Origin of the sequence: Streptomyces sp. NPDC087270 (assembly GCF_044744625.1) — a bacterium.
Classification (GTDB): Bacteria; Actinomycetota; Actinomycetes; order Streptomycetales; family Streptomycetaceae; genus Actinacidiphila.
In genome coordinates this window covers 568278-624526 of sequence record NZ_JBIUYR010000001.1, presented here as the reverse complement: position 1 = coordinate 624526, position 56249 = coordinate 568278, and the positions used below count along the sequence as shown (strand labels likewise).

The window sequence follows — 56249 nt, the reverse complement described above, 5'->3', positions numbered from 1 at the left end:
GCGTACCAGTCGGCCGGGTCCTGCGGGGCGTCACCCCGCAGCTTCTTCTCGTACGACGCCAGGAGCGCCGCCGCGGCACGGATGTTGTCCCGCCGGTCGGTCCGCACCTGCTGCGCGGGCACGTCGATCAGCTTGGCCGCCGCGGTCAGCGTGTGCAGCGACGGGTCGGACGCCAGCGACGCCAGATCGGAGCGGCCCGCCGCGCCGGCGCCACCGTCCGCGACCATCGACGGCGTCACGTCCGTCAGGCTCATCGGCCCGAATCCGCCGCTGGTGTTGTGCCCCTGGTGGACGTCCCACTGGGATTCCTCGTACGCGACGGCCATCAGCACCGACGCCGGTACGCCGGACTCCTTCGCGGCGTCCGCGAAGTCCTTCTGCTCGCCCGCGGAAGCCGGCCCCGCACTGCTCCCGCTCTGGCTGGCCAACGCCACCGGCGCGCCGACGCACCCCGCGACGACCAACGTCGCACCCACGACATACGTCGCAAGTTTCCGCTTCGATCTCCGCCTCTGACCCACGGTTGCTCATCCTCCGTCTGTATGTGATGCGCTCCTGATCATCACATATTTGATTGAGCATCAGTCGACGTGCCGCTCGTTTTCGGCGCGGAACCGATCACCCTGTGCAGGACCACGGTATGCCGTGCCGATCGGCAGTACGGCGGCAGGTCGCTGGCTGGTACATCGAGCCGGTGACATGCGGTCATGGAGTGCGCGAGTCGTGAACAAGCAGTGAACAAGCCGCGCCTATGCGGTGGTCGGCGCGATGCGCATTTCCTTTTTCCCCGACCGGGCCGATTCGAGGGCCGGTCGGCCTATCCGGCGGGTGAGACTGGCCTCATGGCTGATATCAAGCGCAGCGCGGGCCTGCTTCTCTTCCGCCGTACCGGCGCCGGGGTGGAGGTGCTGCTCGGGCACATGGGCGGACCCTTCTGGGCCCGCAAGGACGCCGGGGCGTGGACGGTGCCGAAGGGCGAGTACGAGGGCGACGAGGAGCCCTGGGACGCCGCGCGCCGCGAGTTCCGCGAGGAGTTGGGGCTGCCGGCCCCGCAAGGGGCGCCGCTGCCGCTGGGCGAGGTGGTGCAGTCCGGGGGCAAGCACGTGACGGTGTGGGCGGTGGAGGGCGACCTCGATCCGGCGGACGTGGTGCCGGGCACGTTCACCATGGAGTGGCCGCGCGGCTCGGGCCGCACCGCCGAGTTCCCGGAGTTGGACCGGGTGGCGTGGTTCGGGCTCGACGCGGCGCGCGAGGTCGTCGTCACGGCGCAGACGGCGTTCCTGGACCGCCTCGCGGGGCGGATCTGACGTCGTGGGCACCACGGATTCGCGCGGGCGGATTCTCGCGCGCGCACGCCTTTGCGGGGGGACGGATTTTCGGGGCGGCGACATTGCGGGGGGACGGATTTGCGGGGTGGCGACATTGCGGCGACATTGCGTGGCGATGGGATTACGCCGTGACGTGACGGATTTGCTCCGCGCGGCGGATTCGTTCAATCGGTGAGACCGGAGTTTCGTCAGGTGAGCCCCGATCTGCCGACGGCTCGTGACCGTGAGAGCGTCGAAGGAGAGGGGCGCGGCAGCACCGTGCCGTGCCCGGAACGGGACGCTCCCAGGAGGAGGACCTCGCGATGAGAGCACTGGAAACGATCGGATTCTCGCTGGTCGTGATCGCTTTCGCCATCGGCACTCTCGTGGTCCTCATGGGCGGACCGAATTACCACGGCGGCACCCGGCACCCGGACCGGCCCCACCACCGCAGGCGCCTGCTGCACCACTAGCGGGCCTGCCGTTCGCGGGCGCGCACCCGCGCCAGACACGGTGAGCGGGCGTACGGTCAGCGGGCGAAGGCCGACCCGAAGCCCGCGCCGTCGGTCGGTATCGGCGTACCGAAGTCGACGGCCGTGATCGTGATCGGGTGCCGCAGATCGAGGCCGGCCGCGGTGCCGCGCACCACCGCCACCTGCGGGGGGCGGACGTCCGGCGAGCCCATCGCGAGGTCGGCCCGCCCGTCGCCGTCGGTGTCGAGCATCGCGGTGGCCGCGGCGTCCTGGGCCGGCACGAGTTGCACCGCTGACGTGGTCAGCCCGTGCGGGCCGCCGCGCAGCACCAGCACCGCGCGGGACGAACCCCCGCCCGTGTTGGCGACGAACGCCAGGTCCGCGTAGCCGTCCCCGTTCACGTCCCCCGCCACCGGCAACTGGCCGAACTCGTCCGCGAGGGGCGGCCCGGGCAGTCCCGGGGTCGCGGCGGTCAAGGTGAGCGGTGCGCGCGCGGGGCCGTTCCTGCCGCCGTACCAGACGGTCAGCCGGCTGCCGCCCTTCGGCGGGCCCGGCTCCTCCTGCCCCGGGCCCACCTCGTCGGGCAGGCCGACCGCGATGTCGTCGCAGCCGTCGCGGTCGAAGTCGCCGACGGCGAAAGGCGTGTCGTAGCTGCTGCTGTAGACGTCCCTGCCCCGGGCGTCCTTCAGCCGCGGCCCCCGGGTGGCACCTGTGGCCGTGCCGTACCAGACGACCGTGGCGCGCGGGGTGTCGACCACGTCGGTGTACTGGGTGGTCCAGGAGGTGACCAGGTCGTCGCGCCCGTCCCCGTTGAAGTCGCCCACCGCCACCACGCTCTCGCCGCTGAAGCCGGAGCCGCCCGCGGACCCGCCGTCCACCGGCATCCGTACGGTCGCGGTACGGGCCGGCTTGCCGGAGCGGCTGAACGGCCCGTAGGAGAAGGTCTCGGTCAGGGGGTCGTCGCGGACGGTGGCGGCGACGTCGGGGTGGCCGTCGCCGTCGAAGTCACCGGTGAAGGGCCGGGTGCCGCGCAGCCGCGCGGGTCTGCCGCTCGCCCCGGAGCCGTCCCACACCAGGAACAGCGTGTCGTAGCCGGCCTGGGCGACGAGATCGGCCCTGCCGTCGCCGTCCAGGTCGGCCGAGGCCGTCGCCGCGGCGAAATAGCCGCCCTGACCCGCGGGGCCCGCGCCGATGCTGTTCTGCGTCATCATCCGCGCGCGCTTCGGGTCCGTGCCCTGGGGGCCGCCCGGCAGCACCGCGGCGTACCCGGCGGCCCGCACCCCGCCGACGCTCGCCGTGTCGTCGGTCACGACGAGGTCGCCCCTGCCGTCCCCGTCGAAGTCGTACGGCCCGCCCCTGCCGGGTCCGCGCGCCGCGGAGCCGGCGGACGGCGAGGCGGATGCGGATGCGGATGCGGACGGCCGCTGGTCGGACGGCAGTTGGTCGGACGTCGGGCGGGCGGACGTGGTCCGGCCCCCGCCGCCCCCACCGGACGGGTCCCCCGAGCAGCCCGCGAGGCCGAGGGCCGCCCAGCACACCGTGACCGCGACCCACGCGGCAAGTCGCTTGCGCATACGTACACCGACTCGGGACACCCGCCGAAGGTTGCCCGCACCGGGCCGCACGGGCACCGGAGCGCCCGTCCGGGCACCCGCTTCCCGGGGTCCCGGAGGAATACCGTGCCGCCGCAATCACCGGGCCCCGGGCGTTTCCAGGGCCTCCGGCGTTTCCAGGACCTCGGGGAGCGTTCCTCCCGCCATCGGAACATCCGGCACCGCCGATATCTGACACGGTCTCAGAAACATTGTGAGCGACGCCATATACCGCAGGCGCCGATCTTCCCGCCCGATCCGTGGCAAACGGTCCAGCCGAATGCCACACGCTTCACTCGTTTGCCTCGTCCTGCTCCCGCCCCGTCCTCGTTGATGGAGATGTGAACACGCCCCTTGTCCAACAGACTTCCGAGTACACGGACCCACGGCACGTCAGCTCCGCCCCCCTTCCGCGGGAATTCACTCCCGCGGCCACCACGGAGGTGGCGCGCGGCGCCGAATCCGGCTGCGAGCCGGCCGAAGGTCCGCATTCGTGCAGTTCCCTGCTCGGCGAATTCCTCGCCCTCATGGGACGTGTCGAAGTGGACTTCCGCGGCGTTTGCGCCTCGCACGACTCGGAGACCCGATGAGCGCTCACCGGCAGAACTCGCGACCCGGGTGGCCCCATAGTGTATGAATACGATACTTACCAGATGGTGGGCGCCGACGAGTTCGCTCCCCCGCTGGGCCGGCTGCCGGACTTCTACCCCGAGGCGGAGCCGGACGACACCCGGACACAGGGCGACTTCGATGCCGAGTTCGAGTACCTCTTCCAGCCGCAGGTCCCGGAGGAGGCGCCGTTCCCGGCCGAACCGCCCGCGGCGCCCCCGATCAAGCACCGCCGCAGGCGCCCCCGGCTGGTGCGGCCGCGATGGTCGGCCGTCGTCGGTGTCGTGATCACCGGGATCACGAGCGCGGTCACCAGCAGCGTCAGCGTGCTCGGCGCCATGGTCTCCTACGGTCCGCTGCGCCGACTGGCCTCGCCGACCGCGCACGAACTGGACTGGTCCTGGCCGCTGCTCGTCTACGGTCCCTGGCTGGTCGGCTGCCTCTTCGTCCTGCATGCCACCGCGCACCGGCGTCCCACCCGGACCGGGTGGACCGCGGTGTTCCTCTTCTCGGCGATCGCCGTGGCCCTGTGCGTCGCCCACGCGCCGAGAACCGTCACCGCGAGCGCCACCGCCGGCCTGCCCCCGTTCTCCGCACTGGCCAGCTTCGTCCTCCTCTCCCGGCAGATCACCCTTCTCCGCCCCGACCGGGTGGAGATCCCGCGCCAGCGCCGGCGCAAGCACTGAGCCCCGCGACGAGGGGCAGGTGACCTCGGCGCGACCACCGGCACCGGTGCCAGAACAAGTCGGCCGACGTGCGGCCCGCACAGTCCCAACGGGAGGTTCGGCGTGCTCCTCGAAGAAAACAGTCAGGTGATGATCGAAAACCCGCGCACAGAGGACTGGCTCGTCTGGGGCATGCACTCCACCGTCGCCCCCGACGCTCCGGACACCCTTCTCACCGTGATCGAACTCCCCGCGGTCAAGGAGATGATCGACATGCTCGTGCAGGGATACGTCACCGGGCAGGAACTCCACGAGGCGCTGGACGCCTTCGCGCAACGGCTCAGTCCGCCGGACCCGCGGTACGAGGACACCGAGACGGCGTTCACCGGCTACGACTGCCCGCTCGGCTGTCCGGTGTGCGCCGGCGCCCGGGCCGAGTTCGACGCGATCGCCGCCGAGTCGTTCCTGCACAAGGTGCGCCTGTCCGATCCGGACCTCTATCCGTACGCCGCGGGGAGAACCACGCTGCACCTGAGCAGTTGCCTCCGGGTGGCGCGGTATGTCGGCCGGGCGGAGCCGGTGGGGTCGCGGTGGTCCCTGGCCGGCCTGTCCGCGTTCGCCCACCACGGGGTGTGCAGCACCACGTGGGCGGCCGGGATGCAGGTCATGACCGCGGAAGAAGCCGCCGAATGGGTCAGGTGGCAGACCGACCCCCGCCACGGGAGCGGCTACAAGCTGTGCTGCCACTGCCTGTCCCCCGTCCCGGCGCCCGTGCCGGACGAGGAGAGCGGGTGCGACATCACTTACTGGCCCGCGGAGAACGCCGTCACCTGGGGATAGCCGTCGTGGAAACGGATCAGAGGCCGTGCCGGAGGGCGGTGAAGAGGCGGTCGAGGCGGGCGCGGTGGTCGGGGAGCACGGCGTCCGGCGGGTCCCCCGCGGTGAGGCGGCGCGCGGTACGGACCAGGACGGTGCCGTAACCGGCGACGAAGAAGGCGGCGAGCAGGTCGGGGTCGCCCTCGAAAGCCGGGTCGCGGGCGAGTTCGTCGGCAAGGGTCTGCTGGAGGTCGGCGGCGATCTCCCGGGCGCGGGCGATCAGCGCGGGCGAGCCCGCGACGGTGCGGAAGAAGGGGAGGGAGCGGTCGTTGACACCGGAGAGCGGGTGCCGGGTCTCGACGAGCCGCAGGACGGTGGCGCGCAGCGAGGTCGGTACGTCGACGCCCGGGGCGCGGTCGCGTACCGCCGAGCGCAGGAAGTCCACGGCGTCGTCGGCGCGGTCGAGGAAGAGGTCCTCCTTGCGCGGGAAGTGGTTGAAGACGGTCACGCTGGAGACCCCGGCCGCGCGCGCGACCTCGGCGACCGTGACCGTGTCGTACCCGCGCTCCAGGAAGAGCCGGGTCGCGGCCTCCGCGATCCTCGCGCGTGTCTGCGGCCCGCCGCGCTCTCCGGTCCTGGGCATCCGGCCTCACTCCCGCTCTGGCTTGTGTGACTAAACTTAGTCACTTAATATAGTGGTCGGGCCGCCGAACGGACCCACGTCATTGTCGTCCGGCACGTCGGGCGGACCTGGCCGGCGGCCCCTTGCGTACGGTGCCGGCGGCGGACCTCGTCGCACCATGCCGCGAGCGGCACCCACCAGCGGCGGCCACCAGCAGCGGTCGGCAGCGAGCAGTCGAGCCACGCCCGCGGACCAGCCGGGCCGCGTCGAGATCGGAGCGCATGATGAGAGCAGCCCGTTTCAGCCGGTTCGGGGGCCCGGACGTCCTCGAACTCGTGGACCTGCCCGCTCCGCGGCCCGGCCCCGGCCAGGTCCGGATCGCGGTGCGCGCGGCCGGCGTCAACCCGAGCGACTGGAAGAAGCGCGCGGGGCTCATGGACGAGGAACTCCCGCAGACCCTGGGCTACGAGGCGGCGGGCATCGTCGACGCGCTCGGCGAGGGCGTCACGGACGCGGCCGTCGGCGATCGCGTCTTCGGCTTCTGCGCCGAGGGGGCGGCGCAGGCCGAGTCGGCGGTGCTGTCGTACTACGCGCCGATCCCGCCGTCGCTCGACTTCGCCGGCGCCGCCGCGCTGCCGGCCGCCGTCGAGACGGCGACCCGCGCGCTCGACCAGCTCGGCGTGGGGAGCGGCGGCACGCTGCTGGTCAACGGCGCTTCCGGAAGCATCGGCAGCGCCGCGGTCCAGTTCGCCGTCGCGCGCGGCGCGCGGGTGATCGGCACCGCGAGTCCGGCGAACCACGCGTACCTGCGCTCGTTGGGGGCCGTGCCCGTCGCCTACGGTGACGGGCTCGTCGAGCGGGTCCGCGCGCTCGCACCCGACGGCGTCGACCTGGCGCTCGACATCGCCGGCAGCGGCGTGCTGCCCGAACTCATCGGCCTCGCGGGCGGCCCGGAACACGTCCTGACGGTCGCCGACTTCGCCGGTGCGCAGGAGCACGGGGTGCGGTTCAGCCGGGGGGACTCCGGCCGCGCGCTCCACGCGCTCGCGGAGATCGGCGAGTTGATCGAGGCCGGGCGCTTCTCGCTCCCCGTCGGCGGGACGTTCCCGCTCGCCGACATCGCGGAGGCGCACCGCGCCGGCGAGAACGGCCGCCTGCGCGGAAAGCTCGTCCTCTTGATCGGCTGACCCAACCCGAGCCGACAGCACGCAGGTCCGGCCAACCCGCCGCGGAGGCAGGGCCCGCGGGCCCAGCGCGCCACAGTAGGTGGCTGAGCGCGCAGTTCCCCGCGCCCCTGAGTAAGTGCGGCTCCCCCCGCGGAAGAACCGCACCCCCAAGCGACGCTGGGGGCACCTCCCAGGCACCCCTGAGCAAGTGCGGCTCCCTCCACGGAAGAACGGCACCCTCAAGGGGCGCTGGGGGCACCTCCCAGGCGAAGCTCTGGGGGAGGAACTGCGCGACCAGCCCACCACACGCGGGTGGTCCGGCCAACCCGCCGCGGGGGCAGGGCCTGCGGGCCCAGCGCGCCACGGTGGTCGGCTGAGCGCGCAGTTCCCCGCGCCCCTGAGTAAGTGCGGCTCCCTCCGCGGAAGAACAGCACCCTCAAGGGGCGCGGGGAACTGCGCGACCAGCCCATTACACGCGGGTGGTCCGGCAACTCACCGCGGGGGCAGGGCGTGCGGGCCCGGGGGGTCACGTCGGTGGGGGGACTTGCGGGGTGTGAGGAGGCCGCGGTTGAACCCCTCGGCCACGGCGGCCGCGCGATCGCTGACGCCGAGCTTGCCGTAGACGTTCAAGAGGTGGGTTTTGACGGTGGCCTCGCTGATCAGGAGGCGGGCCGCCACCTCGCGGTTGGTGGCACCGGCCGCGACCCACTTCAGGACCTCGCTCTCGCGCCGGCTGAGCAGTCCGGGGCCGGGTGAGCGGACCCGGTTCATCAGCCGGGCCGCGACGGCGGGGGAGAGGACCGCCTCACGGTTGGCGGCGGCCCGCACCGCGCGGAGCAGTTCGTCGCGGGGCGCGTCCTTGAGGAGGTAGCCGGTCGCGCCCGCCTCGATGGCCGGCAGGACGTAGCTGTCGGAGTCGTACGTGGTCAGCACCAGCACCCGCGCGGTGCTGCCGGTCCTGGCGAGTTCGGCGATCGCGGTCACGCCGTCCATCCCGGGCATGCGCAGGTCCATCAGGACCACGTCCGGCCGGAGGCTGCCGGCCATCCGGACCGCCTCGGCGCCGTCGGCCGCCTGGCCCACCACCTCGAAGGCCGGGTCGGCGGCGAACATGCCGCTCAGGCCGTCCCGGACGACGGGGTGGTCGTCGGCGATCAGCAGCGTGATCGGGGCCCCGCCGGCCGGGCTCACGCGCCGGCCTCCACCGTCTCCTGGGGCACGCACGCGGAGACCGTCGTACCCGATCCCGGCGCCGACTCGACCCGCAACGTCCCCGACAACCCCTCGATCCGCTCCCGCATCGCCTTCAAACCGAACCCACCGCCCGCTTCCGTATCCGACCCCGATCCCGGTTCCGCTTCCGTGCCCGATCCCGCTTCCGCTTCCGGCTCGGGTCCGACCGTCGCCGACGCGGCCGGCGCCGGCGCGGGCACGCGAGGGGCCGACGGGTCGAAGCCGCAGCCGTCGTCCCGCACCTCCAGCGTGACCTCGGACCCCAGATACCCGAGCGTCAGCGTCACCGTGCCGGCGCGGGCGTGCCGGGCCACGTTCGCCAGCGCCTCCTGCGCCGCCCGCAGCAGGGCCAGTTCGGTCTCCGACGCCAGCGGCCGGGCGGTCCCGACGGTGGTCACCTGCGCCGTGACCCCATGCAGCGCCGACCAGCGGTCGGCGACCCCGGCCAGCGCCTCCCCCAGCCCGGCGGTCTCCAACGGCCGCGGCCGCAACGCGTCCACCGAGCGGCGCGCCTCGGCCAGGCTCTCCCGGGCCAGCCGGGTCGCCGCGGCGAAGTGCGCCCGCCACCGCTCCGGGACGTCCCCCGCCGACTCCGCGGCCTGCAACTGGGTGACGATCCCGATCAGGCCCTGCGCCAGCGTGTCGTGGATCTCCCGGGCCATCCGCTGCCGCTCGTCCAGGACCCCCGCCTCGCGGGCCTGCACCACCAACTGCCGGTGCAGCCCGGCGTTCTCGGCCAGCGTCGCCTGGAGCCGGCGGTTGGCCTCCCGCGCCTGCTCCAGCGCCGCCACCCGCTCCACGTTCTTCCGATCGGCGTCCCACTCCCACCACGCCATCCCGCACATGCAGACGACGTTCACCGCCAGCACCACCACGGTGAGCGCCACCCCGAAGGCGTTGTGCTTGGGGATGCCCGCCACCTGCGCCATCCCCGACTCGAACGCGACCACGGAGACCCCCGCGAGCCGCCACGGCCAGACCAGCACCCCGAACGCGTAGAAGTACCCGGCCGGGGTGAACAGGCCGAACCACGGGTCGCGCAGCACCAGTACGCCGATCAGCACGACCAGCCCGGCGAAGAACACCGCCATCACCACCACGCGCTCCCGCCACGCCGGGTGCCAGGTGAACATCCACAGCATCCACAGCGCCGCCGAGGCACACAGCCCCAGGTCGATCAGCAGGGAGCCGCCCGCACCGCGCTTGACGACCAGCGTCACGACGACCAGCGCGGCCAGGATCACGTACGGCGCCACGGTCATCAGCGGTTCCAGCCGCTGGTCCTGGCGACCCGGCCGTACGGGCGGCGCCGCCCCGCTCATCGCGGCCCCTCCCGCTCCGGCCCCACCGCCCACGACCCCGTCATCCCGTCCCCCGTCCTCATTCCCAGCGGAACCATTTAACCGCTCCCCCGCCGAAGACCACCGTGTACGCGACCAGCGTGATCAGCTGCACCGGGTGCGGCCAGTGCCCTTCCGTCGCGTCCGTCAGCGCCTGCACCGCGGCGCCCAGCGGGGCGGCCTGGCTGATGTGCCGCAGCAGCGACGGCATGGCCGCGATCGGCAGGAAGAGCCCGGCGAAGAACATCATCACGTAGAACAGCGTCACCCCCACCGCGTTCGCGACCTGGCTGTTCGGCGAGGCCGCCGCGACGAACAGGCCGAGCGCGACCAGCGCGAGCGCGGTCAGCACGATGCCGATCGCGTACCCGGCGGCCTGCCGCGGCAGAGGCACCCCGAACGCCAGCCGGGCCACCAGCAGCAGCGCGACCACCGCCACGGCCGCGGTCGCCAGGTTGACCAGGAGCTGCGCCGCCAGCACCCGGGCCGGCCCCACCGGCGTCGTCCGCAACCGCCGCAGCACCCCCTTCTCCCGGTAGCCGACCAGCACCTGCGGCACCACGTTGAACGACAACGTGGCCAGTACGAAGGCCGCGAGGATCGGCACGTACACGTCGAGGAGGGTGTACCCGCCCAGGTTCGCGCGATGCCGCCGGTAGAACGGGACGTTCCCGAACACGACCAGCAGCACCAGCGGCAGGCCGACCGCGAAGACCGGGCCCGCCTTGTCCCGCAGGAACAACCTCAGCTCGGCCAGCGCGAGCCGGCCCAGCGCCGAACCGTCCGCGACGGCGCCCGGCACCGCCGGCGCGCTCGACGTATCCACCGGCATCACTGAACTCCTCTTCCTGCTCGTGCGGTTGCGCGACGGTGCGGAGAAACGAAGGTGGGGCGAACGGTCAGTCGTGGACGGCGCCGGGCGAATCCGCCTCGCCCGTCCCGGTGGTGAGGTGGTTGCCGGTCAGCGCGACGAACGCGTCCTCCAGGCTCGGCTGGTCCACCCGCAGGTGCTCCGCCACGATGCCGTGGCGGGCCAGCACCGAGGTGACCGCGTTCAACGCGTTGGCGGTGCCGGTGACCAGCACCAGATCGCCCCGCCGGGTCAGTCCGGTCACGTCCGGCAGCTCGGTCAGCAGGCCGTCCTCGAACGGCACCGACGGCCGGAACCGGATGCGCTGGCCGTCCGGGACCCGCTCGGTCAGGGCGCTCGGGCTGTCCACCGCGACCACCCGGCCCCGGTCGATCACCGCCACCCGGTCGCACAACCGCTCGGCCTCCTCCATGAAGTGGGTGACCAGCAGGATCGTCACCCCGCGGGCGCGGACACCCTGGATCAGCTCCCAGGTGTCCCGGCGGGCCTGCGGGTCCAGCCCCGTGGTCAGCTCGTCCAGGACGGCCACCTCCGGGCTTCCGATCAGCGCCAGCGCGATCGACAACCGCTGCTTCTGGCCGCCGGACAGATCCGCGTACCGCGTCCGCTCCTTGGCCGTCAGCCCCAGCGCCGCCATCAACGCCCGCGGATCGGCCGGCCGGCGGTAGAACGAGCGGTACAGCCGCAGTGCCTCGCCCACCGTCATCCGGTCCTGGAGCTGCCCGTCCTGGAGCTGCACCCCCAGCCGCTGCGTCAACTCCGCGCGGTCGCGCAGGGGATCGAGCCCCAGCACCCTGATCTCCCCGCCGTCCGGCGTCCGCAGCCCCTCGACGCACTCCACCGTCGTCGTCTTGCCGGCGCCGTTCGGACCGAGAATCCCGAAGATCTCGCCCTGCTCCACGCGGAACGAGACATCGTCCACCGCCACGGTGCCGCCGTACCTCTTGTGCAGGTTCCGCACCTCGACCACCGCGGGCATACGTGGTGTCCCCTCTGCTCCCGAACCCGTCCCGGACCGTTCACCACCCTGACAGCGGACGGCTTCCGCGCCCATCGACCGACCGACCACACTCCGCGGACACCGGCTGATCGGCCACCGGGCCGGTCCCCCTCCACCGATCGGTTGATCCGGCCTCATCCCCCGTGCGCCGCACGCCTCTTGAGCCCCGCCCGTGCCGCCGCCATGCTGGGGGCGCTCCACGCCCGCGGCCCACTCCCAGCCGCTCGCTCACCGAAAGGACCACGATGACCTCGTCCCCGTCCTCGTCCTCCTCGCCGTCCTCGCCTCCCTCGTCCTCCTCCCCCTTCGACCGCCGCACCCTGCTGCGCGGAACGCTGGCCGCAGGCGCCGGCGTCGTCCTCGGACCGATCCTGCTGTCCCGCTCGGCGTACGCGTACACCTGGTCGCGCACCCTCCAGCAGGGATCGACCGGCGCCGACGTGACCGAACTGCAGGTCCGGGTGGCCGGCTGGGCCACCGGCAGCGCCGGCCACACCCGGGTCGCCATCGACGGGGACTTCGGCCCGGGCACCGCCACCGCGGTCCGGCTCTTCCAGTCCGCCTACGGCCTGTCGTCCGACGGCGTCGTCGGCCCCGCCACCCAGGCGCAGCTCAACGCCCTTCAGCAGTCCGACGGTTCCACCGCGCACTTCGACTTCAGCGAGTTCACCGACCGGGTGAGCGGCACCTTCGACGGCGGCAAGGTCAGCGCCGCCGCCGCGAAGGAGAACGTCCGCCGCGCGATGTACAAGCTCGAAGCGCTCCGCAAGAAGCTCGGCAACGTCCCGATCACCGTCAACTCCGGCTTCCGCAGCATCTCCCACAACGCCGCGGTCGGCGGGGCGAGCGACAGCATGCACCTGTACGGCACGGCCGCCGACCTCGACGTCCCGGGCGTGGCCAACAAGACCGTCTACCAGAAGGCGGAGACCTGCGGATTCTCCGGCCTGGAGACCTACACCGAGGACCACCAGCACGTGGACAGCCGGGCCGACCTCGGCCGGGCCTGGTGGTGGGAGAACGGCACCGTCTGACCCGCCCCGCCCGCCGGGAAGGGGCTACGGACTCCCGGGCCGGGCCACGTCCCGGGAGTCCGTACCCCCACCCCCACGTATCCCAGCGGCCCCAGGGCGTAGCAACGACGGCGGCGGAAGTCGAGGACGTTCGCGAAGTCGTTCCATCCCGGATCGAGGGTTCACCAGGGGTCAACTCGGCGTTCACCGTCGACCGACAGGTTCGGCAGCATGACTTCGAGACCCTTCTCCCGCAAGCGCACCCGGGTTGCCGTCGCGATCGTCGCCACCGCCGCCGTGGTGGGCGCGGGCACCGCCGCGGCCCAGGCCCACGGCTGGCTGTCGGCTCCGTCGCACGACTTCTCCGCGGCCGCCGACTCGTACTCCGGCCACGGCAAGGTGACCGGCAACGTGCTGCGCAACGACGCCCGCGCGACCGCGGTCGTCCGGCACACCGACCCGTCCGACGGCACCGCGACGGTCAACCCGGACGGCTCGTTCACGTACACCCCCAAGGCCGGCTTCAAGGGCACGGACACCTTCACCTACACGGCGACCGACGCGGTGCAGCTGTTCAAGGACACCCAGGCGAACGGCGACGCCCTGCCGCCGCTGGCGAAGGTCGCCGGCCCGAACGGCACCACCACCGAGATCTCCGGTGAGGGCTACGGCTCCTCGCTCGCCCCGGTGCCCGGCAGGTCCGGCTACTTCTACGGCCTCACCGACCGCGGCCCCAACGCCGACGCCCCCGACGGCAACAAGTCCGAGATGGTGCCGGACTTCACGCCGCAGATCGGCGAGTTCAAGCTCGTGGGCGGCAAGGCCGAACTGGTCAAGAAGGTCACCCTGAAGGGCCCGAAGAGCCTGGGCGGCGTCAACTACAGCGGCCGCCCGCCGCACGACACCAGCGAGGTGATCGACGACGTCAACGCGACCAACGCCAACGGCGGTACGCCGGTCCCCGTCGCCAAGGACCCGTACGGCTACGACTCCGAGGGACTGGTCGCGCTGCCGGACGGCACGTTCTGGGTCTCGGACGAGTACGGCCCGTACATCACGCACTTCGACGCCAACGGCTACGAGTTGGGCCGGCTGACCCCGTACAAGGACAGCCAGGACAACGCCTATCACAAGATCGTCGGCTACCTGCCGGCCGAGTTCGCGGACCGCCTGAAGAACAAGGGCATGGAGGGCCTGACGGTCACCCCGGACGGCTCGACCCTGGTGGGCGTCATGCAGTCCGCGCTCCAGCAGCCGGACCTCGGCAGCACCAAGGCCGGCAACGTCTCGACCACCCGCGTCATCACGATCAACCTGCGCACGTACCAGACCAAGCAGTACCTCTACCTGCTGGACGACCCGGACGACACCGGTGACGCCAACAGCGAGATCACCGCGCTGTCGGACACGAAGTTCCTGGTCGACGAGCGGGACGGCAACTTCGAGCCGTTCGCGCAGAAGAACCTCTACGAGATCGACATCAACGGCGCCACCGACGTCAGCGGCCTGACGATCGGCGGGAAGTCGCCGGAGGCGTTCGTCGGGAAGAAGGGCACCAACGACGCGCTGGCCGCGCTCACCGGCGCCGGTGTGCACGTCGCGCAGAAGCAGCCGTACCTCAACGTCGGCACGCTGGTGAGCCAACTCGACCCCAGCGGTGCGTTCTTCTCGCACGACAAGGTCGAGGGCGTCGCCACCACGGACGCCGGCAGGACGCTCTACCTGTCCAACGACGACGACTTCGGCATCGACACCATCGCCGTGGACCCCGACGGCAAGTGGACGGTCCACCAGAAGGTGATGCCGCCCACCGGCCAGACCGACAACGGGGAGATCCTGAAGGTCGACACCACCAAGCTCCCGGCGGTGCTCAAGACCGTCACGGTGACGATCCACGTCCGCTGACCCGCCCCACCTCCGTCCCCCGGGCCCGCCCACAGAAGTGGGCGGCCCCGCCGGCGCCCCACGCCCCCACGCCGTTCGCGCCTACGAACCGGACCGCGCCGATGCGGCCAGCAACTCTGCGGTCAGTTCCTCCAGTTCCCTGCGGCGAAGAACCCGGGGCGGTCCGGCGGCCCCGGGGAGCGGGACGTGCAGCGGCTCCGTCCAGCGACCTGGAACGCCTGCGATGCCGTGAACCGCCCCGGCCAGCGCGCCGGTGACAGCCGCCACGGTGTCGGTGTCGCCGCCCAGGTCCACGGCAGCGCGCACCGCGTCCTCGTAGCAGGTGGTGGTCCGCACCGCCCAGACTGCCGAGCCGAGGCAGGGCCACACGGCGCCGTTGAACTCCGTTGCCTGCTCGGGCTCCCAGCCAGGGGCCAGCACGACCGCGTACCGCTCGCGGTGTTCGGCGCTCGCCGCGGCAAGCGCGGCCGGAACGGCGTCGAGCGGGTCGGCGCCGGCCAGCGCCACGCGCAGCAACTCGTGGAAGATCGCGGTGCCCTCCCACGCGGCGGGGTCCCCGTGGGTGAGCGCGGACAACCGGCGCCCCGCGTCCATCGTGGCCGCCCTTCCCCGCCCGCCGAAGAACACCCCCGACGCGGCGGCCCGCATCAACGCGCCGTTCCCTGCCGCCCGTTGATTGCCGCGGAAGTGCGCCTCGGCCGCCTGGTCCCACGGCAGTCCGTTGGTCAGGACATCCTCGGTCTGCAGCCCGATGTCCTTCGGCTCGGCCGCCGCCCAACGCCGGAATCGCGCGAAGACGTCCTGCAGGTCCAACCCGCCGCGCTCGACCAGCGACTCCCCGACGTGCACCGCCATCTGCGTGTCATCGGTGGCCTCGCCGACCTCCCAGCCGCCGCCTCCGCACATCTCACCGCCCACACCGGCCCTCGGGAACCGGGCGGAGAACGTGCCCGCCGCACCGAACTCGAAGGGCGCGCCCAGCGCGTCCCCGACCGCCGATCCGACCACCGCGCCGATCGCGCGCTCCATCCGATCCATGCCGGCAGCGTAGGGGGACGGGCGCCCCCGGGGAGGTGCGGGTCAGCCGAGGGGGATGACGACTCCGGCGGAGGGGTGCGGGCGTTCCGCCTCGTCGAGCATGAGCGCGGCCACGGTGGCGCGGGAGGTCCGCGGCGGGAGCAGGGGGCGCGGGTGGTCCGCGAGCGGCACCGTGCGGCGTTCGGGCCCGAGGGGCCCGTCCGTGAGGTCCGGCGCGTGGAAGACGGTCGCGCCGGCGTCGAGCGCGATCCGGTCGGCCTCCGCCTTCTCCGCCAGCTCCGCGCCGACGAAGATCCGCATCACCGCGGAGTAGATCAGCCCGCCGGCGCCCTTGGACGGGCCCGTCCCGAGCGCGCCGAGCCACACCGTACGGACGCGCGCCTCGGCCAGCCGCCGCGCGCCGGCGGCCAGCGCGCCCGGGCCGTCCCCCTTGCTGATGCCGACGGCCGAGACGACCACGTCCACGTCGTCCAGAGCGGGGAAGGTCCCGGGAGCGGAGACGTCGGCCCGCCGGACCTCCACCCGCCCGGCGCCCGCCCCGGCCTCCGCACCCGCGGGCGGGGCGAACCGGTCCGGAGCCCGCACCAGCGCCACCACCTCGTGACCCCGCTCCCGCGCCTGCTCCACGAGGAGGCCGCCGGTCTTCCCGGTCGCGCCGAGTACTGCGATGCGCATGATCATCCGCCTTTGACTGAACAACTGTTGGCCATATGAGTAAACAAGTGTTGGTTATCGGTGTCAAGGAGCTGCCCAGGAGCGGGGAGCGGTAGGGTGAACCGTCGTTGCCGAACGGTTCACGCAGGTCGGAAGGCCGGAACCCGGAAGGTCGGAACCGGGAGGGCCGGGAGGGCCGGGAGGGCCGGGAGGGCCGGAAAGTCGGATCGGACGTCGGAAAGGGGGCGACGGTGTCGTCTCAGGAGCGGGCCGCGGCCCGCCGCCGCAACCCGCGCGGCCAGGGGCAGCTGCTCAAGGCCCAGCTCGTGGAGGCCGCGGCGAAGCTGCTCGCCACCCTCGACCAGCCGGAGACACTCACGCTCCGGCAGGTCGCGCGGGAGGTCGGCGTCGCGCCGGCCAGCATCTACAGCCACTTCCCGGACCTGGGCGCGCTGATCCAGCACGTGCTGCGGCTGCGCTACGACGAGCTGGCCCGGCTGATGAACGAGGCCGCCCGCCCGGCCCCGGACCCGCTCGCCGACCTGGTGGCCCGGTGCGCGGCCTACGTGCGCTGGGGGGTCGAACAGCCCGGCCACTACCGCACCCTCTTCGGCGGGCGGATGCCGGCCGACCTCGTCCCCGTATCGACGCACGGCGCCGGCGCCGAGATGCTCGGGGCCGTCATCGCCTCCCTGACCGCGGTCACCGAACCGGACCGGAAGGGGTCCACGGCGGAGCAGCAGTGGCAGGCCGGGCTCATGCTGTGGACCGCGATGCACGGCCTGATCAGCCTCTACAACGACCACGGGACGATCCCCTGGCCGCCCCTGGACGACCTGATCGTGGACCTGCTCGCCCTGCACACGGGCCGGCCGGCGGGCGAGATCGCGGCGCGCCTGCCGTAGCCGGGCGGGCCAGTTGTTCATCGGTTCCGTGGGCGATCCGAACGCCGCGCCCTACGGCACCGACCCGGCCGCCTTCCGGTACTCCGCCTCGCCCGCGTTCCGGGTGCCGACCGGTGACGAGCCGTTGTTCCGCGCGTACTTCACCGAAGTGGCCGCGCTCGCCGACCGGAGGGTGGTCTGACGGTCGGCGGCTGTTCCTCGCCGCGGTCGAGGGCCCGCGCTCGGGCCGCGGCGCGCGGGCCGGTGTCCCGACCGCGGAAATTCGGTTCCGTCGCGGGTGGCGGGGCCGGAGACTCGTCGCATGGCGGGTATGGAGGAGTTCCGGGAGGCGGTCACGGCGTGGGCGGCCGAAGGTGCGGCCGGGGCTGTGACCGGGGGCGCGCCCAGGGGTGCGGGAGGAGATACGGCCGAAGGTCCGGCCGGGGACATCGCGGCGGAGTGGGCCGGACGGGCGGCGGTGCGGACCGTGGTGCTCGTGGAGGGGCCGAGTGACGTCGCGGCGGTCGGCGCGCTGGCCGCGGCCCGGGGGCGGGACCTGGAGGGGGAGGGCGTCTGCGTCCTGGCGATGGGCGGCGCGATGAGCATCGCGCGCTTCGCCCAACTGCTCGGCCCGCCCGGCCTGGACCTGCGCCTGACCGGGCTGTGCGACGAGGCGGAACGCGGCTTCTACGAGCGGGGCTTCGCGCGCGCCGGCGCCGCGCGGCAACGGTTCTTCGTCTGCGCGGCGGACCTGGAGGACGAACTCATCCGCGCGCTCGGCGTGCCCCGGGTGACGGAACTCGTGCGCGCCGAAGGCGACTTGCGCGCGCTGCGCACCTTCCTGCAGCAGCCCGCGCAGCGCGACCGCGCCGCACCGCAGCAGTTGCGGCGCTTCATCGGCACGAAGAAGGGCCGCAAGATCCGCTACGGCCAGGTCCTCGTGCAGGCCCTCCCCCCGGACCTGGTCCCGCCGCCGCTCGACGACCTCCTCAACAGCCTCTGACCGCACCCGCGTTGACGGGCCCACCGGGCGCGGCGGCACGGCCGTTCAGCCGATGGTGACGACGCGGGCCCAGGTGGGCGGGTCCAGGGAGACGTAGTCGGGGTCCTCCTCGTCCACGGAGTCGGCGGGGCGGGGGAAGAGGCCGACGACGGTGCGGCAGGGCGGCGGCGCGGAGGGCCAGGGGGTCTGGCCGTCGGTCAGCGCGACGATCGCGTCCGGCCGGACCCGGGACCGCATCGCCTGGGCGAAGCCGGAGCGCAGGTCGGTCCCGCCGCCGCCGACCAGTTCGATGTTCTCGGCCCGGCAGATGGGGACGGCGATCCCGGCGGCCGCGTCGCAGGAGATCACCGACACCAGGTCGCGCCGTCCGCCCACCGCGCGCGTGATCGCCGCCACCTCCAGCAGCGCGCTGCCCAGTTCGGCGTCGCTCACCGACCCGGAGGTGTCGATCACGACGCACACCCGGGGCGGGGTACGGCGCAGGCTCGGCATCAGTACCCCGGGCACACCGGCGGAGCGCCGCGACGGCCGGCGGTAGCTGTAGTCGCCGCCCGCCCCCGGCGCGCTCACCGCCGAGCGGACCGCCGCCCCCAGCAACTGCCGCCAGGGCTGCGGCGGATGGAACGCCTCCTCCGCCCATCGGCGCCATCCCTGCGGAGCACTGCCCGGCCGGCCCTTGATCGCCTCGGCGACCCGGAAGCGGACCGCGTCCCGCTGCTGCCTGCTGAGCCCGTCCGCGCCGTCGGGCCCCGACTCCCATGGCCGGGCCTGCCCGTCGGCACCGCTGCCGCAGTCCAGCCAGGCGAGGTCCGTGGCGGCCCCGGACAGCGACGAGGTCCGCAGGTACTCCTCCATGAGCAGGCCCTCGGGCAGCCGGAGCAGGCTGGGCAGCACCGCGCCGGTGGGGCGCGGCAGGCCCTTGCCGTGGAGGTCGTCGTAGATGTCGTCGTTGATCTCGAAGTCGGCGGCGATGTTCCGCCGCAGCCGCTCCCAGCGCTCGGCCTGCCGCACCTCCTGCTCGCTCCGCGCGCCCCGGCCGCGCCCCTCCCGGTCCTCCTGCTCGCGCGCGTAGCGCTCGCCCCGCCCGTGGTGGTCCCGCAGCAGGTGGGAGACCTCGTGCACCCATACGCCCGCCAGTTCCTCCACCGGCATCCGCGCCACGAAGCCGGGCGAGACGTAGCAGCGCCAGTGCGCGTCCACCGCCATCGTGGGCACCGACCGGTCCTCGACCACGTGCAGCGCGAAGAGCGCGTCGGCGAGGTACGGGCGGACCTTCACCGCGTGCAGCCGGGCGGCCAGCAACTTCTCCATGTCCAGCGGGATTCCGGGCTGGGTGGCGCCCGGTCGCGGTGCGGCGCCGTCCCGCGCCGCGGTGGGCGGCGCCGCACGCGGTGGCGCGGGCTTGGGTGCCGGGCGCGGTGGCGCGGGCTTGGGCGCCGTGCGCGGATGCGGTCCCGGGCGCGGCACCGGACGCGGCACGTCGCGGGACGACGAACGCGCCACCGAACCCGGCTGCGGACCCGTACCCTTCGCGGCCCCCGTCATCGCCGCTCCCCCGGCGTCCGCCGCGCGCCGGGCGCGGCCTCGGCCCGCCGCACCGACCGGTCCGCCCGGCGCGCGAGGCCGATCACCCCGGTCAGCCGTTCCACGCCCGCCGGTACCTCCCACTCCTCGCGCCGCAGCGCGGCCAGCGCCGTCGCCGGAGCGACCAGCAGGTCCGGCGCGCCGGTCTCCAGCGCCCGGGCCAGTACCGCCCAGCCCGCCTCCCACCGGTCCCGCTCCGGCCGCGCGCCGACGGCGGCCACCACCGACTCCAGGGCCGCCTGGCGCAGGTCGCCCCGCTCCGGCAGCTCGGCGGCGGCCGGATCGGCCAGCATCAGCTCCGGGTCCGGCAGCTCCATCCGGTCCAGGTGGGCGAGGAGTTCGAGGCCGGGTCCGTCCCCGACCGCGCCCCGCACCAGCAGCGCCAGCACCTCGCGGGAGACACCGGCCGCGGTGCCGAACGCCAGCAGCGTGAGCGCGGCCTCCCAGCTCCGCGGTGACGGCCAGGCGCCGCCGCGCCGGGTCTCGGTGGTCGGCAGCCGGTGGATCAGGGTCGGCCGGGCCTGGAGGAAGCCGCAGACCGCGCGCCGGGCGAAGTCCGCCGCCTCAGAGAGCCGTTCGGGCACCAGCCGGGGCAGTTCCGCCCGGGGCCAGACGCCGCCCAGACCGCGGACCACCACCTCCCGGTCGTGCACCCAGTACAGGTGCACGAACCGGTTGGCCAGCGGCGGGCTCAGCTCCCACCCGTCCGCGGCCGACGCGCGCGGGTTGGCGGCGGCCACGATCCTTATGCCCGGCGGCAGTTGGAGCGCGCCGACCCGCCGTTCCAGGACCACCCGGAGCAGCGCGGCCTGGACCGCCGGGGTGGCGGTGGACAGTTCGTCGAGGAAGAGCAACCCCCGCCCGGCCCGCACGAGTTCGACGGCCCACTGCGGCGGCGCCATCGGCACCCCGCGCACCTCGGGCTCCTCGCCCACGATGGGCAGCCCGGAGAAGTCGGACGGCTCGTGGACGCTGGCGATCACGGTCGTCAGCGGCAGGTCGAGGGTGGCGGCGAGCTGCGTCAGGGCCGCGGTCTTGCCGATGCCCGGCTCCCCCCACAGCAGCACGGGCAGGTCGGCCGCGACGGCCAGGGTGAGCGCTTCGAGCTGCTCGTCCGGACGGGGCTCCGTCCTGGTCATCCGCAGCAGGGTCAGGAGGTCCTCGGCCACGGCGAGTTGGGCGTCAGTGCCGGAGGCCCCGGCGGGCGCGACGGTGGGCGGGACAGTGGATACGGGCACGCCCGCGGCCGGAGCCGGGGCGGGCAGGAGGGTGCTGGACGTCATGGGCATCACCTGGGGTCGTGTACGGGGACGGGTCGGCCCGTCCCGGAGGTCATGGGCGTGCGCGAGCGGAACGCGCCTCGGGAGAAGGGGAGTTCGGGGGGTGTGGCGGGTCAGCGGTACTGGCCGGTACGGGGGCGGGCCCGGCTGGAACCCTTGCTGCTCGGGTAGGCAGGCGTCGCGCGGCCGGGCCGCTGACGGCGAGCGGCGTTCGTACGCCCCGCACCCGGCACGGGGGCCATCCCCGCGCGGAAGAGCCCGTGGTCGACCCGGCGGGCCGCGGCGGACTCCAGCTCCCGCCGGAGCGGACCGTCCCGCAGTACCGCGTTCGGTCCGAGCAGCCCCTCGACCACGGCCAGCGCCCCGACGACGTCGCCATGGCCGAGCCGCTCCCGGACCGCGGGCAGCGCCTCCGGGTCGCGGTGCACCGTGTCGATGGCGCGCAGGCAGGGCAGCGCGGGCCCGCCGAGCGCCACCAGCAGTTCCTCCCGGCGCAGTTGGTCCGGGTCGTGGTCGACCGCCGTCAACACCCCGTCCCGCAGGGCGATCCGGTGCACCTCGCCCCGGCACTCCACCCGGTGCGGATCACCGGGCTCGGGGGCGGGACCGGCCGACGGGGCCGGGACGTACGCCGCCAACGCCGCCGCGACGAGCGGATGCAGCCGGTCCGCCGCGACCAACCCGGCCCGCAGCAGCTCCAGATCGGGCAGTACCCGGGCCGCGGCCTCCGGCAGCATCGGAAGCGCCGCGACCTCCTGCGGCGGCAGCGCCTCCCGCACCGGCCGGCACGTGGGTGCGTGGCTGTCGTCGGGCGCGACGAGTTCGAGCACCGCGCGGCGGCGCGCCCCGAGCCGTACGGTGAAGGCGCCGCGCGGACGGCCCTCGGCCCGCAGCAGCAGCTCCGCCTCCGCGGCCCAAGTCGCCGCCGCCCACGGGGAGTCCGTGTCGGTGGCGGCCTCGTCGAGGTGTTCCTCGGGAGGTGCCGAGGACAGGGTCCTGGACCCTGGCGCGCCCTCCGCGCCGCACCGCCACGCCAGTTCGCCGCTGTGCCGGGCGTCCCAGAGGTGCCGGTGCAGGTCGAGCCGGAACCGCCGGTCGGGGTGCGGGTGCGGATGCGGACCGGGGTGCGGGTGGGGGTGCGGCCACAGCGGGGGCGGCTCGGGGGTGTCGTGCCCCGGCCCCTCCCACAGGGCCAGCGACAGCCGCTGGCCGGCGTCCGCCCAGGACGGCGGGGTCCGCACCACCAGGTCCAGTGCGGTGCGCGCGCTTCCGTACCGGGCGAGGCAGAGGGTCAGGCCCGGCCGCAGCCGCCCGTCGGGGGCGGTCCTGGGCAGGTGCCAGCGGAGCAGATCCGGCGCCAACCGGCGTAGATCCGCTCGCAGTCGGGTGGCGACATCGGTGCCGTGGCGGTCGCGCACGGCGCGCAGATCGAGATCGACGTCGATCCGGGCGGCGGCGCAGGCCCCCGCCCAGTCGCCGACCGCACGCCGTGCGGTCGCGGTCCCGATCATGGACGGTGGCACGGCGTACTCGCGTACGCGCTGCCACATCAGCAGGCGGGGCGGAATCCCGTTCGCGAAGTGAAGTGCCATCAGCACTCACCTTGCGCGGACGAGTCCCCCAATCCGTACGAGGAGAAGTTCATCATCCCGGGCATCATAAGCACCTCGCCGCCGATCTGTCAGTCCTCCCCGGCCGCCCGTGACCCTCCGACCCCGCCGGCGGCAGCACGGCCCGCCGCCCGGCCGCCCCTCCCCCACCCGAGGCCCACCGCCCCTCCCCACCAGGCAACCCGCTCCGCCGGAGCGGAGTCCTCAAGGGGAGGAAACGGGCGCGCGCGACCGGCGGGAGGACAGAGGCCATGACCGTTGCCGTGTGGGACGCGCTGCGCCGGCGACCGGTGCGGTTCCTCTTCTCCCGGTGGCCGCTGCGCTGCGCCGCCTACCTGTGCACGGGCGCGGTCATGGGGTGCGCGGTCCTGGTCGCGCTGACCACGCTGCTCGTCGTCGGGCTCGGGCTCTCGGTGGTCGGCGTCGGCGTGCTGGTGCTGATGGCCGCGGCGGCCTGCGGGGTGCCCGTCGCGGCGGTGGAGCGGCGCAGGTTGCGCCTGGTCGAGCCGGAGCCGCTGCCGGACCCGCACGGTTCGCTGCCGGGCGTCGGGGCGCTGCCCTGGCTGCGCGCCCGGCTCAAGGAGCGGGCCACCTGGCGCGAACTCGGGTACGCGCTGGTGCTCGGGGTGGTGTTCACCGCCGCCGGTCTCGGCTTCACGGCGCTGCTGGGTTTCTCCGCGCTGCTGGTGACCACGCCCGTCTTCGCGTGGCTGATCGCCCCGGACACCCTGATGCTCATCCCCGGCAGGTCGATCAGCGGTCCGGTCGCCGCCCTGCCCGCCACGGCCGCGGGTCTGGCCGGGCTGACGGTGTGCGCCTACGCGGGCGGGGTGCTGGCCGGCGCGCAAGTGCGCTTCGCCCTGGCGCTGTTGCCGGCCGTCGAGGCGGACCTCGGCACCAGGGTGGTGGAACTCACCCGGTCCCGGGTCCGGTTGGTCGACGCGTTCGAGGCCGAGCGGCGCCGGATCGAGCGCGACCTGCACGACGGCGCCCAGCAGCAACTGGTGGCGCTCACCATGACCTTGGGGCTCGCCGAGTGGGAGCTGCGGAGCCAGGACGCGGCCGGCACGCCCGCCGCCGAGCTGGTCGCCCGGGCCCGCGCGGAGGCCCGGGCGGCCCTGGACCAGTTGCGCGGGCTGGTCCGCGGCATCCATCCCCAGGTCCTCACCGACCACGGACTGGCCGCCGCCACCAGCGAGGTCGCGCTGCGCCACCCCGTCCCGGTGACCGTCGACGTCGACCTCCCGCACCGGCTGCCCGGCCCCGTCGAGACCGTGGCCTACTTCACCGTGACCGAGGCGCTCACCAACGCGGCGAAGCACAGCGGCGCTTCAGCGGTCACCGTCGCCGCGCGGCTGGCGGGCGACCTGCTGACCGTGACCGTCACCGACGACGGACGCGGAGGCGCGGACCCCTCGGCCGGTGCGGGGCTGCAGGGACTCGCGGACCGCGTGGCCGTGCTGCACGGCAGGCTCAAGGTGACCAGCCCCGTCGGCGGCCCGACCCGTCTCACCCTGGAGGTCCCGTGCTCCGTGTAGTGCTCGCCGAGGACGCGGTGCTGCTGCGTGCCGGACTCGTCGAACTCCTCTCCCGTGTCGGCCACGAGGTGACGGCCGCCGTCTGCGACGCCGCGGAACTGGCCCGCGCGGTGGACGCCGACCGGCCCGACGTGGTCATCACCGACGTACGGATGCCGCCCGGCTTCCGCGACGAGGGCCTGCGTACCGCCCTCGAACTGCGCGCCAGACACCGGGAGTTGCCGGTCCTGGTGCTCTCCCAGTACGTGGCGGGCGCGTATGCCGCGCGGCTGTTCCTCGGCGGGCCGCCGGACCAGGGCGGCCTGGGCTATCTCCTGAAGGACCGGGTCGGCGAGGTGGCGGAGTTCCTCGACGCCCTGGACCGGGTGGCGGGCGGTGGGACCGTCATCGACCCGGAGGTGGTGCGGGTGCTGCTGTGGGAGCAGAGCGCCGCCAAGCCGCTGCTGCGGCTGACGCCACGGGAGCGGGAGGTACTCGCCCTGATGGCACAGGGGTTGAACAACCAGGCCATCGCCCGGCGCCTCACCGTCACCGAGGCGTCGGTGGTCAAGCACTCCGGCAACATCTTCATGAAGCTGGACCTCGATCCCGCCGAGGGCAACCGGCGGGTGCTGGCCGTCCTCGCCTATCTGCGCGGCCACCTCGACGCCGACCGGCCGGCGGGAGAGCCGACCGCACGGTGACCGCCGACCGCCCGCCGAGCGCGGACCTCCCGGCCGGGCCCGACCGCGACCGCCCGCCCCGGCCGCACCGCCGCGTCCGGGTCCTCCGCTTCCCGCCCCGAGCGGCATTCCGCTTCCCGTCCGGCGCCCCGTTCCGGTGCCCGCCGCTCCGCCGCCCGTCCCACCCGGCTCCCCGTGCCGGCCAGCCGCGTCCACACCGCCAGCGTGACCGGCAGCGCGAGATACCCGAACCGCCCGGCCGGGGCGAGGAGGAACCCCGCGCACAGGCCCAGCGCGAGCCGGTCGGCGGCCGCCACAGCGTCGGACGGCGGGCGTACGACCAGTGAGGCGCCCACCGCCAGCGCGCCCGCCGAAAGGAGCGCGACGGCCGCGTACCAGCCCGCGGGGCCCGACTCCGCGAGCAGCCGGCCGGGCAGCAGGCTCCTGGCCGGGGTCGCCAACCGGCCGCGTCCCGTGGGGAAGGCGACCACCTGCTCGGCCACCGCCCCGGGCGAGCACAGCACTCCGGGCAGGACCAGCGCGAGGGTGCCCGCCACCGAGACGCCCGCGAAGCGCAGGGCGGCCCGCCGGCCCGCGGTGTGCGCCAGCAAGGACGCCGCCACCGCGAGAGCGGGCCACGCCGTCCACTTGAGGGCGCAGGCCGCCGCGACGGCGAGCCCCGCCGCGGTGGACCGCCCTCGGGCGGCCAGCGCGAGCGCCAGGCAGAGCAGACCGGTCAGCGGAAGGTCCACTCCGCTCACGCACAGCGGCAGTGCCACCACCGGCGAGGCGACCAGGGCGGCGAAGGCGGTGCCGTACCCCAACCGACCCTCTACCGATGCCGTTTCGCCGGCGACCGGCGTACGCAGGATGCGGCGCCCCTGCCCCAGGCAGCCGAGGAGGACGAGCGCGCACCACACGCGGGCGTCGCCGAGCAGCCGAAGCAGCGGGCCCCCGTCGCCGAACAGGGCCCGCGGCAGCCCGAAGGCGGCCATCCCGGGCAGGTAGGGGTCGTAGTCGAGGACGGTCCGGGGGTGGGCGACGTAGGGGCTGTGGCCGTGCAGCAGGAGCTGCCCGGAGCGCTCGATGACGCCGACCTCGCTCTGCGCGCGGCCGCTCAACACGCAGTACAGCAACGGCAGGACGACGGCCCCGGCGAGCGCGCACCCGACTCCGGCCCGTATGCCCGCCCATGCGCTGGCCCGTGCTCCGGCCCGTATGCCGGCCGGGCTGCCGGCGGGCGCGCGCGGAGGCAGGAACGCGGCAACCGCGGCGCAGAGATAGCCGGTTCCCGCGCAGAATCCCCAGATCCGCTGGGTTTCCAGGCCGGAGACCAGCGGAAATCCGAAAGCCCAGAAAGCGGCGACGAGCCATCCCGCGCCCCACCGCTTTCGCGGATCGGCGGAACCGTGAAATCGACGAATAGCCACCCGGCCATTCCAGTTCGACCGGCCCCATCAGGTCATGACAGCCAGGTCGAGACCTCACGGTCGGGTTTTCCCTACCCCTGGTGACCGGGATCGGTCACGATCGCGTGGCCGTCCCGCACTCCGTTCCGTCGGCCTCGCGCAGGCGTTCGCTCATCGAGGTGGTCCGGTCGTACGGGTCCATCTCGGGGCCGCTTCCGGGGCTCTTCGGGGCGCGGTCGGCGGTGAACTCGGGGCGGAAATAGCCCGTGTAGTTGCTGCAACCGCCGTTGGTGGCGTCCATCTTGTAGGAGACGAAGGAGAACGTCCCCGGCTCGGTGATCACCTTCGCCGGGTCGTCCCAGCTCATCACCGTCTCGCGGCGCACGATGGTGCGCGCGACCTCGTCGCTGCCCTTCGCGGCGCGGACGACCGGGTAGACGTAGGTGACATCGCTGGTCACCTCCAGCGCGCCGCGCTTGCCCTCGCGGAACGTGATCCGTCCCCGCGTCTTGACCACGCTCCCCACCAGCCGCACCTTCGTCTGCGCGAAGCGGCTGAACATCAGCAGAGGGTCGTTCTCCTGGCTGGGCGTGCGGAACGCGGTCGACAGGTAGTCCTGGACGTCGCTCTGGTGCGGATTGACCAGGGCGATCGCCTTCTTCGGCCGCTCCCCGCGCATCACCGCCGGGTCGAGGCTGGCCGCCGCCAGGAAGTCCAGGCTCTGCTGGAGCGCCCGCGCCACCTGCTTCTCGGTCATCCAACCGGTCGCCCGTGCGGTGGGCATGCTGATCCCGGCTGTGCCGTCGTCCCACCGCTCCGCCGGCGATCCTCTGAACGGCTCATCCGGCGTGGGCAGTCGGGATGACGACTTCGCGGTGGGCGACGCGTCCGCGCGGCCGGCTTTCCCGTCGCCGCTTCCGCCTCCGCCCCCGAACCATCCGGCGGCCCGCCCCGGGTCCAACGCCACGACCAGCAGCCCCACCACGAGCAGGAGTCCGACCGCGTACCACGCCTTGGCCCGTCCGCGCCGGGGCGGTTGGTGGGCCCGCCATCCCTCCGGGGGTCCGGCCTCCTCCCGCAGCCGCCGTGCGACCATCCGGGCCCGCGCCGACGGCTCCACAGGCGCGCTGCGCGTCCCGGCCTCGGCCTCCCGCAGGAAGCGCTCCCACTCCTCGTCCGGTATGGAATCCCCGTTGTTTCCCATGGCGTTCTCCCACCCCTGGCGCGCGGGCGGACCCTCCCCAGGACCGCTCGCCATCCGCATATCGTCACAGAGCGGCCCTGCGCGAACACCGGCCCCCTTCGCCGGCCGCGCGTGCCGCGACGCAGGCCACGATAGCCGCGAGCACCGACAACCCGCCCCGGGGGGAATCCGCGGCGGCGTCCTCCAGCGCTCTCCATAGCGCTCCAGCGCCCGCAAAGCCTCCTAGAGCGCGCGCCGGAAGGGGCGGAAGAAGGCACGCAGTTCCTCGGCGTAGAGCTCGGGCTCCTCGAACGCCGCGAAGTGGCCGCCGCGCGGCGGCTCGTTGACGTAGGCGACGTTCGCGGTGCGGTCGAGCCAGGCGCGCGGGGGGCGGGCGATGTCGCCGGGGAAGAGGGAGAAGCCGGAGGGGACCTCGACCCGGCGGGCGAGCTGGGCGGGCGGGATCGCGCCGTTGGCGCCGTACATCCGCATCGAGGAGCCGATGGTCCCGGTGAGCCAGTACAGCGTGACGTTGGTGAGGATCTCGTCCTTGGTGTAGCTGCGCTCGATGTCGCCTCCGCAGTCGCTCCACGACCGGAGCTTCTCGACGATCCACGCGGCGAGCCCGGCCGGCGAGTCGGTGAGGCCGAAGGCCGCGGTCTGGGGCTTCGTACGGTGCATGGCGGCGTAGGCGCCCTCGGCCCCGCCCCACGCCGCCACGCTCTCGAACCAGGCGCGCTCCTCGGGTGCCAGATCCGCCGGGTCGCCGCCGAAGACCGGCACGCCCGCGTCGGTACGGTGCACGGCGACGACCCGCTCGGGGTGGTCGAGTCCGAGGTAGCGGCTCACATGGCTGCCGATGTCCCCGCCCGCGGCGCCGAACCGCTGGTAGCCGAGGACGTCCATCAGCTCGGCCCACAGGCCGGCGACGGCGATGGAGTTCAGCGGCGGGCCGGTCGGGCGGTCGGAGTAGCCGTAGCCGGGCATGTCGGGCACGACCACGTCGAACGCGTCGGCCGGGTCGGCGCCGTGCGCGCCGGGGTCGGTGAGCAGCGGGACGACGTTCGCGTAGCGCCAGAACGAGTCCGGCCAGCCGTGGCTGAGCACCAGCGGCAGCGCGGTGCCGGCCGGCGCGGCCGCGGCCCGCGCGTGGACGAAGTGGATGCCCAGGCCGCCGAGCCGGACGCGGAAGTGCGGGAGCGCGGCGAGCGCCGCCTCCTGGGCCGGCCAGTCGAAGCCGTCGGCCCAGTACGCGACCAGCTCGCGGAGGTAGTCCAGGTCGGTGCCGAGCGACCAGCCGGCGTCGGCCGGCGCGTCCGGCCAGCGGGTCGCGCGCAGCCGCGCGCGCAGGTCCGCCAGCGCCGCGGGGTCGGTCGACGGGGTGAACGGCTCGGGCAGGGCGGCGACATCCGGCATAAGGCGCACCCTACCGACCGCACGCCTGACGGCCGTGCCCTCCCGACCGCGTCCTACCGGCCGTGTCGCGCCGGAGCCCGGTAGCCGTCGGGGCAGATGCCGGTGAGCTTGGTGTCCCGGTAGGCGGACCCTCCCGGGTCGGTGGTGAGGACGTGGCAGCCGGGCTGCACCCCGGCGACCCGCAGGAAGCCGTTGCCGTACGTGGCGGTGACCCGGCGCCCGTCCAGGTAGACGGTGGTGGCGGTGGCCGAGCCGCCCGGCAGGTCGACGTCGGCGCTGGAGTTGGGCGGGACGCTCACCCCGGTGTCGACCCGGCCGCCGGCCGCGGTGTCGAAGGCCGCGCCGATCCTCCCCTTGCCGGTGGGCACCGTGACATGGGCCCAACGCACCGCGGCGGGCTGGGGTTTGACGTCGAAGGTGGCGTAGCCGGGGGTGGTCGGCCGGATGCCGAACATGTCCTGCGGGATGTCGAAGGCGGGCGAGGCCGCCCAGGGGTGGGAGTAGGTGGTGTTGGGCTTCAAGGAGAGGTCCCACGCCTCCATGGTCGCCCCGGCGCCGGCCTTGATCATGTTGAGCCAGCTGTCGGTGCCGGTGGAGGTGAGCATGGCGTGCGCCAGGTCCGGCCGGTTGCCGTCGTAGAGCGCCTGGATCATGAACGCGGCGCAGTAGACGCTGCACGCCATGCCGCGCGTGCCGAGGTAGTCGGCGACCCGCGCGGCCTGCTGGTCGTCGGCGAGGCCGAACGCGGTGGCGAACACGCTTGCCTGCACGGCGTAGTGGTCGATCGGGGCGCCGCTGTCGTCGAGGCCGTCGCGGTACGCGCCCTTGGCGGCGTCCCACATCGTGGCGTTCACCGCGGACTTGATCGCGTCGGCCTTGGCGTTGTCGGCGGTGGCGTCCGCGGTGCGGCCCAGCGCGGTGGCGATGTCGGCCATGTCGCGGTAGCTGCGGTAACTGATCGCGTTGATCACGGTGTTGTAGGAGCTGAAGACGTAGCCGTCGCGTTCGGAGGCCGGCCAGTCGACGATGTCGCAGTCGTTGCAGCTGCCGGCGCCGGTGTCGCCGGTGGTCTTGTGGATCAGCCCACTCGCCGGGTCGAACCACCGGTCGGGCAACTTCCCCTGTAGAGCGGCGTAGTTCGCGGCCAGCGCGGTGGTGTCACCGGTCGTCTGGTAGCTGTCGTGCAAGGCGAGGATCAGGTACATCGGCCACTCGGTCGGCCAGGTGCGGCTGGACAGGAGGAAGTTGAGCGAGTAGTCGCCGAGTGAGGCGTCGCCGCCGGTGTAGAGGTTCGCCATCAACTGGAGGTAGGAGTCGGCCTCGTAGACCCCGCGCTCGCGCTCCCAGGAGTCCACGTAGAGGTTCTGGTCGGACATCTCCACGGTGTTCCTGGACAGCGTCCAGACCTGGTCGAGCGAGCTGTCCGAGGAGTCGAAGGTGCCGGCCGACTCGTCGAACGGGTAGACGTACGCCTCCGCCGTGAGGTCCGCGGCGCGCAGGCCGGTGGGGGCGCCGGTGATCTGGACGTAGCGGAAGACCCGCAGGCCCCAGGTCTCCAGGTGCTGGCCGCCGGCCTTCAGCGTCCACGTGTCCTCGTAGGTGTTGCCCGCGGAGGTCTTGTAGCGGACGGTGTCGGTGCCGGCGGGCACCTCGCCGTAGCGGATGTCCAGTCGCTGTCCCGCGCTGCCGGTGAGGTCGAGCGAGAGGCCGCCGATCCAGCTGCGGCCGTAGTCGACGTAGTAGTCGCCCGGGGCGTACTCGACCACCGACGCGGGCTTCTCCGGCTTCTGCCGGACCTTGGCGGTCGGGGTCGGCTCCAGGTCGGCGAAGGCGCTCTTGACCACGGGCGCCGGCCACGACGCGTCGTCGAAGCCGGGTGCGGCGAAACCGGTCGGGTAGGCGCGGGCGTCGAAGTCCTCGACCGGGGCGGTGTAGTAGCTGGTGCCGATGCTGCCCGCGCTCGGCAGCACCTTGGCGCCGCTCTCCGCCTTCCAGCCGGGCCCGGTGCCGAAGGTCCGGGTGCTGCCGTCGGTGTAGCGGACCACGAGGTCGGCGAGGAAGCGCTGGTCGCTGGTGGTGTACGCGAGCGCGCCGATGGTGTTGGCGGCGCCCGGCCGCAGCAGCGAGGTGACGTCGTAGCCGTCGTAGCGGGTCTCCGTGCCGACCGGCCGGGTCGGACCGACGCCCACGAAGCGGCCGTTGACCCACATCTTGTAGACGAACTGGCGGCCGGGGGTGGTGGAGGAGCCGGTCGCGTACAGGTGCGCCCAGGCGATGTGCCGGCCCTTCGCCAGGGTGGTGTCGCCGCGCAGGAACGCCCAGTCGGCGCCGCCGAAGCCGGTGCCGCAGTTCTTGCTCTTGTCGACGAACAGCGCCTGGCCGGTGACGGTGCCGCAGCTGAAGTCGGTGTTCGCCGGGTCGCTGAAGTCGTTGGCGTACAGCGCGGTGCCGTCGGGGGCGGTGACGGTGATGTCGTCGAAGGTGGCCTGTTCGGTGCTGCCGGTGCGGAAGCCGATGCCGCCCGAGGCGAAGGTGGCGTCAGTGGTGGTGTCCACCAGGGTCCACCCGGTGCCGGTCGCGGCCTTGAGGTAGGTGGTGAAGGTCGCACCGGCGGCCACCACGCGGAAGTCGTACGCCGTGCCGTCGACCAGCGCGAAGGGCAGCGGCTCGGCCGCCTTGAGGTTGGAGAAGGCGCCGTCCTTCTGGACCTGCGGGGCGATGGTGTTCTCGCCGTTGCCCTTGAACTGCCACAGGTAGAAGTCGCGGGTGTCGGACTCACGGAAGGTGACGCTGGCGTACTTCGCGTCGATCACGAAGCTGCCCTGGAAGGTGTAGTCGCTCCACGAGGCGCTGCCGGCCCAGATGGGCGCGGCGCCCGGCCACGCCTTGCCGGGGCCGGTGCCGAAGGAGGCCGCGGCCGACCAGGCGGAGGCGGCGCCCGAGGGGGCCCAGGTGCGCACCCGCCACACGTAGCCGGCGGCGGGGCGCAGCGCGGGGCCGCCGTAGGCGACGGTGCCGTTGGCGCGGGAGGAGACCTTGCCGGAGTTCCACACGTCGGGCCGCCCGGCCAGGGCGGCGGCGGTGGTGGCGACCTCGACCTGGTAGGCGCGCTGCGTGCCCGCGCCGACCTGCCAGCCCAGCAGCGGGGTGGCGTCCGGTGCGACGTCGGCGGGGGCGGTCAGGCCGCCGACGGTCAGGTGGTTCGGGGCGGCGCGGGTGGCGGCGGAACCGGGGGAACCCGGGGAACCGGCGGGGCCCGCGGCGGCGCTGGGCATCGCGGTCCCGAGGACGAGGCCGACCGCGGTCAACCATGCGGTCAGCGCGGCCAGGAGCAGGAGGGGCCCGTGACCGGACCGTCGGGACTGCGCCATTCCAAGCCTCCGAATGAAACGATTCATCAGAGGAGACCGCGACAGCCTCCTTCAGAGCAGCGGTGAGACGGCTGTCATCCTGATGGGAACGGCGAGGGCTGTCAATGAAGATGAAACGTATTCGTCATCGGGGCCGGGGTTGCCGAGCGAGGCGGGAGCCGAGCGGGGGCACGGCAACTGCCTACGCAGGGCGGCGCGGGGCCGAGCGGGGCGAGGCGGCGCGGGGCCGGCCCGTTTCCTCTCCGGCGGCCCCTCGGCGTGAGTGCCTCCCGGCTGGTCCGCTCGGCAGAACGCCGCCTACCGGGGTGCGGTTTTCCGAACTTCCGATGCGGGGGCGGGCAGGATCGATCGCCGTGCTCCGCCCGCCGAGGATGAGGGCATGGCTGAGACGACGAGGGATACCAGGACGGGCACCACCGCCCGAGGGGAGGACCTGCACCGCGAGTACGGACGCGGTGCCGCCAGCGTGCGGGCGTTGCGCGGGGTGTCGGTGGCCTTCGCGCCCGGGACGTTCACGGCGGTGATGGGGCCCTCCGGCTCCGGCAAGACCACCTTGCTGCACTGCCTGGCGGGGATGGACCGGCCCACTCGGGGCTCCGTCTGGTGGGGCGGTACCGAGGTGTCCCGGCTGCCCGAGCGGAGGCTGGCGGCACTGCGGCGCAGTCGGGTCGGGTTCGTGTTCCAGGCGTTCAACCTGATGCCCGCGATGACCGTCGCGCAGAATGTCGAGTTGCCGGGCCGGCTGGCCGGCGAGCGGCCCGACCGGGGCCGGGTGCTGGACGCGCTTGCCCGGGTGGGGCTGGCCGGGCGCGCGCGGCACCGGCCCGGGCAGCTGTCCGGCGGGCAGCAGCAGCGGGTCGCCATCGCCCGGGCACTGGTCTCCCGTCCTCCGATGGTGTTCGCCGACGAGCCGACCGGCGCGCTCGACCGGGCCACCGGCCACGAGATCCTCGCCCTGCTGCGCGCCGGTGTGGACGAGAGCGGCGGGACCTGTGTGATGGTGACCCACGATCCGGTGGCCGCCGGGTACGCGGACCGGGCGCTGCTGCTCGCCGACGGCGTGCTGGTGGACGAACTCGACCGGCCCACCGCCGCCCAGGTCGGCGAAGCCCTGAGCCGGCTGGGCGGGGAAGGGCTGTGACCTCGCTCGCGCTCGGGCAGATGCGCCGCCGTCCGGCTGCCTTCGTCGGCCTGGCGGTCGCGCTCTTCCTCGCCATCGCCACCCTGACCCTGTTCGGCTTGCTGTTCGCCGCCGGCGCCACCGCCCCGGCGGCAGCCCGGAAGGCGACCACCGGGCCCAGCCTGATGGTGATCGCCGGCGCCTTCGGTGAGATCGCCGTGCTGGTCGCGTTCTTCGTCGTGGTCAACGCGCTGGGGTTCGCACTGCGCCAGCAGCACCGGGAGCTGGCCCTGCTGCGCACCATCGCGGCGACACCCCGCCAGGTGCGGCGCCTGGTCCGTGGTCAGGTCGTCGTGACCACGCTGGTGGTCACCGCGCCGGGCTGGGCCGCCGGTGCCGCGGCGGCCCGGGGCTTCCTCGCCGCGATGCAGCGGCGAGGGATGGCGGCGCCGGGGGTGCGGGTGCCGTGGAACCCGATCCCGATGCTGGTGGCGCCGGCCGTCGCGCTCGCCGTCGCGCTGGCGGCCTCGGCCGTGGCGGCGCGGCGGATCTCCCGGATCACGCCCGCGGCCGCCCTCACGGCGAGTTCGACCGAGCACGGGCGGACGGGTGCGCTGCGTCTGCTCGCCGCGATCGGCGTGCTGGTGGGCGGCGGCCTGCTGCTGCGGCTGGCCGCGACGCGCCCTGCGGAGCAGGTGGACAAGGCGGGTCAGGCGGCATTGCTCGGCTCGCTGGTTCTGCTGGTCGCGGTCGCTCTGGCGGGGCCGCTCGCGGCGCGCGTCCTGGCGGCCCTGTTGGGCGCACCGGTACGGGCGCTGGCACCCGGTGCGGGGTGGCTGGCCGACGCCAACCTGCGCGGGTACGCGCGGCGACTGTCGTCCGCCGTGGTGCCGGTCGCCCTGCTCGTGGGCCTGTCGGGCACCATGCTGATCATGACGAGAACCGCCGGGCACGCTGCGGGCGCGGCGGCGTCCAGCGTCACTTCCGCCACGGATGTCTGGCTGCGTCAGGCCGAGTTGACGCTGCTCGTCTGCTTCGCCGCCGTCTCCACGGTCAACACCCTGGTCGCCGTGACCGCCGAACGGCGCCGCGAGTTCGCGCTGTTGCGGCTGATCGGCGCGACCCGGTCGCAACTGCTGCGCATGCTGACCGCGGAGGCGGTGCTGACCACGGCGGTGGGGGTCCTGCTCGGCGCGGCGGTCGCGGGCGCCGCGTCGGCGGCGTTCAGCACGGCGGTGAGCGGGTCGCCGATGCCGTCCCTCCCGGTGGCCGGCTGCTGGTGGATCGCCGCGGACGCAACAACACTGACCCTCCCCGGCATCCTGACCACAGGCCTGCGAGCGATACGCGGGCCCGCGGCAGGACTGGCGGGAGGCAGCCGTGACTGAGCGCGGCGACGAGTCGGCCGGCGGGAGCACGGCCGGCGAACAGGCGCCCACCCGGGAGGGGTCGGCGGGCGCGCCGCCCGCCGGCCGGGTGCTGTCCTCCGCGTCGGGCGGGCCCACGCGGGTCCCCGTGGCCGACCGTGGCTGAGCAGCGGCGCTACCTGTCCGTCCGGGGCGGCGAATGGGCCTTCGCGGTCGTCGGGCTGCCGCTCGCCCTGCTCGGCGGGGCCTACGCCCTCGCCGTGTTCTACGCGGGGACGCTGCTCTCGCTCACCGTGTTCGGCCTGCCGTTCGTGGCCGCCGCGCTGAGGGGCGCGCGCGGTCTCGGCGCGCTGCACCGGCAGTTGGTCGGCCGGCTGCTCGGCGAGCGCGTCGAGGCGCCGGCCAGGCTGCCCCGCCCGGCGGGCGTGGTCGCCCGTGGCCGTGTCGTGCTGACCGACCCGATCGCCTGGCGGTCGCTGCTCTATCTGGTACTGCGACTGCCGCTCGGCGTGCTCGGGTTCGCCGCCGCGGTGGCGGTTCCCCTCGTCTGCGGCTGGCTGATCGGCTTCCCGCTCTGGGTACGCCTGCTCGAACCGGGTCCGCGCCCCGCCCCCTGGATGGATGCCGCGTCCACACCGCTGGGCCTGGTGGTCCTGGCCGCGGTGCCCGGCGCGGTTCGGGCGCTGAGCGGAGTGAACCGGCGGCTCGCCCGGCTGCTGCTCGGACCGGCCCGTGCCCAACGGCGCGTCCGGGAACTGGAGACCGCCCGCGCCACGCTGCTCGCGCAGAACAACGACGAGCTCCGCCGCCTGGAGCGTGACCTGCACGATGGCACCCAGGCCCGGCTGGTCGCCCTGGCCATCACCCTCTCGCTGGCCGAAGACGCGCTCGCTCCCGCCGCCGGCCCGGACCTCGCCCGGCTGCGCACCCTGATGGAACGCGCCCGCGGCCAGACCGACGACACCGTCACCGAACTGCGGCGGCTCACTCGCGGCATCCACCCGGTGACGCTGGACGGCGGCCTCGGCGAGGCACTGCCAGGGCTCACCGCCACCTCGCCGGTGCCGGTCACCCTCCGCCTGGACCTGCCGGAACGACCGGACCACGTGGTCGAACGCGCCCTCTACTTCTGCGCCGCCGAACTGCTCACCAACGTCGCCAAGCACAGCGCTGCCCGCTCGGCCGCAGTCGAGGCGAGCGCGACCGACGGCCGGGTCGTCCTGTCCGTGCGCGACGACGGGCGCGGCGGTGCGGCGCTCGGCGTCGGCACCGGCCTGACGGGCCTGGCCGAACGGCTCGCGGCGGTGGACGGCGCGCTGCGGATCGACAGCCCGCCCGGCGGACCGACCGTGGTCACCGCCGAGTTGCCGACGCGTCTGTGACGGCCGGTCGGCTGCCGTTCTCCGCCAGGTAGGTGAGGACGGCCTTCACCCGGCGGTTGTCGGTGTCCGTCGCCCGCAGGCCGAACTTGGCGAAGACGGCGGCCACGTGCTTCTCCACCGCCCGCTCGGACACTGCCAGCAGCGAGGCGATGGAGCGGTTGGAGTGCCCTTGCGCCACCAGCTCCAGCACCTCGCGCTCACGAGGCGTCAGGGTGTCCACCCGGCTGCGCCGGCCACCCCGCATCAGCTGGGTGACGATCTCCGGGTCGAGTGCCGTGCCCCCGTCGGCGACCCGGTGCAACGCGTCCACGAACTCGGAAGTGCGGGCGACGCGTTCCTTCAGCAGGTACCCGATGCCCGCCGCGCCGCCCGCCAGCAGGCGGGAGGCCCAGGTGGTCTCGACGTGCTGGGAGAAGACCACGATGCCGACGCCGGGCGTCCTCGTGCGGATCTGCACGGCGGCGCGGATGCCCTCGTCGGTCTGCGTGGGCGGCATCCGGATGTCCACCACGGCCACGTCGGGCCGATGGTCGACCACTGCGGCGAGCAGCCCGGGCGCCGTCCCGACGGCGGCCACCACCTCACACCCGCGGGCGCCGAGCAGTTCGACCATGCCGTCACGGAGAACGACGGAGTCCTCGGCCAGGACCACGCGCAGACGCCGGTTGCTCACCACGCCATTATCGGCCGAGGCAGGCGTTCGGCGCGTACGTACGGGGCCGGATGCCACCCCGTACTCGACGCGACGGTGAGCGGCGGCGCACCGTAGGGCGGCGCGGGCTGGTCCGAGGCGGTCTTGACAGGGGCGCCCACCTGCCGCGTACGTTCGTTCCGTACCGTCAGGAGCGGCTGAGGGGCGCCTGGATCGCCTGAGCCGCGGGTCGAAGGGCTGCCGTTCGACGGCCGCCCGGGTCGATGGGAGTCATCGTGAGGGCAACGCGCGTCGGGCCGGCCGGGACCGCGGTTCCGCTGCCGGGCTGGACGAAGCGGCGTCACGTGGACCTGTGCCGTACCCAGACCGCGCTCTGTCGCTGACGACGGCCCGCCCCGCCTCTCCCCTGCGCTGAGCGGTCGACGCGCGCCCTTTTCCGCCGGCGCCGCGCCGCACGTCCGCAGGGAGCCCGGAAGGGGTCGACTTCCGCTGCCCGGGCGCCCGTTCGCCTTCGCCACCTTCGCTTTCGCCTTCGCCTTCGCCGTGAAGGCTCCGGGAAGGCGTGCACGCGTGAGTTCACGCGCTCCCGGAACCACGAACCCGCGTACGCGCGATCCCCCGTACCCCTGAACCCCAGAACCCCTGAACCCCAGCCCCGAGACGTCACCGCCAGCGGTGAGATGGGACCAACTGTGAACGCGAAGCCGCCCAGGACCTTGAAGACCGTGACCGGCGCCGGCGGCACGTCGGAGACCTACGACCTGGCGATCGACCCCGCCCGCTCCACCCTGGACACCGCGATACGGGTGGCGGGACTCGCCGAGGCGGCGCGGATCGACGCGCTGTTCACCGCCGACCTGCTCAGCTTCGGCGCCCAGGGCGCGATCGGGTCGCAGGAGCCGCTGGTCTTCGTCTCGGCGCTGAGCCAGGTGACCTCGCGGATCGGCCTGATCGCGACCGTCTCGACCACCTTCCACCACCCGTACAACCTGGCCCGGCTCTTCGGCACCCTCGACCACGTCAGCAACGGGCGGGCCGCCTGGAACCTGGTGACCTCCTCCGTCGGCGAGGAGAACTTCGGCCCGGGCGACCTGCCCAGCCCCGAGGAGCGGTACGCGCGCGCCGCGGAGTCGCTGGAGGTCGTCAACGCGCTGTGGGACAGCTGGGAACCGGGCGCGCTGACCGCCGGCCCGGACGGCCGGGCCACGCTGCACCGGGACCGGGTGCGCCCCATCGACCACGCCGGCAGGTACTTCACCGTGGCCGGACCGCTGAACATCCCGCCGCTGCCGCAGCGCCGCCCGGTGCAGATCCAGGCCGGGCAGTCCGAGGCGGGCCGGGCGCTGGGCGCGCGCTACGCCGAGATCGTCTTCACCTCGCTCCCCACCCTCGACATCGCGACGGACTTCACCCGGAAGATCCGTGCCGAGGCCGAGCGGTTCGGCCGGCCCGGCGGACTGCCGCTGATCTTCAGCTCGTTCCACGCGACGTACGGCGCCACCGAGGCGGAGGCACGCCGACTGGTCCGCGACAAGCGGGAGTCGATCGACTTCGAACGCGGCCGGGCGCAGGTGGCCGACATGCTCGGCGGCGGCGTCGACCTGTCGGAACTCCCGCTCGACGCGAAGCTGCCGGAGAGCCTGCTGCCCGACGTCACCACGGTCAACCGCCGCCGCGGCCGCGTCGACATCTTCGCCGGCTACGCCCGCCAGGGCTACACGCTGCGCGAACTGGTCATCGCCGCGCAGGACACCGGGCACTGGGCCGTCGCGGGCACCCCCGAGCAACTCGCCGACGCCGTCGAGGAACGCTTCCGGGCCGGCGTGCTCGACGTGATCTCGCTCAGCGGCCTCGCCGACCCGCGCCAGCACGACTTCGTCGTCAACGGGCTCCTCAACGAACTGCGCAAACGCAAGGTCGTCGCCGACGACTACACGGGCAGCACCCTCCGCGAGAACCTCGGCCTCGAACTCCCGCCCCGCGCCGGGGCCGGGGACCGGAGTGACGGGTGAGTTTCCCTCCGTGTCCGGTTGGTGTCAGGCTGAGGTCATGACGGGCAACGTTCCTCAGGAGACATCGAGTTTCGTGGGTCGGGGAGCGGAACTCGGCCGGTTGAGGGGGGCGTTGGCCCGGCACCGGCTGGTGACGCTGACGGGCCCCGGCGGGATCGGGAAGACGCGGTTGGCGCAGCGGGCAGCACTTGCAGCGGCGGAGGCGGATACCGGGGGCGGTCCGGGCGAGGCGGATACGGGGGTCCCGGGAGGCGCGGAACGCGAGGCGGGCGCGGGGCGCGGGCACTTTCCGGACGGTGCCTGGTGGGCCGACCTCAGCACCCTGGACAGCTCCGAGCTGCTGCTCTCCACCGTCAGCGACGCGGTGGACCTCGCGGACCACTCGCTGCGGATGCCGCTGGACGCGCTGAGCGAGTGGCTCGCGGACCGGCGGCTGCTGCTCGTACTGGACTCCTGCGAGCACCTGATCGACGCGTGCGCCTATCTGGTCGGGGAGTTGCTGACCGCGGCCCCCGGGCTGACGGTGCTGGCGACCAGCCGCCGCCCGCTGGGCTCGGCGGTCGAGGAACTCGTGGAGGTCCTGCCGCTGCCGGCCGACGGCCCCGACGCGCTCGCGCTGTTCACCGACCGGGTGACCGACCGGCTGGGCCGCGCGCCGCTGGCCGAGCCGGGCGCGGCCGAGGCGGCCGAGGCCGTCTGCCGCCGGCTGGAGGGCATTCCGCTGGCGATCGAACTGGCCGCCGCGCGGGTCGGTTCGGTCGGGCCGGGTGCCGTCGCCGAGGTGGCCGAAGGGCTCGGTTCGCGTTTCGACACGCTGGCCTCGCCCGGGTACGCCTGGCCGCGCCGGCACCAGACGCTGCGCACCACGATCGGCTGGAGCCACGAGCTGTGCGCGCCGCTGGAACGGCTGCTGTGGGCGCGGTTGAGCGTCTTCCGCGGCGCGTTCGACCTCGCCGCGGCCCAGGCCGTCGCCGCCGGTGGTCCGCTCGGCGCCGCGGCCGTGGCGCCGACCCTGGAGCGGCTGGTCGCCCAGTCCGTCGTCCGCAGGATCGGGCCGGGCGCGGAGCCCGGGACCGGAACCGAGTCCGGGCCCGGCACCGTACCGCCGTCCGGCAACGGCAACGGCAACGGCAACGGCAACGGCAACGGCCCCGCACGCGCACCCGGTCCCGCTCCCGTATCCGTACCCGCCACCGCTCCGAACGCCGGCTCCGGCGACCGCTACCGCATGCTCGACACCATCCGCGAGTACGGCCACACCTGGCTGTGCGAACTCGGCGAGGTCGCCGGCACCCAGGACCGGCACGCCGACTACTTCACCGGGCTCGCCCGCTGGGCCGACGCCGCCTGGTCCGGGCGCGACCAGCTCCTCGGCTACCGGCGGATCGAGGAAGCCCACCCGGACCTGCGCGCGGCGCTCGACCACTGGCTCGACCACGACAGCGCCGCGGCCGCCGAACTCGCCGGTCTGCTGGTCTACTTCTGGACCTGCTGCGGTCACCTCAAAGAGGCCAGGTCCTACCTGGAGCGCGCCTTGGAGCAGCACACCGCGCCCGGCCCCGCCCGCACCCGCGCCCTGATCGGACTCGGCGCGACCCTCACCCTCCAGGGCGAGTACGACCGCGCCGCCGACATCAGCGACCGGGTGCAGGCCATGGTCGCGATGCGCGGCGACAGCGAGGACCTGGCCGCCGCCGCCTGCCTGACCGGCCTGCTGGGCATGCTCACCGGGCAGTCGCGTACGGCCCTGGACGCCGTACGGGAAGCGCTCGGGTCCGCCCCGGGCTACGTTCCCGGCACCCTCCGCAGCCACGCGCTGGACTCCGTCCCCGGCTCCGCGTTCGACACACCCGACCGGCTGCGCTGCCACCTCGTCGAGGTGCTCTCCCTCACCGCGCTGGGCGACTTCGCCGAAGGCCGGGCGCGGGCACTGGAGTTGCGCCGGCACTGCGTGGAGATCGGCGAGGTGTGGACGCGTTCCTACCTGGACTACCAGCTGTCCGTCGTGGCCCTCTTCTCCGCCGAGCCCGAGGACGCGGTCGCGTACGCGCGCACCATGCTGGAGAGCAAGCACCTGCTCGGTGACTCCTTCGGCATAGCGCTCGGCCTCGACCTGCTGGCCGCCGCGCTCGCCGCCGCCGGCCGCGCCGAACAGGCCGCGTCGGTCTACGGCACCGGCGGGGCGTACTGGCGCAGCGTCGGCCACCCGCAGCGCGGGGCGCCGGAACTCCAGCCGATACGCGACCGCTGCGAGCGAACGGCCCGCGCGGCGCTGGGCGACGACGGGTACGCGGTCGCGTACGCGCGGGGAGCCGCCGCCCACGGCCCGACCGCCCTGGCCGCCGCCCTGCTGCCCGACGGCGTCGGCCACGAATGACGGCCCCCGGCGCACCGGGGGAATCCCGGCCGGTTACCTTCCTCCTCCCGGGCGCGTCACAGCGGTGACGTGGATCGATCGAGGAAGGTGACGAGATGACGACCGGACCGCTTCGGGACGAAGCACTGGCGGGTGCCTTCGAGGAGCAGCGCGGGCGGCTCGTGGCGGTGGCCCACCGGATGCTCGGGTCGCGGGCCGACGCCGAGGACGCGGTGCAGGAGGCGTGGCTGCGGCTGGCCCGCCAGGACGCGGCCGCGATCGACAACCTCGCCGGCTGGCTCACCACCGTGGTCGGCCGGGTCTGCATCGACGTGCTGCGCTCGCGCCGGGCCCACCCCGAGGCCGCCTACGACGACCCGCCGCCCGAGGTGGTGGTGACCGAGGACGACGGGGACGCCCCGGAGGACGCCGCGCTGCTGGCCGAGTCGGTCGGGCTGGCGCTGCTGGTGGTGCTCGACGCCCTCGGCCCCGCCGAACGGCTGGCGTTCGTGCTGCACGACATGTTCGCGGTGCCGTTCGACGAGATCGGCCAGATCCTCGACCGGTCCACGGACGCCGCGAAGATGCTCGCGAGCAGGGCTCGCCGCAAGGTGCGGGGCACCCCGCGCCCGTCCGGCGAGCGGGAGCAGCGCGCGGTGGTCGAGGCGTTCCTCGCGGCGGCACGGCACGGCGACTTCGAGGGGCTGCTCCAGGTGCTCGACCCGGACGTGACCTGGCGCTCCTACGCTCCGCACGGTCTGGTGGTCCGGCACGGCGCCACCGCGGTGGCCGAGCGGGCCCGGCTCGGCGCCGGCACCTCGATCATCGCCCGCCCCGCCCGGGTCAACGGCCGCACCGGCATCATCGCCTGGCGCGCGAACGGCAAGCCGCACAGCGTCATGGCGTGCACGGTGGCCGGCGGCCGCATCGTCGAGATCCTCTCGGTGGGCGACCCCGAACGCCTCGCCTCCATGCACCTGCCGCCCTGCCCGCCCCCCGAGGACGCCTACCGGGAAGGCGCCGAGCAGTAGGGCACCCGGGCGGGGTGAGGCACCGTACCCGGGAAGCGCTTGTTCGCGTACCGTCAGAGATGCGGACCCGCCGTACTCGGAGCGCGCCGCACGGAACGCCTTGCTCGGAACGCTTGCTCAGTCCCCCCACGCTGAACAGACGGACAGGAGAAGGACATTGCGCATCGCGCGACGTATCGGCCACTGGATCGGCGGCGCGGCAGGCGCCTCGGCGCTGCTTCTGCTCGGCGGCGGGCCGGCCGCGGCCGACGTGCCGATCGGCCAGCCCATGACCGGCGAGATGACGTACTACGACGACGCCGGCTACGGCGCCTGCGGCACCCCCATCGACGCGTCCAGCCAGTACCTGGTCGCCGTGTCGTACCAGTGGTGGACCACCGCCAACCCGAACAACGACCCGCTGTGCGACGGGATCTCGGTCCAGGTCACCTACAACGGCCAGACCATCACCGTCCCGGTCGAGGACAAGTGCCCGAGCTGCGACGCGACCCACATCGACCTGAGCGAGCCGGCGTTCACCGAGTTCGCCCCGACCGGTACCGGCGTCGTCACCGGCATCACCTGGCAGTTCGTCAACTCCGACGGCACGGCCCTCTCCTGAGACCACGCCAGGCGTGCAGCCGGCTGCGCCGGGCTACTTGGTGTTGCGCACGTACCAGCTCTCGCCGTACAGCCACTTGCCCCGGGGGTCGTACACCTGGACGTCGCAGGCGAGGTGGGAGGGGATGACGTACTGGTAGTTCTGGTCGATGTCGGCCGCCACCGAGCCTGACGCGCCCAGCTCCCGCCCCGTGATCCCGTCGAAGTGGGCGACGACCTCGTACTCCACCACGTTGCCGTTCTTGATCTCCTTCTTCACGTTCGCCTCTGCGTAGTGAAGGTGGTTGGAGTTTCCGGTCTTGGTGAGCGGGGTGAGGTTCGTCAGGGTGTTCCCGGGGCCGCCGAGGTTCTCGTTGAGCAGGTGGCCCTGGACCATGTTCCGGGCGAACCAGGCACCGGTGGCGGTCTTCGACGACGGCCACCACGAGGGCTTGACCCGGGGGGAGCTGCCCTTGCCCAGGGAGCGGGGGTGCAGCTCCGCGCTCATGTACGTGCCCACGTCGTTGGTGGTGTTGCCGTACTGGACGTAGTGACGGCCGCCGTACACGCGCTGGATCGCCCGGGAGACGGTCGGGGTGAGTGCGGCGCCGGCGGCGTCGTCTGCCTGGTGGCCGGCTTCGTGGCCCCTGGTGGGTACGGGGCCGCTCATCACCCGCTGCGCGTTGGCCTCGGCGGTGCGCTCGAAGTGGTCGGACGGGTCGCTCACCCGGAGCCCGTTGCCGTGGTCCGTTCCGGCCACCTGGCCCTGGCGCTGCTGGATGACGTGCGTCAACTCGTGGGCGAGGGTGTGCTTGTCGCCGCCGCCCTGGCCGATGACCACGTGGCTGCCCGAGGTGTAGGCGCGGGCACCGATCTCCGCCGCGGACCGCTGCGCGGCGCTGTCGGTGTGGACACGGACGTTGGAGAAGTCCGCGTCGAGGCGTGCTTCCATCTCGGAGCGGAGCGCGGCGTCCAGCGGTCGGCCCGGGCCTTGCAGCACCGAGTGGACCGCGGAGCGCTGCACGGCGGCCTGTTCCGTGCCGTGGCCGCAACCGGCGCTGTGCTCATGGTCGTTCCGGCCGCCGGCGGGTCCGCCGTTGCGGAGCATCTGCACGACAGCGGCGTTCCCGGCCGTGCTCTGAAGGCCGAGAATCCCTCGGGAGGGCGCGTGCGCGGGAGCGTTGGGGCGACGCCCGGGAGCGGCCGCGCGTCCTTGCGCGCGAGCGTTTTCCCTGTCCATGGCAGAAGCCACGTTCTCCTCCTCCAGCAAGCGGATCTTCTTGTTCTACCCGGAGCGTCCGGCGCCCGTCCAGGTACGCCGGGGCACCGTTGGAGGGCGAAGGGGGCACTCTTCCGCGGTTCCCGCACCGGGGTGGCGGGGGCAGGTCAACCCGGCCGTACGGAGCCGGGGTTGGTGGCACGCCGGGCGAGGAGGTCCCCGTCGACGCGCCCGCGTACCCCTCCCTGTGTGTCCCTACCGGCCACGCCCGGGTACCCCGCCGCACGCCTCCCCGGGTACCCCGCCGCACCCGCCCCCGGGTCACCACCGCCCGCTCCCCCGTACCCGCGGGCATTCCCACCCGATCCCGCCCGACGCCTTGACGTGAACCTGGCGGGAGCCCGACACTCGCCTCGATCCGCCGCTCTGAGAGCGCTCTCACGACGCGGTGCGAAGGAGACGGGACCCCCCACTCCGGTGCGCACCTTCCGGTCTCCGCGCCGCGTCCGGCCTCACCGCGGTCCAAGTCGCACCCGCAGAAAGGTCGGGATCACCCGTGACACGCATGCCGAACTCCGGTGCCGCGCAAGGCGGCCAGAACCGTTTCCGGCTCCGTCCCCCGCCCCCTCTCCGTCCCCCGCTCCGCCTCCGTCCGCCCGGCCGCCGTCGTGGTCGGCGGGGGCCGATCGCCGTGCTCAGCGCCTTCCTCCTGCTGCTCGCCGGGGTGCTCGCGCTGACGGTCTCCGGCGGTTCGGCCGCGGTGGCCGCGCCGGCACCCCCCACCGGGTGGAGCACCGTCTTCAGTGACGACTTCAACGGCGCCGCGGGCACCGGACTCGACCGGTCGAACTGGCTCTACGACACCGGGACCGGCTACAACTACCCCGGCGCCGCGGCGAACTGGGGCACCGGCGAGCTGGAGACGGCCACCGACTCGACGACGAACGTCTACCAGGACGGCGCCGGTCATCTGGTGATCAAGCCGGTCAAGGACGCGTCGGGGCAGTGGACTTCGGGCCGGATCGAGACCCAGCGCACCGACTTCGCCGCGCCGGCCGGCGGCCAGTTGGAGATCAGCGCGTCGCTGGAGCAGCCCAACCCGGCCAGCGGGCTTGGCTACTGGCCCGCGTTCTGGGCGATGGGCGCGGACGCCAGGCCGGTCGGGGCGACCAACTGGCCGGGTATCGGCGAGATGGACATCATGGAGGACGTCAACGCGCTGAGCCAGCACTCCACCACCTTCCACTGCGGCGTCTGGGCCGGGGAGTGCCATGACCCGGACGGCATCAGCAGCGGGCTCCAGGCGTGCGGGGGCTGCCAGACCGGGTACCACACCTACTCGGTGATCGTGGACCGCACCAACACCTCGGCGGAGCAGCTGCGGTTCTACCTCGACGGCAACCTGACCTACACCGTCGACGAGAACGAGGTCTCCACGGCCACCTGGCAGGCGGCCGTGGACCACGGCTTCTTCGCGATCTTCGACGTGGCGATCGGCGGTTCGTATCCCAACAAGGTCTGCGGCTGCACCTCGCCGTCGGCCGACATCAGTTCCGGCGCGGGCATGAGCGTCGACTGGATGGCGGTCTACCAGACGACCGGCGGGAGCAGCGGCACCACCGGCGGCACGACCACCGGCGGCACCACGACCGGCAGCACCGACGGCGGGACGACCAGCGGGACCACCACCGGCGGCACGACCACGGGCGGCAGCACGACCGGTGGCACCACCACCTCCGACTACACCGCGAACGCCACCCGGGTCGACGCGAGCGACGCGCTGATCAGCTTCACACCGACCACCCCCGCGGCCTACGTCGACGTGCACTACCAGGTCAACGGCGGCGGCCAGCAGAACCTCCGGATGACCGACAACGGCGGAACCTGGACCCAGAACGTCGGCTCCCTGACCTCCGGCTCGGTCGTCACCTACTGGTTCACCTACGAGAAGAACGGCCCGCAGTACGACTCCCCGCACTACACCTACACCCAGAGCTGACCCCACCCCGCTCCCGGCGCCCCGCGCCCCCGCCAACGCCAACCCCCGCGCCGGGAGCGGACGGTGCCACCCTGGGCGACCCGCGCCCGCGGGGCACCCCGCGCTGTGGCCCGCACCGGGGTGATCGGGGAGGATGGGGGCATGTCGTCACGTTGGTCGATCCGGTCGCACAACTCGTTGCTGTCCATCGCCTCCACCGAGTCGGTGCTGTCCATCGGGGCGGCCGGGTCGGTGCTGTCCGTCGGGTCGGTGGCGTCGGTCGGGTCGTTCGGGTCGCTGGGGTCGGCGATGTCCGCGGTGTCGCTCGGGTCGTTCCAGTCGTTCGGCTCGTGGCTGTCGGGGCAGTCGAACGGTTCGGCGCTGAGCTGGCAGTCGAACGGGGCGGTGCGCGCGAGGCGGGTGAACGGCCCCACCGACCGGCTGAAGCCGCAGATCGCGGTCGCCGTCGCGGCCACCGCCGTGGCGGGGCTCACCTGGTGGCAGGTCCGCCGCGCCCTCCGCCCCTAGGGCCCACCCTGTGCATAAGTGTTCCTTTGTGATCATCAACGTCCGACTTTGACAATTCGTGGTGCGTCTGCGCACTCTTCTGCCATGCACCTGTGCCCCATCCGCCCCTTGGTCCGCGCCAGCATCGAGCTGGCGCTGATCGGCGTGACCGGGCACAGCGTCGCCGACGTGCACTGTCGCTGATCGCGCACCCGGCCCCCCTTCGCCGAGCCACCCCCGACCGCGGTCGGGGGTCTGCCGCGCCCGGGGCCTTTCCGGCAGGTCCGCCCGCACGGTCAGCTGACCACCCGGGCCGACCGTCCCCCGCATGACGCCCCATCCCCGCATCCCCGTATCCCCCGTTTGTCCCGCGCGCCCCGGGCGCGCGCCTCCCCCCGCCCGGGTGACCGCACGCCCGGGGAAAGGCCCTGCCATGTCTCGCTTGTCCCTGTCTCCACGGCAGTTGGGCGCCATAGCCGTCGGTCTCGCCCTCGCCGGAGGGGCCGTCGCCTGCGGCCCCAAGAGCGCCGACTCGGCCGCGAAGGGCTCCGACTCCACCCCGCACCGCGGCGGCACCCTCTACGTGCTGAACAACCAGCCGCAGAACAACTTCGACCCCGCCCGGCTCTACACCTCCGGCGGCGGCAACGTCCCCTCGCTGGTCTACCGCACCCTGACCACCCGCGCGCGGGAGAACGGCGCGGCCGGCAACAAGGTCGTCCCGGACCTGGCCACGAACACCGGCGAGCCCAGCAAGGACGCGACGGTGTGGACGTACCACCTCAAGGACGGGCTGAAGTACCAGGACGGCACGGCCATCACCACCGCCGACATCAAGTACGACATCGAGCGCTCCTTCGCGGCGGAGCTGTCCGGCGGCGCCCCCTACCTGCGGGACTGGCTGGTCGGCGCGCAGGACTACCAGGGCCCGTACAAGGACCCCAAGGGGCTGTCCTCGATCGAGACGCCCGACGCGAAGACGATCGTCTTCCACCTGCGCAAGCCCGAGGGCGACTTCCCGCTGCTCGCCACGCAGACCTCCTTCGCGCCGGTGCCCAAGGCGAAGGACACCGGCACCAAGTACGCCGAGCACCCGGTCTCCTCCGGCCCGTACGAGGTCGTCAGCAACCAGAACAACGGCGAGCACATCGTGCTGCGGCGCAACCCGAACTGGTCGCAGGCCAGTGACGACCAGCGGCGCGCCTACCCCGACACCATCGACGTGCAGTCCGGGCTCGACCAGGCCGTGATCAACCAGCGGCTGTCCGCGGGCGTCGGCAAGGACGCGGACGCGGTCACCACCGACACCAACCTCGGCCCCGCCGAGCTCGCCAAGACCACCGGGGACAAGGCGCTGTCCGCCCGGGTCGGCACCGGCCACTTCGGCTACACCGACTACCTGGCGTTCAACCCGAAGGTGAAGCCGTTCGACAACATCAAGGTGCGCGAGGCCGTCGCGTACGCCATCGACCGGACCACCGTGGTGGACGCCGACGGCGGCTCCTCGCTCGCCGAGCCCGCCACCACCTTCCTGCCCCCGCAGGCCGCGTTCGGCTACACGCCCTACGACCCGTTCCCGGCGGGCAAGAGCGGCGACCCGGCCAAGGCGCGCGAGCTGCTGAAGGAGGCCGGCTACCCGAACGGGCTGACCGTCACCCTCACCCACGACACCAACAAGGGCGGTGAGGAGGGCCCCGAGGTCGCCACCGCCGTGCAGGAGGCGCTGAAGAAGGCCGGCATCACCGTCAAGCTCGACGGCCTGGAGCACAACGCGTTCGACGACAAGGTCTACAGCGTGAAGACCGAGCCGGGCCTGTTCCTGGCCGGCTGGGGCGCCGACTGGCCGTCCGGCGGCCCGTTCCTCGGCCCGATCTTCGACGGCCGGCAGATCGTGAAGGACGGCTACAACTTCAACAGCTCCCAGCTGAACGACCCGTCGGTCAACAACGAGATCGACGCCATCGACAAGATCACCGACCTGAGCGCGGCGGCGAAGCGCTGGGGCGCCCTGGACCAGAAGATCGGCGCCCAGGCGCTGACCGTGCCGCTGGTCCACCCCGTCTACAAGCGGCTGTTCGGCAAGAACATCCGCAACGTGGTGATCAGCGACTGGACCGGCGTGCTGGACATCTCCCAGGCCGCGGTGAAGTGACGTCGTGAGCGTCGAACTCACCCTCGCCGGGGACGGTCCGGCCGCGGCCGGGCCGTCCTCCGGCGACCCGGTGCCGGGCGGGCCGATCCCCGGCGGACGGCAGTTCTGGCGCCGGCTGCGGGCCGAACGCGCCGCCCTGGCCGGCGGCGCCGTGGTGGCGCTGCTGGTGCTGGTGGCCGTGGCCGCACCGCTGCTGGCCGCCGTCGAGGGCCAGGACACCACCAGCTACCACGCCGCGCTGCTGGACTCCAAGGCCGGCGCGGTCCCGCTCGGCCACTTCGGCGGGGTGAGCGGCACGCACTGGCTCGGGGTCGAACCCGGTACCGGCCGCGACCTGTTCGCCCGGCTCGTCTACGGCGCGCGCACCTCGCTCGCCGTCGCGTTCGGCGCCACGATCCTGCAAGTCGTGATCGGCACGGCGTTCGGGCTGGCCGCCGGGCTCGGCAACCGGGCCGTGGACGGGCTGCTCAGCCGCGTCGCCGACATCTTCGTCACGCTGCCCGCGCTGGTCTTCGCCATCGCGCTGCTCGCGGTGGTGCCCGGCGGCTTCCCGCGCCCGCTGCTGCTCGCCCTGGTGCTCGGCCTGCTCGCCTGGGGCGGCGTCGCCAAGATCGTCCGCGCCCAGGTGCTCGCCCAGAAGTCCCTCGACTACGTGGCCGCGTCCCGGCTGGCCGGCTCCAGTGGCTGGCGCACCGCGCGCCGCGAACTGCTGCCCGCGCTGGTCGCTCCGGTGCTCACCTACGCGGCGATCCTGCTGCCGGGCAACATCGTCTCCGAGGCCGGCCTCTCCTTCCTCGGCATCGGCGTCAACCCGCCCACCGCGTCGTGGGGACAGATGCTCTCCACCGCCTCCACCTGGTACCAGGCCGACTCCGCGTACGTCCTGCTGCCCGCGCTGCTGCTGCTCGTCACGGTGCTCGCCTTCACGGTGTTCGCCGAGGGCGTGCGGGTCGCGCTCGACCCGCGCTCGCGCAGCCGGCTGCGGATCGGCACCCGCAAGGGGGGCGCGTCGTGATCCGCTTCGCCGGGCGGCGCCTGCTCCAGGCGGCCGCCGTGCTGCTGGTGCTGGCCGCCGTGCTCTACGCCGTGTTCTACCTCGCCCCGGGCGACGCCGCCCAACTCGCCTGCGGGCCGCGCTGCTCCACCGCCCAGGTCGCCCAGGTCCGCGCCCAGATGGGCCTCGACGACGCGGTGTACGTCCAGTTCTGGCACTTCCTGCAGGGGGTGTTCGCCGGCCACGACTACAGCACCGGCACGGGCACCCTGCACTGCCCGGCGCCGTGCCTGGGCCAGTCCTACCGCACCGGCGACCTGGTCACCCACGTCGTCGCCGAGAAGCTGCCGGCCACCGCCTCGCTCGCGCTGGGCGCCATGGTGCTGTGGCTGGTCATCGGGGTGGGCACCGGCCTGCTGTCCGCGCTGCGCCGCGGCACCCTCGTGGAGCGGCTGCTCACCGGGTTCACCCTGCTCGGCACGGCCACACCGGTGTTCATCACCGGCATCCTGCTGCTTCTGGTCTGCTGCTCGTGGCTGCGCTGGCTGCCGTACCCGACGTACGTGCCGCTGACCTCCGACCCCGAGCAGTGGGCCTGGAACCTGCTGCTGCCGTGGCTCGCGCTGGCCCTGGTCGAGGCCGCCAAGTACGCCCGGCTGACCCGCAGTTCCATGCTGGAGACGCTCGCCGAGGACCACATCCGCACCTTCCGCGCGTACGGCGTGCCCGAGGGCGCGATCGTCCGCCGGCACGCGCTGCGCGGCGCGCTCGCCTCGGTGATCGCGCTGTCCGCGCTGGACCTGGGCACGATGTTCGGCGGCGCGCTGCTCACCGAGACGCTCTTCGGCGTCCCCGGGCTCGGCCAGCAGCTGGTGCAGTCCGTGCAGTTGAAGGACCTGCCGGTGGTGGTGGGAATCGTCCTGGTCATGGGCCTCGCGGTGGTGGTCGCCAACGCGGTCGCCGACGTGCTCTACGCCCTCACCGACCGAAGGGTGGTGCTGGCGTGACCGCCAACGCTCCGCTGTCCGCGTCCACGTCCGCGTCCGCGTCCGCGTCCACGTCCGCGCCGGAAGCCGGGGCCGGGGCCGGGGCCGAGGTCGGTTCCCCCGGGCGTACGGACGCGCCGCTGGTCGAGGTCGCCGACCTGCGGATCGACTTCCGCACCGAGTCCGGGACGGTACGGGCCGTCGACGGGGTGGGCTTCACCCTGCGGCCCGGCGAGGCACTCGGTCTGGTCGGCGAGTCCGGCTCGGGCAAGTCCGCCACCGCGTACGCGCTGCTCGGGCTGCACCGCGGCACCGGCGCCGAGGTGAGCGGGACGGTCCGGGTGGCCGGCACCGACGTGCTCACCGCGCCCGAGGAGGAGTTGCGGCGGCTGCGCGGCGGCGTCGCCGCCGTCGTCTTCCAGGACCCGCTCAGCGCGCTCGACCCCTACCTCGCGGTCGGCGACCAGATCTCCGAGGTCTACCGGGTGCACCGCCGGGTCTCCCGCGCCGCTGGTCGCGCCCGGGCCGTGGAGGTGCTGGACCGGGTCGGCATCCCCGAGGCGGCCCGCCGGTCCCGGTCCCGGCCGCACGAGTTCAGCGGCGGGATGCGGCAGCGGGCGCTCATCGCCATGGCCCTGGCCTGCGAGCCGCGGCTGATCGTCGCCGACGAGCCGACCACCGCGCTCGACGTCACCGTGCAGGCGCAGGTCCTCGACCTGCTCCACGAGTTGCGCACCGGCTCCGACCTGGCGCTGCTGCTGGTCACCCATGACCTCGGCGTCGCCGCCGGCACGGTGGACCGGCTGCTGGTCCTCCAGCACGGCGCCGCAGTCGAATCCGGCCCCACCGGCGAGGTGCTGGCGAACCCCGGCCACGCCTACACGCGCGCGCTGCTGTCCGCGGTGCCCCGGCTCGCTCCCATCGCCGCGGAAGCAGAACCGGCGGTGGAAGGGGCATCGGTGGCGGAAGCGGAACCGTCGCCGGAAGGGGTACCGGACCGGGAAAAGGGCTCCCCCGCACGCGAGTTGAGCGGTGCGACCGTCGCCGACCCGCGGCAGGGCGGCGAGGTGCTGCTCGAAGCCGCCGGGCTGCGCAAGGAGTTCGGGCGCGGCCGGGGCCGGTTCGCCGCGGTGGACGGCGTGGACCTGGTGGTCCGGGAGGGCGAGACCCTCGGCGTCGTCGGGGAGAGCGGCAGCGGCAAGACCACGCTGGGGCGGATGCTGGTCCGGCTGCTCGACCCCACGCAAGGCGCCGTCCGCTACCGCGGCAAGGACATCGTGCGGCTCGGAGAGCGGCAACTGCGGCCGTTGCGACGGGAGTTGCAGATGGTCTTCCAGGACCCGGTCTCCTCGCTGAACCCGCGCCGCAGCATCGGCGAGTCGATCGCCGACCCGCTGCGGGTGGCGGGCGACCTGACCGAGCAGCAGATCACCTCGCGGGTGGGCGAGTTGCTGGAGCGGGTCGGCCTCGAACCGTCCTGGTACCACCGCTACCCGCACGAGTTCAGCGGCGGCCAGCGCCAACGGGTCGGCATCGCCCGGGCGTTGGCGCCCCGCCCGCGTCTGGTGGTCTGCGACGAGCCGGTCTCCGCGCTGGACGTCAGCACGCAGGCCCAGGTCGTCGCCCTGCTCGGCGAACTCCAGCGGGACCTGGGGCTGTCGCTGGTCTTCGTCGCCCACGACCTCGCGGTGGTCCGCCAGGTCAGCGACCGCGTCGCGGTGATGCGGGCGGGCCGGGTGGTCGAGGAGGGCACCGCCGACGAGGTGTACGGCAACCCGCGCGACCCGTACACGCGGCGCCTGCTCGCCGCCGTGCCGGTGCTCGACCCGGCCCTGGCCAGGTCCCGCAGGCAGGCCCGCGCCGGCGCGGGTACGGAAACGGATACGGGTACAGGTACGGGTACGGAGGAGGGCTCGGTGGCGGACCCGGCAGCGGGCTCGCGGGAGGAGCCGGCGGCGGACCCGGCCCGCCCGTAGCACCGGTACCACCCGCCGCGCCCCACCCGGGCGGGGTCGGGCCGGGCGGGGGTCAGGCCGCCGCGTCCTCCGCCCGGGTGTGGGCGACCAGCGCGTTGGCGTGGCCGTGCCCGAGCCCGTGCTCGGCCTTCAGCCAGTTGACCACTTCCATGTGCCCGGTCAGCGGCGAGGCACGGATCAGCTCCTTCCACTCCGCGATCGGGCGGCCGTACTTCTTCTCGATCGCGGGGAAGTAGCTCGCGGGGCCGTTCTGGCTGCCGGCGGTCATCTCGATCTCCTCGTGCGCTTCGGACGGTGCGGTCCGCCCGGGCCGTCTTCGGCCGCGGGAACGGAACCTTCGTACAAGTGGACCGCTCGCGCCGGCGAAACTCATCGGTCCGGCCGCGCGGGCCACTGCGCGTGACCGCGGGAAACCCAACCGCCCCACCGTCACCAATTGGTCTGGACCTATTGAAAACGGAGGGCGGCTCCCGGCAGTGTGGGGGCCGCGCGCGCCACCCCCTGCACCACACCCCTGGCCATTCGGCAGGCAACTCCGCCTGCCCGGAAAGGAGTTGTGATCCACATGCGCAAGAAGGTCCTCGCCCGCGCGGCCACGGTCGCCGCCACCGCGATCCTCGGCCTCGGCGTCGCCACCACGGCGGCGCAGGCGTCCCCGCCTCCCGGCAGCGGCTTCATGTTCATGGGCTACTTCCCGACCTACGACAGCTGTGTCGCCCAGGCCCAGGCCGACGCGCCCGTGCACGGCCCGGTCTACATCTGCGAGTACGGCACGAACGGCCTGTACCTGCTGTGGATGCACTGACCGGCCCGCGCGCCACCGGCCCGCGCGCCACCGGCACCCGCACCCGCACCCGCTGAACGCATCCGCGCCGCCCTCCTCGTACGGGGGCGGCGCGGGTCCGCGTGGCGGCGGGGACGTGCGGGCCCTGGACAGACGTACGGAGTTGGGTCACCCTTCAGCACCATGGACACCCCCCGCTCCGGGACCACCACCGCGTCACCGCTGTCCGCGGCCGTCCACGCCGTCGCCGAGCGGACCGCGGAACTGCTCCGCGCGGGTGCGGACCCGGCCGCGCCGATTCCCGGCGCGCAGTGGACCGTTGGCGAGGCAGCCGCCCATCTGGCCCTGGCCAACGCGCTGATGGCCGACCTCGCCGCCGGCCGAGAGCGGCCGTACGGCGACGGGACCCCGGGCGGCCTGGCGGCAGCCAACTCCGCCTCCCTGCAAGCCTTCACGGAGCGGGACCCGTCCATCCTGGCGGACGAGATCGTGCGGCACGCGAAGGCGTTTACCGACGCGACCGGGGCACGGTCGGCGGACGAGCAGGTGCTCACCCCGATGGGCCCGATGGATCTGGGCACCCTCGGCTCGTATCTGCTGACCCACATGCTCGGCCACGGCTACGACATCGCGGTGGCGCTGCGCCGGCCGCACATGATCGACCGCGAACGGGTCGTGCTCACACTGCCGTTCCTGACCACGGCGATGCCCCGGGTGGTCGACCCGCGCTCCGCCACCGGCCACAACGCCTGCTACGCCCTGAGGTTGCGCGGCGGGCCCCGGCTCGCCGTGACGTTCACCGACGGCGCGGTGGCCGTGACGCGGGAGCCGCCGCGGCGCGCGGACTGCACGATCGTGGCCGAGCCGGTCACGTTCTTCCTGCTCGCGCTCGGCAGGCGTACCAGCATGGGCGCCCTCGCCCGCGGCAAGATCGCCGCCTGGGGTCGCAGGCCCTGGCTCGCGCCCGGTTTCGCCGCGCTCTTCACCGCGCCGTAGCCGGTGCAGTGGCCGGAACCGGAGCCGAATGCCGTGACCGGAGCCGGTGCCGTGACCGGAGCGGCCCGGCGGGTCAGCCGTCCCGGGCGGCCTGCTGCCGCAGCCGCGCGGCCTCCTGCCGGACCCAGGGCAGGTCGTCGTACAGCGCCTGGCCCGGGCAGTCGGTCTGGTAGACGTCGCGGTGGCCGGAGATCACGTTCAGCTCCGCGGCCGTCCCCTTCCGGTAGAGGCTCGCGTTGTTGCTCGACACCAGGCGCACCCGGCCCAGCGGGTTGACCCCGGGGTCGAGCTTCCAGGCGGCTATCTCGGCGATCGCCTCCAGCATCGCGTGCGGCACCTTCTGCCCGCCCCCGAAGTTGCCGAGCGCCGCTATTCCGACGGTGTCGTTGTTGAAACCCTCGGTGTGCGAGCCCCGCGGGTCGCGGTCGACGCTCCCGGTCCGGCCCTCGTAGATGCCGCCGCACCGGTCGACGATGAAGTTGTAGCCGAGGTCGTCCCAACCCAGGGCGATATGGCGCTGTTCGAGGGCCAGCAACATCTTGGGGACGTCGGTCCGGCAGTCGTACGTGTTGGGGTTGTCCGTGTGGTGCACGAACACCGCCTTGACCGAGTGGTCGTAGACCAGCCCCGGCCGTACGTCCTTCTCGTCCGCGTGCCATCCCGCGCGCAGCACGACGTTCGGCCGCAGCGACACCGGGTGGATCGCGGCAGAGCCCTGCCGCGGCGCGTTCGCCGGGTGCTGCGGCGCCGAACAGGTCACGAGGAGGGCCAGTGCCGGTAGGTACCACGCCAGCTTGGGCCGGTGCAGCCGCATGCTGACCAGCCTCGGGTCATTCGGTCGCGCGGGACATCCGCGCGGGCCGTTCGGGTGAATTCCCGGGTGTCGGGGGCCGCGCTGTCGGCGCGCCTGGCCGCCTGGCCGGCCCCGCGGGGTTAGTGCGGCGCGGGCGGGCGGCACGCGGCGACGCGGGCGTACGGGGCCGCCCGGCCGGCGTCAGGGGCCTGGCGCGTCGCGGGACGTCTCGTGCGGCGCGTCGCGGGACGTCTCGTGCGGCGCGTCGCGGGACGTCTCGTGCGGCGCGTCGCGGGACGCGCCCGGGCCGGGCGGGCGGGGCCGGACGCCGACCACCGCGGTGCTCGCCCGTCGCGCGCCGGTCGTGGCGAAGGCCGAGTACCGCGGCACCCAGCGCAGCAGGGCGCCCGCCGCCGCGATGCCCACGGCGCCCATCACCGAGATGCCGGCCGCGAGGCTCCCGAGCGAGGCGGCCGCCGACACCACCAGCGGGCCGCCGGCGCTGCCGGAGTCCGCGCACAGCCGCCACACGCCCAGGAACTGCGAGCGGGTCTCCGGCGGTGCGACGTCCGCGCCCAGGGTCATCAGGATGCCGCTGCCGATCCCGTTGCCGAAGCCGATCAGCATCGCCACCACGGTCAGTTCGGTGAGGGTGTGGGTCAGCGGCAGGGCGGCCTGGGCGCCGCCCAGCACCAGCATGGAGGGCACCGCGATCCACAGCCGGCCGGCCCGGTCCATCACCTGGCCGGAGGGGTAGAAGGTCAGCGTGTCGATCAGCCCGGCGATGCCGAACACGACGCTGGTGGAGGACGGGCTCTGGCCCAGGTGCTCGGCCCACAGCGGCAGCACGGTCTGCCGGGTGGCCCGGACCGAGCCGACCAGCAGGACCGCGAGGCCGAGGGTGAGGAAGACCTTCCGGTGGTCGCGCAGCACCGCGCGCACCGGCACGGGCTTCTTGCCGCCGCCGGTGGCGGGTTCGGCGACGTCGGGCACGGTGAGCAGGACCACCACGGTGACGGCCGTGCACACCAGCGCCAGCCAGTAGATGTCGTGCACCGGGCGGCCGCCGGTCAGCACGGCCGCGCCGAGGAACGGCCCGACGAACGCGCCCACCCGCGACA

Annotated in this window: 51 protein-coding genes (2 of these 51 cut by a window edge); 30 read left to right on the top strand and 21 right to left on the bottom strand. The window is 73.7% G+C overall.

Going from position 1 to position 56249, the window contains the following annotated elements:
• Positions 1 to 476, bottom strand: partial view of an N-acetylmuramoyl-L-alanine amidase gene (locus ACIPAE_RS02785; protein WP_329366524.1) — the start only. The gene continues 1408 nt to the left of window position 1, outside the view; only the first 476 of its 1884 coding nucleotides appear in the window; its start codon is at positions 474 to 476; its stop codon lies off the left edge, out of view.
• Between the two features lie 366 nt (positions 477 to 842).
• Here ACIPAE_RS02785 and ACIPAE_RS02780 point away from each other — a divergent pair, with 366 nt between their 5' ends.
• Together ACIPAE_RS02780 and ACIPAE_RS02775 are read left to right on the top strand one after the other, a co-directional pair.
• Positions 843 to 1307, top strand: a complete 465-nt coding sequence (locus tag ACIPAE_RS02780; RefSeq protein ID WP_366409723.1) for an NUDIX domain-containing protein — start codon at positions 843 to 845, stop codon at positions 1305 to 1307.
• Between the two features lie 323 nt (positions 1308 to 1630).
• Complete coding sequence (locus ACIPAE_RS02775; protein WP_402442437.1) at positions 1631 to 1780, top strand: hypothetical protein; 150 nt, start codon at positions 1631 to 1633, stop codon at positions 1778 to 1780.
• A gap of 56 nt (positions 1781 to 1836) precedes the next feature.
• On the opposite strand, the gene ACIPAE_RS02770 is transcribed toward ACIPAE_RS02775, so the two are convergent.
• Complete coding sequence (locus ACIPAE_RS02770; RefSeq protein WP_402442435.1) at positions 1837 to 3354, bottom strand: FG-GAP repeat domain-containing protein; 1518 nt, start codon at positions 3352 to 3354, stop codon at positions 1837 to 1839.
• Positions 3355 to 4025: 671 nt separating this feature from the next.
• Between ACIPAE_RS02770 and ACIPAE_RS02765 the strand changes: the two genes are divergently transcribed.
• Together ACIPAE_RS02765 and ACIPAE_RS02760 are read left to right on the top strand one after the other, a co-directional pair.
• Positions 4026 to 4667, top strand: coding sequence for a DUF2637 domain-containing protein (locus ACIPAE_RS02765; RefSeq protein ID WP_366409721.1), 642 nt, complete (start codon positions 4026 to 4028; stop codon positions 4665 to 4667).
• A gap of 129 nt (positions 4668 to 4796) precedes the next feature.
• A complete protein-coding gene (locus ACIPAE_RS02760; RefSeq protein ID WP_329366534.1) occupies positions 4797 to 5486 on the top strand; it encodes a hypothetical protein in 690 nt (229 codons plus the stop codon).
• A 16-nt stretch (positions 5487 to 5502) separates the two neighbouring features.
• Here the strand turns inward: ACIPAE_RS02760 and ACIPAE_RS02755 are convergent, their stop codons facing one another.
• Positions 5503 to 6105: a TetR/AcrR family transcriptional regulator gene (locus tag ACIPAE_RS02755; RefSeq protein ID WP_366409720.1), complete on the bottom strand. Its 603-nt coding sequence runs from the start codon at positions 6103 to 6105 to the stop codon at positions 5503 to 5505.
• Positions 6106 to 6368: 263 nt separating this feature from the next.
• Here ACIPAE_RS02755 and ACIPAE_RS02750 point away from each other — a divergent pair, with 263 nt between their 5' ends.
• Entirely contained in the window at positions 6369 to 7271 is a 903-nt protein-coding gene (locus tag ACIPAE_RS02750; protein WP_402442432.1) for an NADP-dependent oxidoreductase, read from the top strand.
• A 471-nt stretch (positions 7272 to 7742) separates the two neighbouring features.
• On the opposite strand, the gene ACIPAE_RS02745 is transcribed toward ACIPAE_RS02750, so the two are convergent.
• The 4 genes from ACIPAE_RS02745 to ACIPAE_RS02730 all read right to left on the bottom strand — a co-directional run bounded on the left by ACIPAE_RS02745 (position 7743) and on the right by ACIPAE_RS02730 (position 11673).
• Positions 7743 to 8441, bottom strand: coding sequence for a response regulator (locus ACIPAE_RS02745; protein ID WP_402442430.1), 699 nt, complete (start codon positions 8439 to 8441; stop codon positions 7743 to 7745).
• Positions 8438 to 9805: a sensor histidine kinase gene (locus ACIPAE_RS02740; protein ID WP_402442428.1), complete on the bottom strand. Its 1368-nt coding sequence runs from the start codon at positions 9803 to 9805 to the stop codon at positions 8438 to 8440. The genes ACIPAE_RS02745 and ACIPAE_RS02740 overlap by 4 nt, the downstream gene beginning before the upstream one ends.
• Before the next feature lie 58 nt (positions 9806 to 9863).
• Positions 9864 to 10655, bottom strand: a complete 792-nt coding sequence (locus ACIPAE_RS02735; protein ID WP_402442427.1) for an ABC transporter permease — start codon at positions 10653 to 10655, stop codon at positions 9864 to 9866.
• Positions 10656 to 10722: 67 nt separating this feature from the next.
• The gene (locus tag ACIPAE_RS02730; RefSeq protein ID WP_402442425.1) at positions 10723 to 11673 is read right to left on the bottom strand and encodes an ABC transporter ATP-binding protein; all 951 of its coding nucleotides are present in this window, start codon (positions 11671 to 11673) and stop codon (positions 10723 to 10725) included.
• Positions 11674 to 11939: 266 nt separating this feature from the next.
• On the opposite strand from ACIPAE_RS02730, the gene ACIPAE_RS02725 reads away from it, so the two are divergent.
• Both ACIPAE_RS02725 and ACIPAE_RS02720 read left to right on the top strand, forming a co-directional pair.
• Positions 11940 to 12728 (top strand): D-Ala-D-Ala carboxypeptidase family metallohydrolase, encoded by a 789-nt coding sequence (locus ACIPAE_RS02725; RefSeq protein ID WP_402442423.1) that lies wholly within the window; start codon positions 11940 to 11942, stop codon positions 12726 to 12728.
• Between the two features lie 210 nt (positions 12729 to 12938).
• The gene (locus ACIPAE_RS02720; protein WP_402442421.1) at positions 12939 to 14612 is read left to right on the top strand and encodes an esterase-like activity of phytase family protein; all 1674 of its coding nucleotides are present in this window, start codon (positions 12939 to 12941) and stop codon (positions 14610 to 14612) included.
• 81 nt (positions 14613 to 14693) lie between these two features.
• On the opposite strand, the gene ACIPAE_RS02715 is transcribed toward ACIPAE_RS02720, so the two are convergent.
• Together ACIPAE_RS02715 and ACIPAE_RS02710 are read right to left on the bottom strand one after the other, a co-directional pair.
• Complete coding sequence (locus ACIPAE_RS02715) at positions 14694 to 15650, bottom strand: ADP-ribosylglycohydrolase family protein (protein ID WP_402442420.1); 957 nt, start codon at positions 15648 to 15650, stop codon at positions 14694 to 14696.
• Positions 15651 to 15692: 42 nt separating this feature from the next.
• The gene (locus ACIPAE_RS02710; protein WP_402442418.1) at positions 15693 to 16325 is read right to left on the bottom strand and encodes an NAD(P)-dependent oxidoreductase; all 633 of its coding nucleotides are present in this window, start codon (positions 16323 to 16325) and stop codon (positions 15693 to 15695) included.
• A 230-nt stretch (positions 16326 to 16555) separates the two neighbouring features.
• Here ACIPAE_RS02710 and ACIPAE_RS02705 point away from each other — a divergent pair, with 230 nt between their 5' ends.
• The 3 genes from ACIPAE_RS02705 to ACIPAE_RS02695 all read left to right on the top strand — a co-directional run bounded on the left by ACIPAE_RS02705 (position 16556) and on the right by ACIPAE_RS02695 (position 18191).
• A complete protein-coding gene (locus tag ACIPAE_RS02705; protein WP_329366554.1) occupies positions 16556 to 17209 on the top strand; it encodes a TetR/AcrR family transcriptional regulator in 654 nt (217 codons plus the stop codon).
• Between the two features lie 28 nt (positions 17210 to 17237).
• Positions 17238 to 17390 (top strand): hypothetical protein, encoded by a 153-nt coding sequence (locus ACIPAE_RS02700; protein ID WP_366409709.1) that lies wholly within the window; start codon positions 17238 to 17240, stop codon positions 17388 to 17390.
• Positions 17391 to 17510: 120 nt separating this feature from the next.
• Positions 17511 to 18191: a TOPRIM nucleotidyl transferase/hydrolase domain-containing protein gene (locus tag ACIPAE_RS02695; RefSeq protein ID WP_402442416.1), complete on the top strand. Its 681-nt coding sequence runs from the start codon at positions 17511 to 17513 to the stop codon at positions 18189 to 18191.
• 45 nt (positions 18192 to 18236) lie between these two features.
• Here the strand turns inward: ACIPAE_RS02695 and ACIPAE_RS02690 are convergent, their stop codons facing one another.
• From ACIPAE_RS02690 to ACIPAE_RS02680, 3 genes are all read right to left on the bottom strand, one after another.
• On the bottom strand, positions 18237 to 19502 hold the full coding sequence (locus tag ACIPAE_RS02690) for a VWA-like domain-containing protein (RefSeq protein ID WP_402442414.1): 1266 nt from the start codon (positions 19500 to 19502) through the stop codon (positions 18237 to 18239).
• A gap of 230 nt (positions 19503 to 19732) precedes the next feature.
• On the bottom strand, positions 19733 to 21058 hold the full coding sequence (locus tag ACIPAE_RS02685) for an AAA family ATPase (RefSeq protein WP_402442412.1): 1326 nt from the start codon (positions 21056 to 21058) through the stop codon (positions 19733 to 19735).
• Between the two features lie 110 nt (positions 21059 to 21168).
• Entirely contained in the window at positions 21169 to 22647 is a 1479-nt protein-coding gene (locus tag ACIPAE_RS02680) for a hypothetical protein (protein WP_402442410.1), read from the bottom strand.
• Between the two features lie 269 nt (positions 22648 to 22916).
• On the opposite strand from ACIPAE_RS02680, the gene ACIPAE_RS02675 reads away from it, so the two are divergent.
• Both ACIPAE_RS02675 and ACIPAE_RS02670 read left to right on the top strand, forming a co-directional pair.
• Positions 22917 to 24203 carry a sensor histidine kinase gene (locus ACIPAE_RS02675; RefSeq protein WP_402442408.1) on the top strand — a complete coding sequence of 429 codons (1287 nt, stop codon included), beginning with the start codon at positions 22917 to 22919 and terminating at the stop codon, positions 24201 to 24203.
• Entirely contained in the window at positions 24191 to 24886 is a 696-nt protein-coding gene (locus tag ACIPAE_RS02670; protein WP_329366568.1) for a response regulator transcription factor, read from the top strand. Before ACIPAE_RS02675 ends, ACIPAE_RS02670 begins: the two co-directional genes overlap by 13 nt.
• Here the strand turns inward: ACIPAE_RS02670 and ACIPAE_RS02665 are convergent.
• The 4 genes from ACIPAE_RS02665 to ACIPAE_RS02650 all read right to left on the bottom strand — a co-directional run bounded on the left by ACIPAE_RS02665 (position 24829) and on the right by ACIPAE_RS02650 (position 32244).
• Positions 24829 to 26295, bottom strand: a complete 1467-nt coding sequence (locus ACIPAE_RS02665; protein WP_402442405.1) for a glycosyltransferase 87 family protein — start codon at positions 26293 to 26295, stop codon at positions 24829 to 24831. The genes ACIPAE_RS02670 and ACIPAE_RS02665 overlap by 58 nt on opposite strands.
• 94 nt (positions 26296 to 26389) lie before the next feature.
• Complete coding sequence (locus ACIPAE_RS02660; RefSeq protein WP_402442403.1) at positions 26390 to 27478, bottom strand: hypothetical protein; 1089 nt, start codon at positions 27476 to 27478, stop codon at positions 26390 to 26392.
• 222 nt (positions 27479 to 27700) lie between these two features.
• A complete protein-coding gene (locus tag ACIPAE_RS02655; protein WP_402442401.1) occupies positions 27701 to 28873 on the bottom strand; it encodes an epoxide hydrolase family protein in 1173 nt (390 codons plus the stop codon).
• 53 nt (positions 28874 to 28926) lie between these two features.
• Positions 28927 to 32244 (bottom strand): family 78 glycoside hydrolase catalytic domain, encoded by a 3318-nt coding sequence (locus ACIPAE_RS02650; RefSeq protein WP_402442399.1) that lies wholly within the window; start codon positions 32242 to 32244, stop codon positions 28927 to 28929.
• A 379-nt stretch (positions 32245 to 32623) separates the two neighbouring features.
• On the opposite strand from ACIPAE_RS02650, the gene ACIPAE_RS02645 reads away from it, so the two are divergent.
• From ACIPAE_RS02645 to ACIPAE_RS02630, 4 genes are read left to right on the top strand one after another with little or no spacing between them, the layout of a single operon-like run.
• Complete coding sequence (locus ACIPAE_RS02645; protein ID WP_329366578.1) at positions 32624 to 33385, top strand: ABC transporter ATP-binding protein; 762 nt, start codon at positions 32624 to 32626, stop codon at positions 33383 to 33385.
• Entirely contained in the window at positions 33382 to 34752 is a 1371-nt protein-coding gene (locus ACIPAE_RS02640) for an FtsX-like permease family protein (protein WP_402442397.1), read from the top strand. Before ACIPAE_RS02645 ends, ACIPAE_RS02640 begins: the two co-directional genes overlap by 4 nt.
• A complete protein-coding gene (locus ACIPAE_RS02635) occupies positions 34745 to 34897 on the top strand; it encodes a hypothetical protein (protein ID WP_402442395.1) in 153 nt (50 codons plus the stop codon). Before ACIPAE_RS02640 ends, ACIPAE_RS02635 begins: the two co-directional genes overlap by 8 nt.
• Complete coding sequence (locus ACIPAE_RS02630; protein ID WP_402442393.1) at positions 34890 to 36113, top strand: sensor histidine kinase; 1224 nt, start codon at positions 34890 to 34892, stop codon at positions 36111 to 36113. The genes ACIPAE_RS02635 and ACIPAE_RS02630 overlap by 8 nt, the downstream gene beginning before the upstream one ends.
• On the opposite strand, the gene ACIPAE_RS02625 is transcribed toward ACIPAE_RS02630, so the two are convergent.
• Complete coding sequence (locus ACIPAE_RS02625) at positions 36085 to 36786, bottom strand: LuxR C-terminal-related transcriptional regulator (protein ID WP_402442391.1); 702 nt, start codon at positions 36784 to 36786, stop codon at positions 36085 to 36087. The genes ACIPAE_RS02630 and ACIPAE_RS02625 overlap by 29 nt on opposite strands.
• Before the next feature lie 242 nt (positions 36787 to 37028).
• Here ACIPAE_RS02625 and ACIPAE_RS02620 point away from each other — a divergent pair, with 242 nt between their 5' ends.
• The 5 genes from ACIPAE_RS02620 to ACIPAE_RS02600 all read left to right on the top strand — a co-directional run bounded on the left by ACIPAE_RS02620 (position 37029) and on the right by ACIPAE_RS02600 (position 42765).
• Positions 37029 to 37148, top strand: a complete 120-nt coding sequence (locus tag ACIPAE_RS02620) for a putative leader peptide (RefSeq protein WP_366409697.1) — start codon at positions 37029 to 37031, stop codon at positions 37146 to 37148.
• A gap of 309 nt (positions 37149 to 37457) precedes the next feature.
• Positions 37458 to 38777 (top strand): NtaA/DmoA family FMN-dependent monooxygenase, encoded by a 1320-nt coding sequence (locus ACIPAE_RS02615; protein ID WP_366409696.1) that lies wholly within the window; start codon positions 37458 to 37460, stop codon positions 38775 to 38777.
• Positions 38778 to 38814: 37 nt separating this feature from the next.
• Positions 38815 to 41154, top strand: coding sequence for an ATP-binding protein (locus tag ACIPAE_RS02610; protein WP_402442389.1), 2340 nt, complete (start codon positions 38815 to 38817; stop codon positions 41152 to 41154).
• Positions 41155 to 41249: 95 nt separating this feature from the next.
• The gene (locus ACIPAE_RS02605) at positions 41250 to 42164 is read left to right on the top strand and encodes a sigma-70 family RNA polymerase sigma factor (RefSeq protein ID WP_402442387.1); all 915 of its coding nucleotides are present in this window, start codon (positions 41250 to 41252) and stop codon (positions 42162 to 42164) included.
• Between the two features lie 157 nt (positions 42165 to 42321).
• On the top strand, positions 42322 to 42765 hold the full coding sequence (locus ACIPAE_RS02600; RefSeq protein WP_329366592.1) for a cysteine/serine endopeptidase inhibitor: 444 nt from the start codon (positions 42322 to 42324) through the stop codon (positions 42763 to 42765).
• Between the two features lie 33 nt (positions 42766 to 42798).
• On the opposite strand, the gene ACIPAE_RS02595 is transcribed toward ACIPAE_RS02600, so the two are convergent.
• Positions 42799 to 43851, bottom strand: coding sequence for a DUF4157 domain-containing protein (locus ACIPAE_RS02595; RefSeq protein ID WP_366409807.1), 1053 nt, complete (start codon positions 43849 to 43851; stop codon positions 42799 to 42801).
• A gap of 802 nt (positions 43852 to 44653) precedes the next feature.
• Between ACIPAE_RS02595 and ACIPAE_RS02590 the strand changes: the two genes are divergently transcribed.
• The 7 genes from ACIPAE_RS02590 (at position 44654) to ACIPAE_RS02560 (ending at position 52555) form a co-directional block, all read left to right on the top strand.
• Positions 44654 to 45961: a glycoside hydrolase family 16 protein gene (locus ACIPAE_RS02590; RefSeq protein WP_329366594.1), complete on the top strand. Its 1308-nt coding sequence runs from the start codon at positions 44654 to 44656 to the stop codon at positions 45959 to 45961.
• 141 nt (positions 45962 to 46102) lie between these two features.
• Positions 46103 to 46468, top strand: a complete 366-nt coding sequence (locus tag ACIPAE_RS02585) for a hypothetical protein (protein ID WP_402442385.1) — start codon at positions 46103 to 46105, stop codon at positions 46466 to 46468.
• Positions 46469 to 46552: 84 nt separating this feature from the next.
• Positions 46553 to 46651, top strand: a complete 99-nt coding sequence (locus ACIPAE_RS02580; RefSeq protein WP_329366598.1) for an Ms4533A family Cys-rich leader peptide — start codon at positions 46553 to 46555, stop codon at positions 46649 to 46651.
• Positions 46652 to 46880: 229 nt separating this feature from the next.
• Positions 46881 to 48599 (top strand): ABC transporter substrate-binding protein, encoded by a 1719-nt coding sequence (locus ACIPAE_RS02575; RefSeq protein ID WP_366409693.1) that lies wholly within the window; start codon positions 46881 to 46883, stop codon positions 48597 to 48599.
• A gap of 70 nt (positions 48600 to 48669) precedes the next feature.
• On the top strand, positions 48670 to 49614 hold the full coding sequence (locus ACIPAE_RS02570) for an ABC transporter permease (RefSeq protein ID WP_329374091.1): 945 nt from the start codon (positions 48670 to 48672) through the stop codon (positions 49612 to 49614).
• Positions 49611 to 50600, top strand: a complete 990-nt coding sequence (locus tag ACIPAE_RS02565) for an ABC transporter permease (RefSeq protein WP_366409692.1) — start codon at positions 49611 to 49613, stop codon at positions 50598 to 50600. Before ACIPAE_RS02570 ends, ACIPAE_RS02565 begins: the two co-directional genes overlap by 4 nt.
• A gap of 119 nt (positions 50601 to 50719) precedes the next feature.
• The gene (locus tag ACIPAE_RS02560; RefSeq protein ID WP_402442652.1) at positions 50720 to 52555 is read left to right on the top strand and encodes a dipeptide ABC transporter ATP-binding protein; all 1836 of its coding nucleotides are present in this window, start codon (positions 50720 to 50722) and stop codon (positions 52553 to 52555) included.
• 52 nt (positions 52556 to 52607) lie between these two features.
• On the opposite strand, the gene ACIPAE_RS02555 is transcribed toward ACIPAE_RS02560, so the two are convergent.
• Positions 52608 to 52823, bottom strand: a complete 216-nt coding sequence (locus ACIPAE_RS02555; protein ID WP_329366604.1) for a DUF4287 domain-containing protein — start codon at positions 52821 to 52823, stop codon at positions 52608 to 52610.
• Positions 52824 to 53120: 297 nt separating this feature from the next.
• Here ACIPAE_RS02555 and ACIPAE_RS02550 point away from each other — a divergent pair, with 297 nt between their 5' ends.
• Both ACIPAE_RS02550 and ACIPAE_RS02545 read left to right on the top strand, forming a co-directional pair.
• Entirely contained in the window at positions 53121 to 53360 is a 240-nt protein-coding gene (locus tag ACIPAE_RS02550) for a hypothetical protein (protein WP_328467098.1), read from the top strand.
• Positions 53361 to 53522: 162 nt separating this feature from the next.
• The gene (locus ACIPAE_RS02545; RefSeq protein ID WP_402442381.1) at positions 53523 to 54335 is read left to right on the top strand and encodes a maleylpyruvate isomerase family mycothiol-dependent enzyme; all 813 of its coding nucleotides are present in this window, start codon (positions 53523 to 53525) and stop codon (positions 54333 to 54335) included.
• A gap of 73 nt (positions 54336 to 54408) precedes the next feature.
• Here the strand turns inward: ACIPAE_RS02545 and ACIPAE_RS02540 are convergent, their stop codons facing one another.
• Both ACIPAE_RS02540 and ACIPAE_RS02535 read right to left on the bottom strand, forming a co-directional pair.
• Positions 54409 to 55149, bottom strand: a complete 741-nt coding sequence (locus ACIPAE_RS02540) for an N-acetylmuramoyl-L-alanine amidase (protein ID WP_329366610.1) — start codon at positions 55147 to 55149, stop codon at positions 54409 to 54411.
• Between the two features lie 180 nt (positions 55150 to 55329).
• Positions 55330 to 56249, bottom strand: the 3' portion of a protein-coding gene (locus tag ACIPAE_RS02535; RefSeq protein ID WP_402442379.1) for an MFS transporter. It continues 424 nt past the right edge of the window; 920 of the gene's 1344 nt are visible here — the last part of the coding sequence; its start codon lies off the right edge, out of view; its stop codon occupies positions 55330 to 55332.

Coding starts and splice junctions, on each gene's coding strand:
- ACIPAE_RS02730 (WP_402442425.1), bottom strand. CDS start 11,673: ATGCCCGCGGTGGTCGAGGTGCGGAACCTGCACAAGAGGTACGGCGGC.
- ACIPAE_RS02555 (WP_329366604.1), bottom strand. CDS start 52,823: ATGACCGCCGGCAGCCAGAACGGCCCCGCGAGCTACTTCCCCGCGATC.
- ACIPAE_RS02605 (WP_402442387.1), top strand. CDS start 41,250: ATGACGACCGGACCGCTTCGGGACGAAGCACTGGCGGGTGCCTTCGAG.
- ACIPAE_RS02780 (WP_366409723.1), top strand. CDS start 843: ATGGCTGATATCAAGCGCAGCGCGGGCCTGCTTCTCTTCCGCCGTACC.
- ACIPAE_RS02650 (WP_402442399.1), bottom strand. CDS start 32,244: ATGGCGCAGTCCCGACGGTCCGGTCACGGGCCCCTCCTGCTCCTGGCC.
- ACIPAE_RS02735 (WP_402442427.1), bottom strand. CDS start 10,655: ATGCCGGTGGATACGTCGAGCGCGCCGGCGGTGCCGGGCGCCGTCGCG.
- ACIPAE_RS02545 (WP_402442381.1), top strand. CDS start 53,523: ATGGACACCCCCCGCTCCGGGACCACCACCGCGTCACCGCTGTCCGCG.
- ACIPAE_RS02775 (WP_402442437.1), top strand. CDS start 1,631: ATGAGAGCACTGGAAACGATCGGATTCTCGCTGGTCGTGATCGCTTTC.
- ACIPAE_RS02655 (WP_402442401.1), bottom strand. CDS start 28,873: ATGCCGGATGTCGCCGCCCTGCCCGAGCCGTTCACCCCGTCGACCGAC.
- ACIPAE_RS02645 (WP_329366578.1), top strand. CDS start 32,624: ATGGCTGAGACGACGAGGGATACCAGGACGGGCACCACCGCCCGAGGG.
- ACIPAE_RS02770 (WP_402442435.1), bottom strand. CDS start 3,354: ATGCGCAAGCGACTTGCCGCGTGGGTCGCGGTCACGGTGTGCTGGGCG.
- ACIPAE_RS02760 (WP_329366534.1), top strand. CDS start 4,797: ATGATCGAAAACCCGCGCACAGAGGACTGGCTCGTCTGGGGCATGCAC.
- ACIPAE_RS02690 (WP_402442414.1), bottom strand. CDS start 19,502: ATGGAGAAGTTGCTGGCCGCCCGGCTGCACGCGGTGAAGGTCCGCCCG.
- ACIPAE_RS02765 (WP_366409721.1), top strand. CDS start 4,026: ATGGTGGGCGCCGACGAGTTCGCTCCCCCGCTGGGCCGGCTGCCGGAC.
- ACIPAE_RS02750 (WP_402442432.1), top strand. CDS start 6,369: ATGAGAGCAGCCCGTTTCAGCCGGTTCGGGGGCCCGGACGTCCTCGAA.
- ACIPAE_RS02550 (WP_328467098.1), top strand. CDS start 53,121: ATGCGCAAGAAGGTCCTCGCCCGCGCGGCCACGGTCGCCGCCACCGCG.
- ACIPAE_RS02595 (WP_366409807.1), bottom strand. CDS start 43,851: ATGCTCCGCAACGGCGGACCCGCCGGCGGCCGGAACGACCATGAGCAC.
- ACIPAE_RS02725 (WP_402442423.1), top strand. CDS start 11,940: ATGACCTCGTCCCCGTCCTCGTCCTCCTCGCCGTCCTCGCCTCCCTCG.
- ACIPAE_RS02675 (WP_402442408.1), top strand. CDS start 22,917: ATGACCGTTGCCGTGTGGGACGCGCTGCGCCGGCGACCGGTGCGGTTC.
- ACIPAE_RS02755 (WP_366409720.1), bottom strand. CDS start 6,105: ATGCCCAGGACCGGAGAGCGCGGCGGGCCGCAGACACGCGCGAGGATC.
- ACIPAE_RS02585 (WP_402442385.1), top strand. CDS start 46,103: ATGTCGTCACGTTGGTCGATCCGGTCGCACAACTCGTTGCTGTCCATC.
- ACIPAE_RS02610 (WP_402442389.1), top strand. CDS start 38,815: ATGACGGGCAACGTTCCTCAGGAGACATCGAGTTTCGTGGGTCGGGGA.
- ACIPAE_RS02660 (WP_402442403.1), bottom strand. CDS start 27,478: ATGGGAAACAACGGGGATTCCATACCGGACGAGGAGTGGGAGCGCTTC.
- ACIPAE_RS02680 (WP_402442410.1), bottom strand. CDS start 22,647: ATGGCACTTCACTTCGCGAACGGGATTCCGCCCCGCCTGCTGATGTGG.
- ACIPAE_RS02710 (WP_402442418.1), bottom strand. CDS start 16,325: ATGCGCATCGCAGTACTCGGCGCGACCGGGAAGACCGGCGGCCTCCTC.
- ACIPAE_RS02580 (WP_329366598.1), top strand. CDS start 46,553: ATGCACCTGTGCCCCATCCGCCCCTTGGTCCGCGCCAGCATCGAGCTG.
- ACIPAE_RS02715 (WP_402442420.1), bottom strand. CDS start 15,650: ATGGATCGGATGGAGCGCGCGATCGGCGCGGTGGTCGGATCGGCGGTC.
- ACIPAE_RS02720 (WP_402442421.1), top strand. CDS start 12,939: ATGACTTCGAGACCCTTCTCCCGCAAGCGCACCCGGGTTGCCGTCGCG.
- ACIPAE_RS02620 (WP_366409697.1), top strand. CDS start 37,029: ATGGGAGTCATCGTGAGGGCAACGCGCGTCGGGCCGGCCGGGACCGCG.
- ACIPAE_RS02695 (WP_402442416.1), top strand. CDS start 17,511: ATGGCGGGTATGGAGGAGTTCCGGGAGGCGGTCACGGCGTGGGCGGCC.
- ACIPAE_RS02740 (WP_402442428.1), bottom strand. CDS start 9,805: ATGAGCGGGGCGGCGCCGCCCGTACGGCCGGGTCGCCAGGACCAGCGG.
- ACIPAE_RS02685 (WP_402442412.1), bottom strand. CDS start 21,058: ATGACGTCCAGCACCCTCCTGCCCGCCCCGGCTCCGGCCGCGGGCGTG.
- ACIPAE_RS02540 (WP_329366610.1), bottom strand. CDS start 55,149: ATGCGGCTGCACCGGCCCAAGCTGGCGTGGTACCTACCGGCACTGGCC.
- ACIPAE_RS02575 (WP_366409693.1), top strand. CDS start 46,881: ATGTCTCGCTTGTCCCTGTCTCCACGGCAGTTGGGCGCCATAGCCGTC.